Below are 56,558 nucleotides of genomic sequence, written 5' to 3'. Positions count from 1 at the left end.
CGGGCTGAACCGGCTGCTGCCCGAGTACAAGGGCCTGATCGAACGGGCCCGGACGTACAACCGGCAGGGCTACCCGGTGGGCGGCGCCTACCTGCGGTACGCCAACGAGAAGATGCAGGAGGAGATGCTCCCGGCGGCGGAGGCCCTCTACACCACGGAGAACCGGCGGCTCGACGCCGACTACGGGGACGCCCGGCCCTACCCGTGGGCGGCGATCGCGCTCGGCGTGCTCGCCCTGGCCGCGCTCGGCTGGGCCCAGCACCGGATGTACCGGCGCACCAACCGCGTCCTCAACCACGGCCTGGTCGCCGCGTCCGCCGCGACCGCCGTCGCCCTGCTCTGGCTGGTCGTGGGCCACGCGGTCGCCCGGTCCGGGCTCGACGGCTCCTACGACCACGGGATCCGCTCGCTCAACGTGCTGCACGACGCCCGCATCGCCTCCCTGAAGGCCCGCGGGAACGAGAACCTGAGCCTGGTGGCGCGGGGCGCGGAGACCGTCACCGTGGAGGGCCGGCAGTACGACGCCTACTACTACGACTTCGACAAGGACATGGCCGTGCTCGGCAGGGGGCTGTCCGCGGCGGCGCGGCTCGCCGACGACCGGGAGGGCGCCGCACCGGTCGAGGCGGCCGAGGGGAACACGGCCGTGTGGAAGCGGCGCCACGCCTCGGCCCGCGCCGAGGACGAGAACGGCAACTACCAGCAGGCGCTGGACAAGGTGATCGGCGCGAAGGGCGCGACCGGTGAGTGCTTCGACGGCGTCGACCGCGCCCTCGCCCGGGCCATCGGCTACGAGCAGGACGAGTTCCACCGGGCGGCCACCGACGGGCGGGACGCCATGACCGGCCTGCCGGCCGGCGCGGCCGTCCTCGCTGTACTGGGCGCGGCCGGCGCCGTCGCCGGCATCGGCCGCAGGCTTTCGGAGTACCGGTGACAGGGGGCGGGGTGATGGACGTGAACCGTGCGCGGGCCTCCCTGCGGGGCTGGGGCGGGGTCGCGGCGATGGCGGTGCTGTGCGTGCTGGCGCTGGCGTTCGCCCTGTTCCTGCCGTGCACCCAGCGGGCGCCGGAGAGCGGGCGCCGGTCCGGGCCCGGGGTGGCCGCCGGCGTCCAGGCCCGGGCCGACGGGTGCGTCGACGCCGAGGCGCACCGCCAGACCCTCGGCCCGTCCGGTGCCGACGGGCCGGCGATCGAGGCCATCAAGGCGCGCACCGGCGCCAAGCGCAAGCTGATCGTCGGCGTCGACCAGAACAGCTACCACTGGGGCTACCGCAACCCCAACACCGAGGGCGCCGCGCTGGAGGGCTTCGACATCGACCTGGTGCACCGGATAGCGCAGGACATCCTCGGCGACCCGGACGCGGTGCAGTTCAAGGCGATCCCGACCAGCCAGCGCATCCCCGCCATCGAGGACGGGCGCGTCGACATGGTCGTCCGCACCATGACGATCACCTGCGAGCGGCTGCGGCAGGTCGCCTTCTCCGCGCCGTACTTCAAGACCGGTCAGCAGGTCCTCGCCCCCAAGTCGTCGCCGGTGACCGGCTACGACGGCTCGCTGGCCGGCAAGAAGGTGTGCACGGCGACCGGTTCGACCGCGTACGCCAAGCTGGACGCCGACCGCAAGGGCGGCCGGCTGCCCGCCTCCACCGACATCTCCACCACCGTCCCGAACCAGCTCGACTGCCTGGTCCGGCTGCAACTCGGCGAGGTGGACGCGGTAGTGACCGACGGCGCGCTGGCCGCGAGCCAGGCCGCGCAGGACCCGACCGTCGAACTGAAGGGCGAGGCGTTCACCGAGGAGTACTACGGCGTGGCGATGAGGAAGGACGCCGACGACCTGGTACGCCGGGTCAACCGCGTTCTGGTGGACTACCACGCGCACGGCTGGCAGGAGTCGTACGACACCTGGCTGTCGGCCACACTGGGGAAGGACCCGGCGGCGTCGAAGCCTCCCACGCCGCGCTACCTGCGCAGCAGTTGAGTCCAGGCGACCGGAACACACAGCGAGCGAGAGGTGATCGATGGGCGTCACGGACCCCGCCGGGCCGGTGATGGACCGGGACGAGGTGGACCGTGCGCTGGCGCGGCTCGGCCAGGAGCACGAGGCCATCGAGACCTCGCTGCTGGCCCTCCAGGACCACGCGGGCCGCAGACTCCTGGAAGGCGCCACGCTGACCGGTGTCACCGCGGAGCGCTGGCAGGTCACGGAGGCGCGGATCACGCTGCTGTGGGGGTACTTCGACGCCTACGCGGCCGCGCTGCGCTCCGCCCGGGAGATCCGCGCCCGGCGCCGCTGGTCCAGCCGCGAGGACCTCGCGGAGCTGACCGAGCTGCTGCGCGGCGCGTGCGTGACGGTCCCCGGGGGCGCGCACGGCCGGCTGAGCGAGACGTTCACCCTGGCCACGTTGGTGGACCGGATGAACGACCTGTACGCGACGAGCCTGGACCTGATCGTCGCCGCCGACGCGGTGTGGTCGGCGCTGCCCGCCCGGATCGATCTGCTCGCCGCGGAGCTCCAGCGCACCCGGGGACTGGCGCACTCCGTCGGGGTGCGCCCGGGCGAGCACCCCTCCGGTGACGACCTGGAGCGGATCACCCGCACGCTGACCCGGCTGCGCGAGGACGTCGTCACCGACCCGCTCGCCTTCTGGGTGCCCGCCGGGGGCGGCTCGGCGCCGGGCGGCGGCCGTCCGGACACCACGGTGTACGACCGCGAGGCGCGCGCCCTGGAGGACGTGCGCCGGGAGATCGACGCCGTGCTGACGGTGCGCCAGGACGCGGAGGCGCGGCTGATCCGGCTGCGGGACGTCCTCTCGCGGGCCGACCGCACCCTGGCCGAGGCCCGCACCGCGCGCGGCGAGGTGCTGGCGAAGATCGCCGCCACGGAGGTGCCGGTGGTGAGCGGGCCGCCGACCGCGCTCATGGAGCAGCTCGCGGCCGCCGCCGAGTACCGCAGGCAAGCCCAGTGGCACCGGCTCTCCCCGCTGCTGGAGTCCCTGGAGCGCAAGGCGGAGGACGAACTGCTGCGGGCCCGCGAGTCGCTGACCGCGGTGACCGCGCCGCTGGCGGTCCGGGCCGAGCTGCGCGGCCGGCTCGACGCCTACAGGGCGAAGGTCACCCGGCACGGCCTGGCCGAGGACCCGTTCCTGGTCGAGCGGTACGACGCGGCCCGCCGCATGCTGTGGAGCGCGCCCTGCGACCTGCGGGTGGCCGAACAGGCCGTGCTGCGCTACCAGCACCTGGCGGCCGAGCTGCTCGCGGGCCCGGACACGCCGCAGGACGGTAAGGGGGACCAGTCATGAGTCAGCCGGGACAGACCTGCCAGCGGCCGGACTGCGGGGGCGCCTACGAGGACGTCGGCGGCGGCGAGCTGTACTGCGACACCTGCGGTCTCGCGCCCGTCGTGTCGGCGACCGGCACGGTGGGCTCCCCGCCCACCGGGGTCACCAGGGGCTCGGTGAGCGGCGGCGGTTCGCGCGGCTCCAGCAGTTCGCGCAGTTCCTCGCAGTCGTCGCGCTCGCGCCGGTCGGTGTCCGGGCGGCTCTCCCGGTCGGTGTCGGGGAGGTCCACGGGCCGTTCGGTGTCCGTGCGCAGCTCGGGTTCCTCGGCCGGCTCCTCCGCGCGCGGGCGGCTGGGCGCCGGGCTGGTCTCCGTGCCGCAGGTGCCGCGGCCCGACCCGCGCGCGATGGTGCTGGCCGACCCGGAGGTACCGGAGCGCAAGCGGTTCTGCTCGCGCGCGGACTGCGGGGCGCCGGTCGGCCGGGCCCGCGGCGACCGGCCGGGCCGTACGGAGGGCTTCTGCACCAAGTGCGGGCACCCGTACTCCTTCGTGCCGAAGCTGAAGGCCGGCGACGTCGTGCACGGCCAGTACGAGGTGGCGGGGTGCCTCGCGCACGGCGGCCTGGGCTGGATCTACCTGGCCGTGGACCGTGCCGTGTCGGACCGGTGGGTGGTGCTCAAGGGCCTGCTGGACACCGGGGACCAGGACGCGATGGCCGCGGCCATCTCCGAGCGGCGCTTCCTCGCGGAGATCGAGCACGCCAACATCGTGCGGATCTACAACTTCGTGGAGCACCTGGACCAGCGCACCGGCTCCCTCGACGGCTACATAGTGATGGAGTACGTCGGCGGCAAGTCCCTGAAGGAGATCGCCAACGCGCGGCGGGCACCGGACGGCCGGCGCGACCCGCTGCCGGTGGAACAGGCGTGCGCGTACGGGATCGAGGCCCTGGAGGCGCTCGGCCACCTGCACAGCCGGAACCTGCTGTACTGCGACTTCAAGGTCGACAACGCCATCCAGACCGAGGACCAGCTCAAGCTGATCGACATGGGCGCGGTCCGCCGGGCGGACGACGAGGAGTCGGCGATCTACGGCACGGTCGGCTACCAGGCGCCGGAGGTCGCCGAGACCGGCCCGTCGGTGGCCAGCGACCTCTACACGGTGGGCCGCACCCTCGCGGTGCTCACCTTCGACTTCCAGGGCTACACGACCGTCTACGCCGACTCCCTGCCCGACCCGGACACCATCGAGGTGTTCCGCCGGTACGAGTCCTTCTACCGGCTCCTGGTGCGCGCCACCGACCCCGACCCGGCCCGCCGGTTCGCCTCCGCGCAGGAGATGGCCGAACAGCTCACGGGGGTGCTGCGGGAGGTCGTCTCGCTGCAGACCGGGCGGGCGCGGCCCGCGCTGTCGACGCTGTTCGGTCCCGAGGTGAAGGTCACCGACACGGAGCTGTTCCCGCTGGCCGGCGGCGAGGTGTCCCGGCTGGGCGCGCGGTCCGCCCCGCGGCCGGCGCGCCGGGGCGGCCCCGCCCCGGCCCCGGTCCCCCTCCCGCAGGCCCTCGTCAAGCCGGTCGACTCGCCCGTCGCGGCGCTCGCCCTGCCCGTCCCGCTGGTCGACCCGGCGGATCCGAACGCCGGCTTCCTGGCGGGCCTGATGACCTCCGCGCCGGCCGAGCTGGCGAGCGCGCTGGCCGCGGCGCCCGCGCAGACCGTGGAGACCCGGCTCCGGCAGGTCCGGGCCCGGCTGGAGACCGGCGACCACCGGGACGCGCTGCGGCGGCTGGCCGAGCTGGACGGGGAGCGGCCCGACGACTGGCGGGTGGTCTGGTACCGGGGTGTGGCCGCCCTGGTCACCGGCGACTTCGAGCACGCCGCGCTCGCCTTCGACGCGATCTACGACGCCTTCCCCGGCGAGGCGGCGCCCAAGCTGGCGCTCGGCCTGTGCGCCGAGGAGCTGGGCCAGCTCGACAACGCGGCCGAGTACTACCACCTGGTGTGGACGACCGACCCGAGCTTCGTCAGCGCCGCGTTCGGGCTGGCCCGGGTGCGGCTGGCGGCCGGGGACCGGCGCGGTGCGGTGGCGGTGCTGGAGTCGGTGCCGGCGTCCTCCATCCACTACACGGCCGCCCGGGTCGCCGCCGTCCGGGCGCGGATCGGACAGCGCACGGCGGACCCGGGTGACGTACCGTTCCTGGACGACCTGACGGCCGCCGCCGGGCAGGTCGAAGCGCTCCTGGCCTACGGTCTGGACCCGGCTCGCCGGGAACGGCTGTCGGCGGAGGTGCTCGGCTGCGCGCTGGACTGGGTACTCTCCGGGGGGCAGGGCGCCGGCTCCGCCGCCGCGGGACGGGTGCTGCTGGGCAGTGGTCTGGACGAGCGGGGACTGCGCTTCGGCCTGGAGCGCGCCTACCGCACGCTGGCCCGGCTGGCGCCCGGCGGCCAGGAGAGGATCGAACTGGTGGAACGGGCCAACCGTTACCGCCCCCGGACGTGGGTGTAAGTCGATGTCGCAGATGCCCCAGCAGGCCGCACTCCCGAAGTGCCCGAGCTGCGCGGAACCCGTGGAGTCGGGCGACCGGTTCTGCGGAGCGTGCGGACAGGACCTCTCGGCGGTGTCCGCGCCGCCGCAGGACCATCCGACGCTCGCCATGAACGGCGCCGCCGAGGACGGCCGGGAGTGGCCCGCGCCCGAGCCGGCCGGCTCCGGCACCCCGCCCGCGGTGCACCTCCCGACGGACCTGCCGGGCACCGACTCGGGCGAGACGCCGTTGCACGGGCACCAGCCCGACACCGGCCAGTCCGCCGGTCACGGGGTGCGGTTCGACCGGCCGGCCGAGCCCGACGAGTACCCGCTCCAGGCACCGGACCCGCTGCCGGCCGCCGGTTCCGCCGCCCCGGCCGAACCCACGCGGACGTGTGTGGCCTGCCGGGCGGGCCGGGTGGACGGCGACGGCTACTGCGAGAACTGCGGGCACGCCCAGCCGCGCGAACGCGACCACATGGAGCGCGAGTCGGGCCCGGTGGCCGCCGTCAGCGACCGCGGGCTGCGCCACCACCGCAACGAGGACGCCTTCACCGTCGGCTGCGCCACGCTGCCGGACGGCACGCCGGCCGCGCTGGCGATCGTCTGCGACGGCGTGTCGTCCGCGACCCGCCCCGACGACGCCTCCCTGGCCGCCTCCCGGGTCGCGGGCGACACCCTGCTGGCCACCCTGGAGCACGGCACCCACCCGCAGGCGGCCATGCACGAGGCGATCGTCGCCGCCGCGCGGGCCGTCGACGCGCTCGCCGAGGAGCCCGCCACGGCCCGCGAGCACGCCCCGCACCAGAACGCGCCGGCCTGCACGATCGTCGGCGCCGTGGTCGCCGCCGGGCTGCTGGTCGTCGGCTGGGTCGGCGACAGCCGCGTGTACTGGGTGCCCACCGACCGCACCGCCCCGCCGGCCCGGCTGACCGAGGACGACTCCTGGGCCGCGCAGATGGTCGGCGCCGGCCTGATGAGCGAGGCCGAGGCCTACGCCGACGAGCGCGCCCACGCGATCACCGGCTGGCTCGGCGCGGACGCCTACGAACTGGAGCCGCACACCGCCTCGTTCAAGCCGGACCGGCCGGGCGTGGTCGTGGTGTGCACCGACGGGCTGTGGAACTACGCCGAGTCGGCGGAGGAGATGTGCGAGGTGGTGCCGCCGGACGCGGCGGCCCGCCCGCTGCACAGCGCCCGGGTGCTCGTCGGGCACGCCCTGGACGGCGGGGGCCACGACAACGTAACAGTGGCGGTCCTGCCGTTCCCCGCGCCGGCGCAGGGGGCAGGATCGGCCTGAGGGCCGTGCGGGGACGAGCACGGCACGGGGAAGCCGCGGCGGACCGGAGGGGACCGGTCCGCCGGCAGTCACCGCCTCGCGTGAGCGGGGCGTTCGAGGGGGATGCGATCACTCATGGCCAATTTCGCGAAGTCGAACGTGGCGCGGTTCTCGGTGGACGTCTACCAGAACGAGTACCTGCCCGAGGGCGGCAGCGAGGTCGACGCCATCGTCACGGTGACCGCCACCGGCGGCGGCACGGTCGGCGGCACGGCCTCCGCGGCCGTGTACCCGCCGGGGCGGGGGCCCTCCGCCGCGGTGGCGCTCATGGTCGACTGCTCGGGCTCCATGGACTACCCGCCGGCCAAGATGCGCAACGCCCGGGACGCCACGGCCGCCGCGATCGACACCCTGCGCGACGGCACCCTCTTCGCGGTGATCGACGGCACGCACGTCGCCAGGGAGGTCTATCCCGGCGGCGGACGGCTCGCGGCGGCCGACGCCACCACCCGGGGGCAGGCCAAGGAGGCGCTGCGCCGGCTGAGCGCGGGCGGCGGTACGGCCATCGGCACCTGGCTGCGGCTCGCCGACCGGCTGCTGTCCGCCGCCGATGTCACCATCCGGCACGGCATTCTGCTCACAGACGGGCGCAACGAGCACGAGTCGGCGGCGGATCTGCGGGCCGCGCTCGACGCCTGTGCCGGCCGGTTCACCTGTGACGCGCGGGGCGTGGGCACCGACTGGGAAGTGAAAGAAGTCACAGCGATCGCCTCGGCGTTGCTCGGCACCGCCGACATCGTCGCCGACCCGGCCGGTCTCGCCGCCGACTTCACGCGGATGATGGAGACGGCGATGGGCAAGGAGGTCGCCGACGTCGCCCTGCGGGTGTGGACGCCGGTCGGCACGGTCCTCCGGTTCGTCAAGCAAGTCGCTCCGAGCGTCGAGGACTTGACCGCACGGCGCACCGAGGCCGGACCGCGTGCCGGGGACTACCCGACGGGGTCCTGGGGTGACGAGTCCCGCGACTACCACCTGGGCCTGACGGTCCCGTCGGCCGGGCTCGGCCGGGAGATGCTGGCCGCCCGGGTCTCCGTGGTGGTCCCGCAATCCGGGGACGGCACAGGGGTTTCCGCTGCGCAGGGACTCGTACGGGCCGTGTGGACCGACGACATGGCGGCCTCCACCTCGATCAGCCCCCAGGTCGCCCACTACACCGGGCAGGCCGAACTGGCCCAAGTCATCCAGCAGGGGATCGATCTTCGCAAAGTGGGCGATTTCGATGGAGCAACGGCCAAACTGGGGCGGGCGGTTCAGCTCGCGAGCGCCTCGGGGAACGCCGATACTGCGAAACTGCTTGCGAAGGTGGTGGACGTGGTCGACGCCGCGACAGGTACTGTGCGGTTGAAGACGAGGGTCGCGGAGGCGGACGAGATGACTCTGGAGACCCGGTCCACAAAGACTGTTCGTGTAAAGAAGTAGCCCTGGAAGCGACCCGAGCGATCCGGTCCGACCCTCAGGAGAAGGGGAAGCACCGACATGCCGACCTGCCCGAACGGACACCAGTCGGGTTCCGACGACTGGTGCGAGGTCTGCGGTCACCGCATGGCCGGTGCCGTACCCCCGCCCCCGCCGCCGCCCCCGCCCGCCGGCGGCTACGGCTTCCCGCCGCCCGCCGGACCGGGTGGTCCCGGCGGCCAGGCCGGTGCCGGCCGCCCGCACCAGGGCGGCGGCCCCGAGCCCGAGCTGTGCCCGCAGTGCCGCACGCCCCGCGAGGGCGGTGCGCCCTTCTGCGAGGAGTGCCGGTGGAACTTCCTGACGAACACGGCGACCTCGTACACCCCGGCCGCCCCGCGCCCGCCGCAGGGCCGGTTCCAGCCGCCGAGCACGACGTACGGCGGCGATGACGCGTTCGACTACCAGGGCTCGCGGCCCTCGCAGGTGAACCGGCCCGCCGAGCCGATCCCGTCCTTCGGCAGCGAGCCGTCGGGGCCGACGCCGTTCGGCGGCGACCGGGCCCCGTCCGGCCCGCGGACCTCCCCCGGCCCCGCGGGGCGGCCCCCGTTCGCCCCCGGCGACCAGCGCCCGCCGGGCCCCCCACAGGGCTTCGGCCAGGGACCGGGACAGGGCCAGGGACAGGGCCAGGGCCAGGGCCAAGGCCAGGGACCGGGTCGGAACCAGGGACAGAACCAGGGGCAGGGCCCCGGGTCCGGTGCGCCCTCCGGCCCGCCCGGCTTCGGCGGCGGCCCCGGCCAGGGTCCCGGCGGTCCCGGCCGCCCCGGTGGCCCCTCCGGCTTCGGTGGCGGCCCGGGGCAGGGCCCCGGCGGCCCCGGCCAGTCCGGTTACGGCGGTCCGGGCCAGGGTCCCGGTTCCGGCGCCCCCTCCGGCCCGCCCGGCTTCGGCGGCGGCCCCGGCCAGGGCCCGGGCGGTCCCGGTGGTCCCGGCGGCCCCTCCGGCTTCGGTGGCCCGGGGCAGAGCCCCGGCGGTCCGGGACAGGCTCCCGGCGGGCCCGGCCGGCCCGGTGGTGCGCCGCCCTTCGGGCGGGAGCCCTCCGGTCCCGGCGGCCCTACTCCGCACGGCGGTCCCACTCCGCACGGCGGTCCCGCTCCGCACGGTGGCCCCGGCTTCGGCGGCGGTCCGGGGCAGGGCCCCGGCGGCCCCGGCGGTGCCCCGCAGGCGTTCCAGCAGTCCGGGGCGCCGGCCCCCGCGTTCCCGCAGGAGACCGGCCGGCCCCCGGCCGGCGGTCCGTCCTCCGGCGGCCCCTCCTTCGGCGGCGGTGACGACGACTGGGTGATCTCCCCGCCGTCGTCCCCCAGCCAGGGACCGGGCCAGGGACCAGGCCGGTACCAGGGTCCCGGCGGCCAGGGCCAGGGCCAGGGACCGGGCCAGGGCGGGTACGGCTACCCGCAGCCCGGCACCGCCCAGGCGCCGTCCGGGCCGGGCGGCTTCCCGCAGGCGCCCCAGGTGCCGCAGCGGACCACCTGGACCGCGACCGTCGCCCCGGACCGCGAGTACTTCATGGCGATGATGCAGCGCTCCGGCCCCGAGGCCGCGGGCCTGAACCTGCCCGCGTACTCGCCCGAGCAGCAGCGCACGCTCACCGGCAACCAGGTCACCATCGGGCGCCGCCGGCACTCCACCGGCGACACCCCCGACATCGACCTGTCGGTGCCGCCGGAGGACCCGGGCGTCTCGCACCAGCACGCCATGCTGGTGCAGCAGCCGGACGGCACCTGGGCGGTCGTCGACCAGAACTCGACCAACGGCACCACGGTCAACATGTCCGAGGAGCCGATCCAGCCGTTCGTGCCGGTCCCGCTCCAGGACGGCGACCGGGTGCACGTGGGCGCCTGGACGACGATCACCGTCCGTCTCGGCTGACGGCGGTCAGGGCAGGGGCCAGGCGTACGGCCCCGCCGGGTCGTCCAGCCACGCCCAGGCGCGCTCGCCGTCGACCGTGACCCCGTACCGTCCGCGGTCCGGTTCCCCCTCGCGCAGCCACAGGGAGTACGCCTCCCGCGGGTCGAGGCTGCCCCGGGTCAGCGTGCGCAGGAAGCGGAACGGCTCCTGTTCGCGGGCCCGGGCCGGCAGCCCGGCGGGGGTGCCGGCCTCGGGCTCCGTCCCGCACCCGCCGCGCAGCGGCACGAAGAAGGCGGCCCGGGGCAGGAAGCGGCCCTCGGCGTGCCCGGCGTCCCGGACGGTCAGCGCGAGCAGGCCGGTGGCGAGCGGGGCGAGGACGCGCGCGCCGGGACGGCACTGGGCGAGCCAGGCGCGCGGCACGGTGGACAGCTCGCAGGTGGCGATGATCCGGTCGTAGGGAGCCCGTTCCGGCACCCCGCGCGCCCCGTCCCCGGTGACCACCGCCGGGCGGTGGCCGGCCGCCGCGAGGTGCCTGCGGGCCGACTCGGTGATCTCCGGTTCCAGGTCGACGGTGGTGACGAGGTCGCCGGTGCCGAGCCGGTGGGCGAGCAGGGCCGCGTTGTAGCCGGTGCCGGCGCCCACCTCCAGCACCCGGTCGCCGTCGCCGACCCGCAGGGCGACGAGCATCCGCGCCATGAGGGAGGGCTGGCTGCTGGAGGAGAGCAGCTCGCCGTCGCGCAGCCGGGTGGCCAGCGGCGCGTCGGCGTAGGCGCCGCGCACCCAGCGTTCGCGGGCCGCCCGGTCGGGGCTCTCGCCCCAGCGGCGTTCGTAGCCGCGCGGCCCGGCCACGTAGTAGTACGGCACGAACAGGTGCCGGGGCACCGCGGCGAACGCCGCCCGCCACTCCGGGCTCCCGCGCCAGGCCCCCTCGGCGTCGATCTCCCGCACCAGCGCCGCCCGCGCTTCGGCGGCCAGCCCCTCGATCTCGGTGTCGTAGGCGCCCATGGGTCCACAGTAGGGGCGAAGGGGCCCGGTCCTAGGGCTTGAGTCCTGGGCCGCCCCGTCTGAGACCATGGAGCCGTGAATGAGATTCGGCGCGGCACGCTTCAGGAGCAGACCTTCTACGAGCAGGTCGGCGGGGAGGAGACCTTCCGCCGGCTCGTCCACCGTTTCTACGAGGGCGTCGCCGAGGACCCCGAACTCCGGGCGATGTACCCGGAGGAGGACCTCGGCCCGGCCGAGGAGCGGCTGACCCTGTTCCTGATGCAGTACTGGGGCGGGCCCACCACCTACAGCGAGAACCGCGGCCACCCCCGGCTGCGCATGCGGCACGTCCCCTTCACCGTGAACCGGGCGGCGCACGACGCCTGGCTGCGGCACATGCGGGTGGCCGTGGACGAGCTGGGCCTGTCGGAGGAGCACGAGCGGACGCTGTGGAACTACCTGACGTACGCCGCCGCCTCCATGGTGAACGCCCCGGACTGACGATCCGTCGCTGAAGGCCGGATTCCGGTCACACCTTGTCGCATTCCGGTCACGATCCGGTGTAGACCGCTCGGCAACCGCTTACCCCGCCCCCGTGCCTCTGCCAGCATCGCCCGAGAGCTCGGAAACGGCGGCACACGGGGGGCCGGGTGACGGGATTCGTCTTGGCACGCGCGCGTGCGCACCGCCTGCTGCTGGGCGCCGCGCTGCTGACGGTCGTGCTCACCACGGCGGTGCTCGCCACGCTCACCGCGTACTCGGGCGCCATCGGCGACGCGGCGCTGCGCCACGTGCTCGCCGACCCGCGCAATGCCGCCGACACCGCGCTGATCGTCAAGGCGGACGTGTCCCCGGACCAGCGGGCCGCCGCCGACACCGCCGTCCGCGCGGGCGCCGCGGAGACCTTCGGCGGCCTGCCCGTGACCGTGCGCACCCTGCGCCGCTCGCGACCGTACGCCCTGCCCCGCGCGCTCCGGCCGGCCGCGGACCGGGCGGGCGACCCCGACCTGACGTACTTCGCGGCACTGGACCGCGGCCTGCTGCGGCTGTCCGCCGGCCGCCTCCCGCGCCGTACCGCCGACGCGGTCGAGGTGGCCGTGCCGCAGACCGCCGCCCACGCGCTGCGGCTCGGCCCCGGCGACCGGCTCACCCTGGCGGACCGGCTGACCGGACCGGCGGTCCCGGTCCGGGTCGTCGGCGTCTACCGGCCCGCCTCGGTCACGGCGCCGTACTGGCGGCTGGACGACCTGCTCGGCCGGGGGGTGCGCACCTCCGGGTTCACCACGTACGGCCCGCTGCTCACCGACCCCGCCGTCCTCACCGGAGGCCGGATCAGCGCCGGGGCGACGGGCTGGCTGGTGTCGGCGGACTTCGCCTCGGTGCCGACGCGGCGGATCGGGGAGCTGCGCGCCGCGGCCCGGGAGGGCAGCGCGGCCCTGCGCCGGCCGGCCGCGCTGAGCGGTACGACGATGGCGCAGACGGCACTGCCCGACGTACTGGACCGGGTGGACCGCGCGCTGCTCGTGGCCCGCTCCACCCTGCTGATCGTCGCGCTCCAGCTCGTGCTGCTCGCCGGGTACGCGCTGCTGCTGGTGGGCCGGCTGCTCAGCACCGAACGCGCCGACGAGACCCGGCTGCTCCGGGCGCGCGGCTCCGCCCGCACCCGGATCGCCGCCCTCGCCGCGGCGGAGGCCCTGCTGCTCGCCCTGCCCGCCGCGGTGTGCGCGCCCCTGCTCGCCGGTCCGCTCACCTCCCTGCTGGCCGGGCACGGGCCGCTCGCCCGGCTCGGACTGCGCCTGGACCTCCCGGCGGCCGGCCGGCCCGCCGTCTGGCTGGTGGCGGCCGCCGCGGCCCTCGGGTGCGCGCTGGCGGTGACCGTACCGGCCGTGACGGGAGCCGACGTGCGGATGCGGACGCGCCGGCCCGGCCCCCGGCGCGCCTGGTCGCCGCCCGGGTGGCCGCGCCGCGGGAAGGCGGCACGGCCGGCCGGTGCCCGGGGCGTCCCCGCCCCGGTGCGGGCTGGCGCCGACCTGGGGCTGCTCGCCGTCGCCGGGGTGGCCTACCGGCAGCTCGGCCGGCAGGGCTCCGGCGCCGTGGCCGCCGACCGGACGGGCGCCCTCGGCATCGATCCGCTGCTGGTGGCCGCGCCCGCGCTGGCCCTGCTCGCCGGGACCGTGCTGACCCTGCGGCTGCTGCCGCCCGTGGCCCGGTTCGCCGAGCGGTGGGCGGCCCGCGGGCGCGGACTGCCCCTGGCGCTGGCCGGCTGGTAGTTCAGCCGGCGCACCGCCCGCTCCGCCGGTCCGGTGCTGTTGCTGGTCCTCGCCGTCGCGCTCGGCATGTTCGCGATCGGGCAGGCCGCCTCCTGGGACCGCTCGCAGGACGACCAGGCCGACTTCCGGGCCGGGGCGGACGTCCGGGTGTCGGCCACCGGCGGGGACGCGTTCGGCCGCACCGACCTGTACGCCGGGGTGCCGCGTCCGCACGGCCGTCCGGGCCGTCCGCGGCTCCCAGCCGCTGTCCGGCGACCGCACGGCGACCGTTCTCGCCCTGGACACCACCCGCGCGGCGGACACCGTCCGCATCCGCCCCGACCTGGCCGGCGAACCGGTACGGCCGCTGCTCGCCCGGCTCGCCCCGGAGGGCGCCCCGGCCGGGACCCGGATACCGGCGGGCACCGACCGGCTGCGGCTGACGGCACGCCTGCGCGGCTCCGCCGGGCCGGGCATCACGACCACGGTGACGGTGACCCTCGCGGACCGGTACGGGGTGCCCTACCAGCTGCCCGCCGGGCAGCTCGCCGCCGACGGGCGCCCGCACGTGCTCACCCTCGGCCTCGGCACCGCCTCCGGCCCCGCCACCCTCACCGGGCTGCGCCTGGACCTGGCCCAGCCCGTCGACCGGTCCGAGCGGCACCGGTTCAGCGTCGAGGGGCTGACCGCGTCCGGGGCCGACGGCACGGAACACCGGCTCACGCCGCCCGCCCGGTGGACCACCTCCGCCGAGACCGGCGGCGTCGCGGTACCGAGCGCCACCACCAGCCCCACCCGGCCGGAGGTCACCGGCACCCACCCGCTGACCTTCACCTACGGCACCGGCTTCCTCCCGAACGCGAACGCGTGGACGGTCGCCTCCCTCACGCTCCGGCTCCAGGTGGCGCGGGCCGCGCCCGCCGAGGTCCCGGCCGTCGCCACCGACCGCTACCTGGCCTCGGCCGGCGCCGGCACCGGGCCTGGACACCCCCACCGCCGGCGCGGCCCGCGTCGCCGGCCGCGACCTGCTCACCATGACGGCCGCCGACCGCCTCGTCTACCGCCGCGAGGTCGTCGGCTTCGTCTGGCAGCAGACCGCCCGCAACCTCCTGCCCTACCTCACCGCGGCGCAGAACGTCGCGCTCCCCCTCCAGCTCTCCGGCACCCTCAGGAGCCGCCGGGCCCGCGCGGAACGGGTGCGGGAACTCCTGGAGCTGCTGCGGGTCGCCGACTGCCGCGACCGCCACCCGCGGCAGATGTCCGGCGGGCAGCAGCAGCGGGTGGCGATCGCCGTGGCCCTCGCGGGCGGACCCGCGGTCCTGCTCGCCGACGAACCCACCGGCGAACTCGACTCCCGGACGGCGGCGCAGATCTTCGAGGCGTTCCGCACGGCCAACGAGACCCTCGGCACCACGATCGTCGTCGTCACCCACGACCAGGCGGTGGCGAGCGAGGTCCGCCGCACCGTGGCGATCCGCGACGGCCGTACCTCCACCGAGGTGCTGCGCCGCAGCGAGATCGACGCGGTGACCGGGCACGAGACGGTCGTCGCCCGCGAGTACGCCATGCTGGACCGCGCCGGCCGCCTGCAACTGCCCGCCGACTACCTGCGCGCCCTGGACATGCGCGACCGGGTGGCACTGGAACTGGAGTCCGACCACATAGGGGTCTGGCCGGACGACTCGCGGTGAGCGGCGCGCCGGCCGGGTCAGCGGGTCAGCGCACGCTGAGCCCGAACGCCCCGAGCCCCGCCTGGCGCACGGCGACCGAGCCGTACGGGGTGCGCAGCCGCAGCCACGTCCCCGAGGAGAGCAGCGCGGTGTCCTCGGGCCGGGTCCCCGGTCGCAGGAAGCCCAGCGACTGGGCCGCGTGCACGGCCCTGACCGGCAGCCGGGTGCCCTCGATCCGCCGCGACCAGATGTCCTGCCCGATCCGGTCCAGCTCCGCGCGGGTACGCCCCTCGGGCCCCGGTTCACCGGTGCGCGTGCGGAACTCGGTCACCGCGGCGGCGACCGTGGCGCGCAGGGCGTCCGGTGCCGGGAGCCCCGGCTCGGCCCGCCAGCCGGCGCGCGGCGGCAGCACACCGGCCCACGGCGGTCCCGTGACCGCGCCGGGGACGGCGGCGGTGCCCGCCCGCTCGTCCACGGACTCCAGGAGCTCGCCGGCGGACACGGTCACGTCGAGGGTGACGTCGAGCCCGTCCTCGTACGGCTTGGCCAGCCGCACCGCGCGGACCGCCAGCACCTCGAAGGACGGCGGCCGGCCGAAGACGGCGAGGGCGGTGCCGGCCGCCTGGAGGCGCACCGCCGCTCCGCGGTCGTAGTGCAGCAGCCGGGAGAGGAAGGCGGCGAGGTCCGCCGCCTCCGTCTCGTCGGCCAGGTGCAGCTCCGTCATGCGGCGACGGCCTCCTCGCCGGCGCCGTCCGTGTACTGCTGGAGGAACTCGCGCTCCTCCGCGGTGATCCGGCGCGGCCGCTGGCCCTCGAAGTCGAACGGCACGACCACCGTCGACGCCTTCACGTAGACCAGGTCGTCGTCCTTCACCTCGTAGGCGATGGTGAAGGAGGCGGCCCTGATCTCGGTGATCCACAGCTCGATGTCCACCGGGTGGTGCCGGTGGACGAGCTGCCGCTTGTAGTCGATCTCGTGCCGCGCCACCACGGACCCCTGCTTGAACTCCTTGTCCGGGCGGAACAGGAAGTTGATGCGGGCTTCCTCCAGGTAGCGCATGAAGACCACGTTGTTGACGTGGCCGTACGCGTCCATGTCGGACCAGCGCAGGGGACAGCGGTAGACGTGGCGCAAGACCGATCAGCCCCGGGTCAGCTTCTTGTAGGTGGCGCGGTGCGGGCGTGCGGCGTCCGCGCCCAGCCGCTCGATCTTGTTCTTCTCGTACGACTCGAAGTTGCCCTCGAACCAGAACCACCGCGACTCGCCCTCGTAGGCGAGGATGTGGGTGGCGACGCGGTCGAGGAACCACCGGTCGTGGGAGACGACCACGGCGCAGCCGGGGAAGTCCAGCAGGGCGTTCTCCAGGCTGGAGAGGGTCTCGACGTCGAGGTCGTTGGTGGGCTCGTCGAGGAGCAGCAGGTTGCCGCCCTGCTTCAGGGTCAGCGCCAGGTTGAGGCGGTTGCGCTCACCACCGGACAGGACGCCGGTCGGCTTCTGCTGGTCCGGGCCCTTGAAGCCGAACGCGGACACGTACGCCCGGCTCGGCATCTCGACCTGGCCGACGTTGATGTAGTCGAGCCCGTCGGACACGACCTCCCACAGCGTCTTCTTCGGGTCGAGGTTCTCGCGGCTCTGGTCGACGTAGGAGATCTTGACGGTCTCGCCGACCTTGATGTCGCCGGAGTCCGGGGTCTCCAGGCCCTGGATCATCTTGAACAGCGTGGTCTTGCCGGCGCCGTTCGGGCCGATGACGCCCACGATGCCGTTGCGCGGCAGCGTGAAGCTGAGGCCGTCCACGAGGACCTTCTCGCCGAAGGCCTTGCTGAGCTTGTCGACCTCGACGACGACGTTGCCCAGGCGCGGGCCCGGCGGGATCTGGATCTCCTCGAAGTCCAGCTTCCGCATCTTGTCGGCCTCGGCGGCCATCTCCTCGTACCGCGCGAGGCGGGCCTTGGACTTGGCCTGGCGCCCCTTGGCGTTGGAGCGGACCCACTCCAGCTCTTCCTTGAGCCGCTTCTGCCGCTTGGCGTCCTTCTGGCCCTCGACCTTGAGGCGGGCGGCCTTGGTCTCCAGGTACTTGGAGTAGTTGCCCTCGTAGCCGTGCAGGCGGCCGCGGTCCACCTCGCAGATCCAGCCGGCGACGTTGTCCAGGAAGTACCGGTCGTGGGTGACGGCCACGACGGTGCCCGGGTACTTGGCCAGGTGCTGCTCCAGCCAGTTCACGGACTCGGCGTCGAGGTGGTTGGTGGGCTCGTCGAGGAGCAGCAGGTCGGGCTGCTCCAGCAGCAGCTTGCAGAGCGCGACGCGGCGCTTCTCACCACCGGAGAGGTTGGTGACGGGCCAGTCGCCGGGGGGGCACCCGAGGGCGTCCATCGCCTGCTCCAGCTGGGCGTCGAGGTCCCAGGCGTTGGCGTGGTCCAGCTCCTCCTGGAGCTTGCCCATCTCGTCGAGCAGCGCGTCGGAGTAGTCGGTCGCCATCAGCTCGGCGATCTCGTTGAACCGGTCGAGCTTGCCCTTGATCTCGGCGACACCCTCCTGGACGTTCTCCAGGACGGTCTTCTCCTCGTTGAGCGGGGGCTCCTGGAGCAGGATGCCGACGCTGTAGCCGGGAGACAGGAACGCGTCGCCGTTGGACGGCTGCTCCAGCCCCGCCATGATCTTCAGCACGGTCGACTTACCGGCACCGTTCGGGCCGACGACGCCGATCTTGGCACCCGGCAGGAAGTTCAGGGTGACGTCGTCGAGGATCACCTTGTCGCCGTGCGCTTTGCGCGCCTTGCGCATGGTGTAAATGAACTCAGCCAAGAGAAACCGTCCGGCAGCTTGAAATCTGGCAGTGGGCAGATACACCCCATCTTGCCGTACCGCCACCCCTGTGCGGAAACGCGTCGGGCCGGACGCCTCCGAGCTGGGGTTTCTCCGGTGGCAGCGAGGGCCGTCCGTCGCTGCCGGTCGCCGTCGACCGGCCTCGGGCACCCTCACACGGCCCGGAGACGGCCCGGAGACGGCCCGGAGACGGTCACTCGCCCTCCGCCTGCCCCTCATCGAGCCGGCCCCTCGGTCGGCCCTTCCGTCGTTCGGCGATCATCCACCGTGCCGGAGCCGGAGCCGAATCCGGTCCCGGTCCTCCCGGGCCGCCCGCCGACGGGGCAGCGTGTCAGGGGGCGCCGTCGTCGGCCCGGAGGCATCCTGGGGGCACTGGTGATCGCCGGGACAGCCGACGAGGAGGGTCCGGTCATGCGGGAGTCGTCGCAGGGCGTCACGGTCGTGGCCCTCCTGGCGGATCCGGACGCGCCCACGCAGATCGCGCGCCACATGGCACGGGTGCTTCCCGCTCGTCTCGCCGAGAAGGCGGGCGAGGGGCGACGGTTCGACGTCGAGGTGGTCAGTGAACCCTTCACCGCCGGGACCGAGGACCTGTCGACACTGACGCGCCGGATCATGGACCGCAAGCGTGCGGAGCACTGGGACATCGTCGTCGCCCTCACCGATCTTCCGCTGCACTCGCACGGGCGCAAGCTCGTGGTGGACCTGAGTCACGAACACGGCTCGGCACTGCTGTCCCTTCCGTCGCTGGGGGGTCTCCGGTTTCGCAGAAGGGCCCTGCGGGCGGTGGAGGAGGCCGTGCTCAGCCTGGCGAGTCAGCCGGCCACCGGGTCCGGGGAACCCGGCCGGCGTCAGTCGCTGGGACGCTTCGTCAGTCGTCTCGCGCCGATTCGTCCGGGCCCGATCGGCGAGGAGGAGACCGCCGATCTGCGGTACGTCGTCAGTGGGCCGGGCGGTTACCTGAGGGTGCTCGGCGGCATGGTCCGCGCCAATGAGCCGTGGCGGTTGGTGCCGGGTCTGTCGAAGGCCCTGGCGGCCGCGCTCGCCACGGGCGCCGTCGCCACCGTGAACTCCACCCTCTGGAGTCTGTCCGAGGCTCTGAGCACGCCGCGCCTTGTGATCGCCATGGTCGGGTCGGTCGTGCTCATGATCGGCTGGCTGATCGTGGACGCGCACCTCTGGGACCGATCGGCGGACGACTCGCCGGAGGAGCGGAAGAGGACCGCTCTCTACAACGCGTCCACGGTCGTGACCCTGGGCATCGGGGTGGTCGTCTGCTACGCGGGGCTGCTGGTCATCAACCTGGTGTGGGCACTCTTCATCCTCAACGCCGAAGTCTTCGCCTCCATGACACGCACCCCGCTGCGTGCCGGGGAGTACTGGACGCTGTCCTGGTTCGTCGCCTCGATCGCCACGGTGGGCGGCGCGCTGGGATCCGGCTTGGAGAGCGACCAGGCGATCCGGGCGGCCGCCTACTCCAAGCGGGAACAGGAACGCCGCCGCATGCTCGAGGACGACGGTGACTAGCCGGTGGCCCGAGTCGGAGACGCCCCTTCGGTCGGTGGCCGTCCAGGGTGGGAGAAGTCGCTGATCGATCGGTGATGAGCCGTTTCGCGTCGAATGCCGAGGGGACCCGCACCACACGCCGCCGGAACTCCGCTCGTTGTCGGCCGACGGCGGTATCCCCGTTCCACCTGATCCAGGTGAACGGCCCGCAGAGGCGTGCCGGGGCCGCGACCGCGCCGCAGCACTTCCGGGAGTCGGGCTCCCCGCGCCCTCCCCATCACCGCCATGCCGCGACGTCAAGGGAAGTCACCATGAAGGCAGCGGTATATGAAGGACCGCGAACGGTCACAGTGAAGGACGTACCGGACGCGAAGATCGAACACCCCTGCGACATCATCGTCAAGATCACCACCACCAACATCTGCGGTTCGGACCTGCACATGTACGAGGGCCGCACCTCGTTCGAGACCGGCCGCTCCCTGGGACACGAGAACATGGGCCAGGTGGTGGAGGTCGGTCCGGCCGTCCGCAAGGTGCGGGTCGGTGAGTACGTGGTCCTGCCCTTCAACATCGCCTGCGGCTTCTGCAAGCAGTGCGAGCAGGGTCTGACCAACTACTGTCTGACCATGCAGCCGGAACCGGCTCTCGCGGGAGCCGCCTACGGATTCGCCGACATGGGCCCCTACCAGGGCGGCCAGGCGGAGCTGCTGCGCGTGCCCTACGGCGACTTCAACGCCCTGCGCCTGGGCGAGGACGCCGCCGAACGGCAGACCGACTACGTGATGCTCGCCGACATCTTCCCCACCGGCTATCACGCCACCGAGATGGCCCACGTCAAGCCGGGCGACCAGACCATCGTCTTCGGTGCCGGTCCCGTCGGGCTGATGGCGACCTACTCCGCCCTCCTCAAGGGCGCCGGCCGGGTCTGGACGGCCGACCACCAGCCCGACCGGCTGCGCAAGGCGGAGGAGATCGGGGCCATCCCGATCAACACCGCCGAGCAGAACCCGGCGGAGGTCGTCAAGGAGGCCACCCTCGGTCTGGGCGCCGACAACGGCTGCGAATGCGTCGGCTACCAGGCACACGACCCCCAGGGCCACGAGGACGCCAGCCTCACGCTCAACGGCCTGATCGACTCGGTCAGGTTCACGGGCGACATCGGCGTGGTGGGCGTGTTCCTGCCCCAGGACCCCGGCGGCACGGAGGCCCAGGGGGAGCTGGAAGCCCAGGGCAAGGTGCCGATCGACTTCGGCCTGATGTGGTTCAAGGGCCAGCGCATGGGAACCGGGCAGGCACCGGTGAAGAAGTACAACCGGGCGCTGCGGGACCTGATCGCCGGCGGGAAGGCGAAGCCGAGCTTCGTCGTCTCCCACGAACTCGGCCTGGACGAAGCCCCCACCGCCTACGAGCACTTCGACGCCCGTGACGAGGGCTGGACCAAGGTGGTCCTGCATCCCGACGGACACGGCAACGGCCACAAGCGGTAAAGGAGCACAGGGCCGCCGCCCGCCTGCCCCCCCCCACAGGACGGGGCCGACCGACGGGCGGCGTCCGGCCCCGGCTCCGGCCGGGGCCGGACGGGCGATCGTGCGCCCCTGACAGGGCTGAACAGCGGCGATCGAACGTGCCCGGCTCGGCACGCCGGACGACGGATCCCGAGAACGCCGGTCGAGGGTTGGACGCGGGCCACGGGGAAACTCCGGCGTTGTCCGTGCGTCTTCCACCTTCTCGCTCAAGTGGCCCGCCTTCCGTTCACCTCACCGCAGTGGGGAGCACTCATGAAGACAGACACCCGTTTCACCTCCCGCCACCTACGGCACGATCCGCTCGTCCAGGGCCTCGGCTGGGCCAGTGCGCTGCTGGGCGTGCCGCAGGTCGTCGCCCCTGCGGGTTTCGCCCGGGCCCTGGGCGTGGGCGACGCCTTCCGGCACCGCTCGGCCACGACCGCCGTGGGCGTGCGTGAGCTGGCGGCGGCGACCGGGCTGCTGGGGCGGCCGCATCCCGCCTGGCTGTGGGGCCGCGTCGGCGGCGACCTCATGGACCTGACGATGCTGACCCGGGCCCTGAGGAACCACGACGGCCGCGGCCTGGGCCGCACTGTCGCCGCGACCGCCGCGGTCACCGCCCTCACGGCCACGGACGTCTACGCGGCCGTGACCCGCACCCGTAGGAGCACCCCCGTGGAACTGACCGCGACCACCACCGTCGCCCCGTCCCCGGACGAGGTCTACGCCCTCTGGAAGGACCTGGAGCGACTGCCGGACTTCATGGCGCACCTGGACGAGGTGCGCGTCACCGGCCCGCGCACCAGCCACTGGCGGGCCGGCGCGCCGTTCGGCAAGACGGTCGAATGGGACGCCGAGACCACCCAGGACGTCCCCGGCCGGCTGATCGCCTGGCGGTCGGTGGAGGGCGCCGACATCGACAACTCCGGTGAGGTCCGCTTCGAGCCCGCCCCCGGCGACCGGGGCACGGAGATCCGGGTGACCCTGCGCTACGACCTGCCCGGCGGGACGGTGGGCAAGGCCGCGGCGCGCTACTTCGGCGAGGAACCGCACCAGCAGCTGGACGACGACCTGCGCCGCTTCAAGCAGATCGTGGAGATCGGCGAGGTCGTCCGCTCCGAGGGCGCGCCCCGCGGCAAGCGGGCCCGCGGCGAGTTCCCGCAGCATCCGGCCCGGCCGCTGACCGAGGACGAACTGAAGGAGGCCCTGGCATGAAGGCGAACTGCTGGACGGGACGCAACTCGGTCGAGGTGCGGGACGTCCCCGAACCGTCGATCCTGAACAGCCGCGACGCCATCGTGAAGGTCACCTCGACGGCGATCTGCGGCTCCGATCTCCATCTGCTCGACGGCTACGTCCCCACCATGGAAAAGGGCGACATCATGGGCCACGAGTTCATGGGAGAGATCGTCGAGGTCGGCCCCGGCGTCAACGAGAAACTCCGCGTCGGCGACCGGGTCGTCGTCCCCTTCCCCATCGCGTGCGGCGCGTGCGCGGCCTGTCGCGCGAAGCTGTACTCGTGCTGCGAGAACACCAACCCCAACGCCGGCATCTCGGAGAAGTTCTTCGGCCACCCCACCGCCGGCATCTACGGCTACTCCCACCTCACCGGCGGCTTCGCCGGCGGCCAGGCCGAGTACGCCCGCGTGGTGCTCGCCGACGCCAACGTCCTGAAGATCGGGCCGGAGCTCACCGACGAGCAGGTGCTGTTCCTGTCCGACATCCTGCCGACCGGGTACATGGGTGCCGAGATGTGCGACATCCAGAAAGGCGACGTCGTCGCCGTCTGGGGCGCCGGTCCGGTCGGCCAGTTCGCCATGGACAGCGCCCGGGTCCTGGGCGCGGAGAAGGTCATCGCGATCGACAAGGAGACCTACCGGCTCGACATGGCCGCCGCCCAGGGCTACGCCACCATCAACTTCGAGGACACCGACGTACGGTCGGCACTGCTCGAACTGACCGGCGGCCGGGGCCCCGACAAGTGCATCGACGCGGTCGGCCTGGAGGCCACACACGGTGCCTCCCACGTCCACCTCTACGACCGCGCCAAGCAGGCCGTCCGCTCCGAGACCGACCGGCCCCACGCCCTGCGCCAGGCCATCATGTCCTGCCGCAGCGGAGGCGTGGTGTCGGTCATCGGCGTCTACGGCGGACTGATCGACAAGTTCCCGGCGGGCGCCTGGATGAACAGGTCCCTGACCCTGCGCACCGGACAGTGCCACGTGCACAGGTACATGAAGCCGCTGCTGAGCCTGATCGAGCAGGGCAGGATCGACCCCACCCGGGTCATCACCCACCGGCTGCCCCTGACCGAGGCACCGGCCGGCTACGACCTCTTCAAGAACAAGAAGGACCACTGCGAGAAGGTCGTCCTCAAACCGTGAGGGACGCGCCCCTTCCGCCGGCACGCCCGCGTCTCGTTCGCCGAGATCGCCGAGTACCAGAAGCGCGGAGCCGTCCACTTCCGCGCCGTGATCCGCCCGGACGGCCCCGGCGGGGGCGACACTCGGCCCCCGGCCTGCGCGACCGCCCAACTGCTCACGGCCGCCGCCGAGGCCGCCGTCGAGGTCCGCGTCGACGGCTCCACGAGGCCCCGCTCGTCACTCGCCGGCCTGGATCTCCTTCCTGCGTATGACGACCAGGACCGCGCCGCCGATCACGACCAGGCCGATGGCCACCCCGGCGATCATGGGGGTGATCGAGGAGCCGCCGGTCGCGGCCAGGTCGGTGGTGCCGGCGGTGACGGGGGCGCCACCCACCGTGGCCGGGCCGGGCTCGTTGTGGAGCCGGGCGGTCTTCGTGGTGATCACACCCTGGGTCTCGCAGTCCAGGAGGCCGGTGAAGCGGTGGCCGAAGCCGTGCGGGCCGGTGATCGTGAAGTCGTACGCCTGGTCCTCCTGGAGCGGCACGGTCACCGTGCGGGACGCGCCCGCGGGGACGGTGTGGTCGGCGTCCGTCAGCCGGAAGGTGAACGGTCTGTCGCCCTTGTTCACGGCGGTCACGTCCACACCCCCCTCGGCGCAGTTCTTGCGGGCCGAGACCGCCGGGACGGCGCCCTCGGCCGCCCAGCCGGCCGTCACGGTCGCGGAGACGGTGGACTCGCTGGAGCCGGCCAGGATCTGCGTCTGGCTGCGGCTCCCGGAGGTGAAGGCCCGGCCCACCGGCACGGTGGTCGACGCCTGCACGGTCAGCTGGGCCGTGCCGTCCGCGGCGTCCTCGGGGATGTCGAAGTACAGCCGGCCGCCGTCGCGCGCCGAGGTGATCACCTTGCCGGTCCTGTCGATGATCCGCACCCCGTCGGCGACCGCGTCCACCGGCGGACTCACGGTGACCGCGTCCGCACCGGTGTGCACCGTGAGCGGCCCGAGCAGGTCGCCGGGCCGGCCGGAGACGGCGGGCGGGTCCAGGCTGAGCGACGCCCGCGGCTCGGCGACGCTCCGGGCGCTCTTCTCCAGGTAGTCGGCGAGCTTCTGCGCCCGCGGGCCGACCGCGTCGACGTCGGCGCCGTCGGAGTACCGCCAGATGGCCACCTGGGTGCCGACCGCCGCGTCCTGCTCGGTCAGGGCGCTCGTGCCCGCCCGCCGGGCGAGCGCGGCGAGGTCGTTGACCTGGGGGTAGGAGTGCTGGACGATCCAGCCGATCCGGCCCGCGTCCCTGTTGGTGCCCAGCGAGCTGCCGCTCCAGGGCGTCTCCTCGTACCTGGCGTCCCGCTGGGTGGGGCTGTGCAGGTCGACGCTGTACGTCTGGAGCGCGCCGCCGCCGTCCACGGACATGTCGGACAGGCCCGCCGACACCCGCTGGTCGCCGCCATCCCCGTGGACCACGGCCTCGCCGTAGGTCTTCAGGCCGTTGATCGTGGCCGTCGCCCCGCCCTGGTCCTGTGGCGTCCCGTCGGCCACCGCCGTACCGGCACCGGACAGCACGCCGGCCGTCACCAGGCCGGACACCGTGGCGACGGCGGCCAGGCGGGCCGTTCCGGTGGACCGGCGAAATGCAGAGAGCGCAGCAAGCACGGAATTCCCCTTCAGAGCAGGACCCGTTGGACGTGGGGGCGGTCCCACCAGCAGAATCGGCAGCCCCAAGGGGCACGCCCGGCATCCTATGGATCACCCGGAGCCCGACCCGCCGGTCGGATGATCCGATGGCCGATCCGATCCGCAATCGTTATCGCCGGGAGTGTTCACAAGCCGGCGATATCGACAAATCCACTGGTGCGCAGGGTGAGTTCACCGGCCACGCACCGATCCGGCCGCGCCGCCCGGCGGCCGAATCGATCAGCCGCCGTCGAACTGACGTCACGTCACCGTCTTTGCGGCGAACGGCTGTTGCGCGTCGCCTCCGCCACCCGGTTCCGCCGGGCGTGGTGTCTCCCAGTCCGGTTCCGGCCGGGCCGCCGCCGGGCTGTTCTCCGGTTTGGCCGCGCGCTGGAAGAGCGCCGTCCCGCGCGCCAGGTCGTGGCCGATCGCCACGGCGTCGACGTCCGCCGAGGACCACTGCTGCTGCCCCTCCCGCAGCTCCGACCGCACCTTCAACCGCCCCTGGACCACGAGCGGCTGGCCCACCTCCACGCACGCGGCCACGTTCACCGCGAGCTGGCGGTTGGCCCACACCGTGAAGAAGTTGGTGTGCCCGTCCGTCCAGGCGCTCTTCTCGCGGTCCCAGTAGCGCGCGGTCACCGCGAGCCGGAACCGGACCGACGGCCCCGCCGCCAGTTCGCGGTACACCGGCTGGGTCGCCACGTTCCCCACCACACAGACGATCGTCTCGTTCACGGCGTCGATCCCCTCCCCGCCCGTCCCCTGTCCGGCCGGGCGGACACGCGTACGGGCCCGTCCCGTACGACTGCGTCTGCCGTGCGGGGACGTACGACTGCCGTACGCTCCCGCACCTCACGCCGACCGCCCGCACCGCCCGCCGTTCCTCCGGCCGGACCCGCCGTGCGATCGCCGTGGCCTCAGACTGCCTCCGCCGGGCCGGGCCCGCCGAGCGCTGTGCACGGCCCCCCGCCTGTGGACAACCCCGCCACCCTCGCGAGCGACCCGCCCCTCCCCCACCGCCCCCTCAGCCCACACCGGCCCCGCTGCGCACGACCCGTCCGTACTGCTCGCGCACCTCCCGGTACCGCAGCAGCTCCGCCGCCACCGGGTCGAGCACCCGGGCCCGGCCGCAGCTCGCCGCGGCCTCCCGCAGCCGGCGTTCCGCGTCCTGGCCGTAGCGCCGCGCCGGTCCTCTGGCCGCCATCCGGCAGCCCCACTCCACCAGCGGCCCGCCGACGATCCCGCACACCATCAGCAGCACCGGGACGCCCAGGTTCGGCGCCATCACGCCCGCGATCTGCCCCGCCAGCCACGCGCCGCCGACGATCTGCAGCAGGGTCATCGCCGCCTGGACCAGCACGGCCACCGGCCACCAGCCCGGCCGCGGTGGCCGCCCCGGGGGGAGCCCGGCCCGCGCCGCCAGGTCGTCCAGCGCCTCGGACAGCCCCTGGGAGCCCCGTACGGCCGCCTCGCGCACCGCCTGCGCCCACGGCGCGGGCAGCCCGGCCGAGGCCCGGTCGGCGACCGTCCGGACCGCCTGCTCCACCCGCTGGCGTGCCGTCGCCTCCTCGTCCGCCTGGCCGCGCACCGCGATGCGGCCCGTCGAGGAGTCGCCACGGCCCTGGTACCAGCGCCACAGCCGCAGCCAGGGCGTGCCGCAGGCGCGGTTGGCGTTGCGCAGCCAGGCGCGCTCGGCGGCCTCGCCCGCCGCGGTGGCGCCCACCGCGTCCGCGAGCCGCGCGCCGAACTCCTCGCGTGCCTCCTCGCTCAGGCCGGCCCGCCGCCCGGTGGCGTACACGGGCCGCAGGCCGGCGGCCGCGGCGTCGACGTCGGCCGCGACCCGGCGGGCCGCCGCGCCGCGCTCCGCCACGAAGTCGCCGAGCGCCTCCCGGAGGTCGCCGACGCCGTCGCCGGTGAGCGCGGACAGCGCGAGCACGGTGGCGCCCGGCTCGCCGTGCTCGCCGAGTGCGATGCCGTCCTCGTCCAGCAGCCGCCGCAGATCGTCCAGGACCTGGTCGGAGGAGTCCCCGGGCAGCCGGTCCACCTGGTTGAGGACGATGAACATGATCTCGGCGTGTCCGGCCATCGGCCGCAGATAGCGCTCGTGCAGGACGGCGTCGGCGTACTTCTCTGGGTCGACCACCCAGATCACCGCGTCGACCAGTTTCAGGATCCGGTCGACCTGTTCGCGGTGCTGCACGGCGGCGGAGTCGTGGTCGGGCAGGTCGATGAGGACGAGCCCGCGCAACTGGCCCTCGTTGTCCGGGCTGTGCTGCGGGCGGCGGCGCAGCCGGCCCGGGATGCCCAGCCGGTCGATGAGGGCCGCCGCGCCGTCGCTCCAACTGCACGCGATGGGGGCGGCCGTGGTCGGACGCCGGACGCCCGTCTCCGAGATCGGCACCCCGGCCAGCGCGTTGAAAAGCTGCGACTTGCCGCTGCCGGTGGCGCCGGCGAGGGCGACCACGGTGTGCCGCCCGGAGAGCTTGCGGCGGGCGGCGGCCTCGTCCAGGACCCGGCCCGCCTCGGCGAGCGTGTGCCTGTCCAGGCGGGTGCGGGAGAGCCCGACGAGTTCCCTCAGGGCGTCCAGGCGGGACCGCAGCGGGCCGTCGTACGCCAGGGAGGCCGGCGGGTTGCCGCCCGGTCCGCGCTGGCCGTGCTCCCCGGCACAGGCGCGCTCGGCGGCCAGGACGGCGGCGTTGGCCTCGGTGACGCGCCGCGCGATGAGCCCGTCGTCCCAGTTCTCCGGGGAACCAGGGGGCTCGGCGTCCTTGGCGCCCTCCGGCTCCGTCGGGTCGGCGGGAGCGGGGGCGGTCCTCGCGGCGGCGGGCGGCTCGGACGGGGGACGCGGGGAGGCGGACCGCGGGGGGCGGGGCCGGGTGGCGTGGGGCTGCGGGCGGGGGACGGAGGCGCCGTCCTCGGTACCGAGCCCGCGCGCGGAGCGGTGGTCACGGTCCTGCCCCGAGCGGGCGTCACCGTCGTCCCCGGCGCGGTCGTGATCGGAGGAGGCACCGTCGGAGGGGTGGTCACGATCGGCGGGGCGGTCGTGCTCGGAGGGGTCGCGCCGGTCGTTCTCACCCGGTACGCGCGCGTGCCGCCCGTCGCCCGGGCCCCCGGCCCCGCCCCGGCCCGCTTCCCGCCCGTCGTCGTCCCCGGGCCGCTCCCCGGCGGCACCCGCGCGCGTGGCGTCGGCGGAGCGGGCGGTGCCGGAGGAGTCGGGACCGGAGCGGCCGGTGCCGGTGCCGTTGGTCCCGCGGGGCTCCTTCCCGAGGCCGGGGCGGGCCTGTGGGAGGCCGCCGGTGCGCTCGGCGCCGTCCGTGCCGGGCGGGCCGAAGTGGGCGCCGTGCTCCGAGGACCCGGTGTCGCCGCTGCCTGCGCCGTGGTCGGTGCGCCTCATGTGGTCGGTGTGCTCCGTGTGGTCCTGATCAGTGACGGCGGTCACCGGTCACCTCTCCTTCTGCAGTACGGACAGCGCGGCGATCAGCTCGGCCTGGGGCTCGGGGTGGACGTCCAGGGAGTCGAGCGGCGCGATGCGGCGCTCGCGTTCGGCGTGCATGACGCGGTCCACGTGCTCGGTGAGCAGCCGTCCCGCCCGGTCGCGCAGCCGCAGCACACCGTGCGCGCCCAGCCGCTCGGCGAGTCCCTCCCCGGCGGTACGCGCCCGGCGCCCGCCCAGCACCGCCGTGGCGACGAGGGCGGCGACCACCTCCGGGTCGGGCGCGCCGGTGCGCTCCAGCACCCGCACCTCGTCCTCGGCGTACTCCTCCAGTTCGCGCCGCCAGCGGCGGGCCGCGAGCCCGATGCGGTGCTCGGCGCCCTCCAGGGAGGTGTCGCGGGCGGCCAGCTCCGGGGCGCCGGCGGCGGGCTCGCGCCGCCAGACGTCGTCGACGCGCTCGTCGGCGGCGGTGACGGAGCACAGCAGCAGGGCCGCCAGGCTCTCCACGAGGGCGTCGAGGAGTTCCCCGGCCGTGCAGTCGAGGGGGAAGGCCCGCCACCGCTTGAGGGCGTCGCCGGAGAGTACGGCGCCGGCGTGCAGCCGGGCCCGCACGCGCGCGTGCTCGCTGTCGTAGGCGGCGTCCACGGCGGAGGTGAGCCGGAGGGCGGCCGCGTACTGGGCCGCGGCGGCGTTGGCCAGCTCGGGCATGCGGGCCTTGAGCGAGTTCAGGAGTCCGTGGGCCGTACGCGCCATGACGTGCTGACGGGCGGCGGGGTCCTGGGCGTGGTGGACGAGCCAGGTCCTCAGGGGTGCGACGGCGGTGGCGGGCAGCAGGCCGGCACCCCAGGCGGACTCGGGCAGTTCGGGAACGGTGAAGCGGGGTACGTCGCCGAGGCCGGCCTTGGTGAGGAGGGCGCCGTACTGCCGGGAGACCTCCGAGACGACCTGGTGGGGCACCCGGTCCAGGACCGTGACGAGCGTCGCGTCGTACTCCTTCGCGGTGCGCAGCAGGTGCCAGGGGACGGCGTCGGCGTAGCGGGCGGCCGTGGTCACCATGATCCAGATGTCGGCGGCGCAGATCAGCTCCGCGGCGAGGACCCGGTTGTCCGCGATCAGGGAGTCGACGTCGGGGGCGTCGAGGAGGGCGAGGCCGCGCGGGAGCGTGTCGACGGTCTCGACGTGCAGGACGCGCGCGGGCTGCTCGTCGTGGACGAGGAAGTCGTCGGCGGGGTCCCGCCGGGGGGCCCACACGCGGGTCAGGTCGGGGAGCACGCGCATGCCGCTGAACCAGTGATGATCCTCCGGATGGCAGACGAGGACCGGCGTCCTGGTGGTCGGCCGGAGCACGCCCGCCTCGCTCACCCGCCGGCCCACGATGGAGTTGACGAGCGTCGACTTGCCCGCGCCGGTGGAGCCGCCGACGACGGCCAGCAGCGGCGCCTCGGGGTGCCGCAGCCGGGGTACGAGGTAGTCGTCGAGTTGCGCGAGGAGTTCGTCGCGGTTGGCACGCGCGCGTGGCGCCCCGGCCAGGGGCAGCGGAAAGCGTGCGGCGGCGACACGGTCGCGCAGAGCGGAGAGTGTGTCGAGCAGCTGGGGCCGTACGTCCAAGGTCACCACATGTGAAGAATGCCCAATTTTAGGGGAATTCTGAAGCATATGGACATGTCTGCGCGCCGACGGAACAGAAAGGGCAGAAGGGATGACCAGGACAGAGGCGCTGTGCAGGCATAACGAGTGCACAACACCCGGTGCGGCGGACGCCAAAAGCGGTGCACGATTCGTACCTGCCTGCGATTATCAGGACCGCTTCACCGAACCTCCACATTGAGCCACGGAGGCGAAGCGACAGGGTCAAGGAACCGGGAGCCCTATCCTTGACCCCGGCAACGTCCCGGATCAGCCCCCACCAGGGCACCAGGCACGAGGCCACCCACCGGCCCCCGTAGCTCAGTGGATAGAGCAGGCGCCTTCTAAGCGCTTGGCCGCAGGTTCGAGTCCTGCCGGGGGCGCCAGTTTCCGCCCTCCCGCTCGGGAGGTCTTTTCGCTGGTCAGAGCTGCTGTCAGCGGGTACGACGAAGCCCCGGACACCCTCTTGTTGATCAAGGGTCGGGTCCGGGGCTGTCCGGCTGTCACCGGGTTTTCGCGGGTGGCCGTGTCGAATACGTGTCGAAGTTTTCGGCTGGGGATCAGCCGGCGTCAGGGAGCTCCGGCAGGTCACCCGCGGCTTCGAGCCGCCGCTTGAGGTCCGGCAGCTGCCCGTCGACGCATCGGGCGTACGTGGCGAGGAGCACAGCCACGCTGTTCCCGGCCCACTCAGCCACCTGGGCTGGCGGGATCCCGTCGTTGAGCCACTTCGTCAGCCGCGTGTTGCGGTTGTCGTACACGCGGCGCCCGGTGGGCGACTCGTAGACGTGCGGAGGCAGTACGGCCTTACGTGCGTTGCGCCACGCCCGGCGGATGACGGACCCGGCGAGGATGCCGCCGGACTCACCCTGGAAGAGCAGATCACCCGGCTGGAGCTGTTCGTCTTCGATGTGCTGCCGCAGGATGCGCGTGAGGGCCGGATGCCCCGGCACCGTGCGCGTCTCGCCTTCCGCTCGGCCCTTCAGGTCACGTTGCTCGTGAATCTCCCCCGTGTCGGTCCACTGCTTCCCGATCTCCGGCGTCGCCGTGTGGATCAGCAACTCGCACCACTGGTCGTCAGCGTCGGGTTCCGGCAGGGTCACGTCCTCCACCCGCATGGCTACGGCTTCCTCGGGCCGGGGGCCGCAGTAGTACAGCGTGGCAAAGAAGGCATGGAGCCGCTTGCCGCCGCGCGGCCGGCGCCGTATCCAGACGAGGATGGCCGCCGCCTGCTCGGGATTCAGCAAGGACCGCTTGTCCACGGCGTTGGTGGTCTTCGTGACCGCAGTCGACTCCTTGCCCTTGGGAAGAGGATTGGCCCGAAGGATGCGCCGCCGGATCGCGTACTTCATGGCGACGTTGAGAATCCGGCGGTTGCGCTTCCGGGACCAGGCCGCCGCTTGCTTGCCATCGAGGCGGGTGTCGATGGCTTGCAGGACCTGGTCGACCTTCTCCGGGTCCTCCCAGGCGGAGACGGGCAGGGAATTCCGCTCGACCCACTTGAGGATGGCCACCACGTCTCGGGGCGCGTCCGGGCGTCGGTTCGTGTTGAACGCCCACTCACGCAGCGCGGTGCGCACGGCCGCAGGGGCGAACTGGGTGGGCTTGGCCCGCAACAGCGCGATGGTGGTCGCCGTCATGGTCTTCGCGATGTTCTTGCGGCTGTTGCCGCCGAGTTGAGGCCAACGGGCGTCCACGTACTCGACGGCGAACTTGTACCAGCTCATGGCAGCCGACTTGGAGCGATGGGACACCGGGAGCCCCGTGGCGACGACGAAAGCCTCGCCCTTGCTCGTGGCCCGGATGAGTTCCGAGCGAAAACCCTCGGCGAGCGCGACGGTGTTGAAGGGCTCACGCCAGCGCTTGCCCGCGACCACCCAACGCACGGTGTACGTGGTCTTCCGGGCGCCCTTGTAGGTGAGGATCTTGTAGATCTTCACGTCGTACGTCGTCTCCATCAGGCGGCGTCCTCGCGGTCGTCGAGCCAGTGATCGAGGTCGCTCCGCCGGATCCGGAGGTCGCCGTTCGGGAGCTTGATGCAGCGCGGCGCACGGCGCTTGGCCCGCCAGTCGTAGAAGGTCGAGCGGGAGATGGCCAGTTCCTCGCAGACCTCCGCGAGGGTGAGCATGGTGCGTCGTGGCCGGATGGCCGTGGTCATTCCGTGCTCCCTTCGTTCAGGAGGGCTTCGCGGGCGGTCTCGCGGCTGGTCTGGAGGTCACGAGCGATGGTCGCGGCGAGGGCGGCTTCGCCCGGGGTGTGGCCGTGGCCGGCGTACTGCCAGTCCGCCAGGACGAGGACGGTGTCCGGCTCGCGGTCGTCGAGGCCCAGGACGGATGCCTCTTGGGCTGCGCGGTAGTCGGCTCGTTCCTGACGGAGGGCGCCGAGGGTGGTGGAGTAGGTGCGCGACTTGGACGAGAAGTGCCCGCGGAAGCCGAGCATGTGGGCCCAGGCCCAGAGGCGCCGGTCCGGGTAGAGGCTGTCCAAGTCGCGGCACGCGGTGATGAGCCGCCGGGTGTGGTCGGGGACCTGGTGGCGGTCGAGTTCGGCGAGTTCGCCGATACGGCGGTCCAGGGTGCCGGTGTTCTCCGCGGCTTTGGTGGCGTACTTGGCCACGTACGAGGCGACGGCCTGTTCGGTGATGTCGGAGCCGTCACCGAACGCCTTGACCGGGCGGACGTCGAGCTGTCGGCCCCAGCGGAAGGTACGGGCGGGCTCGTCACCGGCGGCCGGGACCGATACGGACGTGTACGAGTGCGCTGCGGCAGCACGTACGGCGTCCGTGAGGAGGTCGACCGTGGCCCAGGCGGGCGGGGGTGTCCCGGGCCCCTCCGGGCCGTCGAGGCGTACGACGGCGTGGAAGTGCAGGGCGCCGCGCTTCTGGAACTCGGCGACCTTGCCGTACGAGACGCGGAGGTGTTCGGCGAGTTCCCGGCGGGGTAGGCCGGCGCGGGCGGCGAGTTCACGGCGGAGTCGCGTGGTAAAGCGCTGCCAAAGCTGACCGGCGTGGTTGTTGAACAGCACGGCGCCCGCGTAGTCGTAGCTGTCCGGATCGAGGGCGGTGCCCAGTTCCGGAGCGTCGGGCGCGTGCGGGGTGCCGCAGCGGCAGGTGCCGTGATCGGGGCGGTTGTGGACCGGGCCGAACGAGGGAGCCGTGAGGGTGGCGAAGACGCGCGGGTGATCGCGGACGGTAGCGGGAATGTCGCGGCGGTCATCTCCGGCCAGGCCGGCGCGGATCAGGTGGTACGTGTCGCCCGCGTAGGTCCAGGCGCAGGACGGGCAGCGGGACGCGCGGCGGTTGCCGCAGGCGAGGCGGAGGCGTCCGCCCGGCTCCTTTTCGGTGGAGTAGTGGTGCAGGGTCTCGCCGGTGGTCTTGTCCTTGTGGAGGACCCAGCCGGTGAGGTGGATCGGGTCGGAGCAGCCGCCGGTGCGGCGGATCTGGTCCTCCCAGCGGGCGTAGTCCGAGGCCGAGGCCACCCGGAGCACGTCCCCGAGGGTGATCGGGTCAAGCAATGTGTCGGGCATGGGCGCACTCGGTGTCGCGGGTGAGGCGCGGTGGGCCATGCTTGGGGTTCCTTCCGGTTGCGAGATCGGACAGGGACGGCGCCCGGGCGGCGGATGCTTGGCGGTATCGAGGCCGCCCGGGTGCCGGTCAGCGACGCTTGGCGTCGGAGGCGAGCAGGGAGCGCAGGACGACCGCGCAGACGGCGACCGAGGCTCCGGTGATGGCGACCGCCAGGAGCAGGGAGACCAGGACGGCTCCGAGCACCAGGACGACGGCCGTGCCGCCGCCGACGAGGGCGAGGGCGGTGCCGGGGGTGAGCTGGACCGTGGGCCGGGACGGCGTCGGAGCCGTCGGGGCGACCGGCGGGGTGCCCGCGTTCGGGGTGATGGCGGTCGGCTCGACGACGGCGGGCGGTGTGCCGAGCCCGGTCGGCGTGGGCATGGTCGGGATCTTCGGGCGGAACATCGGTGGTCTCCTCTCGCGGGCTGGTTACTTGACGAGGGCGTTGATGGCGGGGGCGAGGACGCTGTCGGCGAGGAGGAAGCCGCCGAGCAGGAGCACGGCGATGAGCCAGGCGGGCGGGCGGATGAGCTTGACGCCGAGGTAGCCGACGACGAGCAGCGCGAGCCAGAGCGGGACCTGCATGGCGGATGTCTCCTAGCGGATGCGGCAGCGGTGGGTGCGGGCGGCGAGCTGGGCCGCGGACTGGCTGGAGTAGTCGGCGGACCAGCCGCAGCCGTCGGAGCTGCACACGGCGGCGTGCTTTGTGTGGCCGTTGCGGTCGCGGTGCGTGCCGATCTGCACCGGGCCGATGCGCATCACGGAGTGGAAGTGGTCGCGGGCGGGCATGTCAGTCGGTTTCCTCTCGGGTCGAGGTCATGGTCGGGGCGGGGAAGCTGGCGCGGATGCCGGCGGCGGTGGTCGGGTCGGCGGTGAGGCGGGCGGCTTCCTCGGCGAGCAGGTGGGCGAGGAAGGGCCGGTTGGCGGCGGCCATCTCACGGGCACCGTCGAGGTAGTCGGAGGCGGTCAGGTCGGCCGGGTCACGGATCACAGGTCTTTCCTCTCTCGCCGATCAGGCGAGATGGGCAGCGATGGCGTCGGCGAGGTGGGGCGGGACGCCGAGACGGGAGCGCAGGGTGTCGGGGTCGATAGGGGCCCCGGTACGGGCGCGGTACTCGTCGGCGACTTTGCGGGCGTGGTCGACGAGGACGGCGGGGACCGGAGGAGCAGGAGCCTGGGCGGGAGCTTGGTCCGAAGGGGCGGGGACCGCGTCAGGTTCGGCCACGGCTTCTGTGGCCGAAGCGGCTTCGGCGTCTGGTGTCTGCTGCTGGGCTGGGGGCTCGGCTCCCTCCGCCTCCGCAACGGGTGCCGACGGCAATGGCTTCGACTCCACAGCCGACGAGTGGGCGAGGAGCGTGCCGCCGAGGAAGGCAAGAGCAGGCCATCCGGCAATGCCGAGGCGGAGCAAGGCGGGCGGGTCGGTCAGGTCGAGGAACCCGGCGGTGGCGACGTTGGCACCGAGCGAGGCGCAGAGTGCGACCAGGAATCAGCACCAGGCCAGCCGGGACGGGCCATCACTGCGCAGACGCCGCCAGGCGGCCACCAGGAGCAGGTCGACGCTGACCGGGTAGGCCCATGCCTTCCACCCGTTCTGTCCTGCGGCGGAGGCCAGGTCGTGCAGGTGCGCGAAGGACAGGGCGCCGGCAATGACGGCTTGGACCAGGACCGCGTCGACGCGGAGGCCGTGACGGGCACCCATCAGGAGTCACCCGGGTAGGCGGGGCCGCCGTCGGAGTCGTAGCCGTCCGGGAACGCGCCGGGCGGCGGCTCGGGCAGGGAGACGGCGAGGGACGGACTGACGGCTTCGATGAAGTCGAGGTCGGCGCCGTTCGTGTCGGCGTAGAGGGCGAGTTGACCGAGCAGGAGCACGGTCCGGGCGAAGTCCTCGCAGTTCGGGCACACAGCGGGATCTCCCTTCTTTGGGCATCGTGGGGTAGGGACTTGGCGCGAAGGCGGTCGCGCCGACCAGTGGGGATGAGAGAGGGATCAGACGGTGGCCGAGGGAGCAGCCTTGGCCAGCGACATGGGAGCGGCAGCGGCGGCGGAGAAGACGGGCCGGAACGGAGCCAGCTCAGGCAGGTCCGGGGTCCGGTCGGCATGCCGGTTGCAGATGTTCACGGCCTGCCGGAGCGACGTGTGTGGGGCGCGGATGCGGTGCCACCCTCCGGACGAGTCGCCCGCGATGGCGAGCCCCCGCATCTCCGCCGGGATCTGGATGGCGGCGAGGACGGCGTCCGGGGCGATGTCGCCGAAGGCCATGTTGGCGGAGGTCTCGTCGTTGACGCGGTGTGCGGTACGGCCGGTGAGCTGGGCGCGGAGCATGGTGATGCCCTTGCCGAGTTCGGAGCCGAAGCGCTGCCCGCAGATTTCGAGGTAGATGCCGGCCGCGCGGCCAAGCTGGGCGAGACGGACCAGGGCGGTGATGATGCGGTCCCGCCGCTTCTCCTCCTCCTTGTTGGCGAACAGGGCGAGTTCGGCAACCTCGTCGACCAGGACCACGACCGGGGTCGGGCGCAGATCGGCCGGCAGGTCCCAGATGTCGGCGGCGATCTCCGCGTCCGGCACGTCCGCGGCGATGCGCTGCTGAGCCCGGATGACCTGATAGATGCGCTCCATCCGGATCACGAGCGCATCAAGCACGTCGGCGGCGGTGTCGGGGTTGTCGGCCAGCGCGGAGAACCGGCGGGCCAATGGGAACAGCTCAACCCCCTGCTTGCAGTCGATGCCGACGAGGGCGACGTCCATCGGAGCGAGTCCGGCGACCAGGTTGCGTTGGTAGACGGACTTCCCGGACTCCGTGGCCCCGAGGGTGAGGGCATGGGGTATCGCCCGGTAGTCGCGGTAGTGCACCGAGCCGTCCTGCCGCAGGGCGACCGGCACCCGCATCGGCCGGCTCTCGGTCTCGGCCGGCATCTGCACCCGCTTGAGTACGTCATAGCCGGTCATCCGCACCTCTACGACGCTGGAGCGCAGTTCCCGCGAGGTCACGCCGTACATCGAGAAGGAATGCCGGAGCCGGTCCGAGGCGGCGGCGACGTCGAAGGCGTCCTGCCCAGGCCGGAGCTTGAGCCGCAGGACCAGGCCGGTACGAGTCGGCCGCAGCCGCAGAATGCGCGGGGCGCGTGGCCCCGGTATCGGCCGGTTGGTGGCACGGGCGAGGGCGAGCCGCCACCGCGCGGGCGGAACGGTCAGCCCGCACGCGTCCATGACCGAGCCGTACCGAACCAGGACCCGCACCACGGCCAGCGTGACCCCGAAGGTCAACCAGTACCAGGCGGGGCGCCGCCACCGCAGAAAACCTACGGCGGCGGCGACCAGCACCAGGGCGACCGTTAAGGCGGTCATGATCAGGCCGCCTTGGGCCTTGCGGCGGCATCGGCGAGTGAAGTGACCGCGACCGCGCGGAACGCGATGCCGTGCCGCTTCTGGCCGTTGAAGTCGTTCTCCCAGGGCCGAGCGATCAGACCGGTGAGCGCGACCGGCGTGCCCATGGCCAGCTCTCCGGTGATGCCGGGCTCCGGGACGGTGATGGAGAGGATCTCCACCTCCTCGTTCGCCGCGAACATCACGTCGACCGTCATCAACTTGGCCCCGGTCTCGGCGTCGGTGGCGATCTCACCGGTACGGCGGTCACGGACCTTGACCTGCGGAGACTTGGCGACCATCACAACGGCGCCGGAGGTGTCAACGGGGATCTGACGCACAGGATCACTCCTCTATAGATGCTGGACTCCGTCACTCATGTACATGAGTGACAGGAAGAAGAGTGCCCGACTCATGTACATGAGTCAACCCGCCATGAAGAAGAACTCGTGACGGGCTAACGGGTGTTGAGTGCGCGTCAGTCGGCGGCAGGGATCCGGTACTCGAAAACGAACTGGTCAGCGGCCATGAGGGTGTCGCACACCTCGACCACGAGACCTGCGGTCGTACGGGCTTCCCGGATCAGGTGAACCACGGGTGCCCCCGGGCTCAGCGCCAACTCTGAGGCTTCCGCCTTGGAGGCCGGCCGCGCTTGCAGTGTCTCGACGAACTCCGCGAACTCGTTTCCGTGGTCTTCGAGTCGGGCGTAGATGCCACCACCGCCGGGGTTCTCGGCGAACAGCTCCGGGATGTCCTTCACGACGTCCCAGGGCAGGTACGACGTCGCGGTCTCGACCGGGGTGCCGTTACGGAAGTAGAGACGCCGGCGAGCCAGTACCTGCGTACCGGCCGGAACGCCCAACCGCTGGGCCGCATCCTCGGGCGCCTCCGTGGGCCCGATGTAGAGAACGCTGACCTTGGCGGTGGCGCCGGACTGCGCGGACTCCGCAAGATAGGCCGCCTGTCCACCCCGCCGGAGCGAACGCCGGAAGCGATCGGAGGAGCGGTGCCGCACCGGAGGCCGGTTCTTCACGATCGAGCCCTTGCCATGCCGGGTTTCTACGAGCCCGCTTGCCCGCACCTCGACCATGGCCTTACGGATCGTCCCGCCGGACACGCCATAGCGCTCGACCAGCTCAGACTCACTCGGCACCATGTCGCCAGGCTTGAGGACCCCCGCCCGGATCTGTTGCACGATCTCGTCCGCGATCTGCACGTACCGAGGTCCGGACCCGACCCCTCCAGCCGCAGTTCCCATAGTCCTTCTCTGCCTCCTATGCTCCTCTACATGAGTCAAGCACAGGAAGCGACGCCGTCTCCCCTGCACTCCGTATCCGTGGCCGGAGTGGTGGTGCGCGAGGACGGCCGCCTCCTGGCGATCCGCCGAGCCGACAACGGCACCTGGGAGCTCCCCGGCGGCATCCTCGAACTCACCGAGACCCCCGAGGCCGGCGTAGCCCGCGAGGTCCTGGAGGAGACGGGCATCCACGTCGAGGTGGACGAGCTGACCGGCGTCTACAAGAACCTCACCCGCGGCATCGTGGCCCTGGTCTTCCGCTGCAAGCCGTCCGGCGGCACCGAGCGCACGTCGAGCGAGTCAACGGCGGTTTCCTGGCTCACGCCCGACGAGGTCAGCGAGCGCATGTCCGAGGTCTTCGCGGTCAGACTCCTGGACGCCCTGGACGACAACGGCCCCCACGTGCGTAGCCATGACGGCAAGCGGCTCATCCCAGCGGGATAAAACCTTCTCTCCTTCATCAAGGCGGCTCGCTCCGCTCACCGCGCGCGGCCCGGCCCCCGGCCGGGCCTGCGCTCCTGTCTCCGCCCCGCTCCAGCCCGGCCGGCGTCCGTGCCGCGCTCAGAGCAATCAGCCACTTGATGCCAGAAAAGGGGTACGTCGTGGCTGGGGCGGCCGGCTCCACGGCTTTAGCCACCTCCCCGGTCCGGGTCCCGCGTCGAGCAAGACCAGGGGGCCACTCGTGCACATTGCGGTCAGGCCCAAAGCCTGCCCGAGTTGCCAATCAGCGTACGGCCCCCTGCTCATGCTCGACCCCGAACCGGGCAGGCCACCGGCCAAACCCGCTCCGCCGCCCTACTTGACCTCAGTAACGCGAGCGATGGGGCTGGCGGAAAATTGCTCTACCCATGCCAGCGGATAGAGCCAACTTGCGTCCGCTCATCGCTGCCTCTGCGGAACCAACTGAGCTCAACGTCCAACTCGCGGTCGCAATAGAGCCCCAGGTAAGCCTTCAGCAGGCGACAATCCTCCAACACCTTTGGATCACCTGGCATATGCGTTTCAACCTCACGAGAGGAGAGAACTACGACTTTCGCCCTTGCACGCGAGATCATCACATTGAAGCGACGGAGATTGAAGAGGAACTCGTCCTCATTCGCGATGGCGTCCGGATCTCCCAACGCCATCGTTGCAATGATGACGTCACGCTGCTGCCCTTGGTACCGCTCGACAGTGTCCACAGCTTCCCTCAGGAGCTTTTCAGTCACCTCGGGGACACCTTCGAATGCCTTCACCAACTCTGACACGACGAGACTCTGCTGAGCCCTGTGCGGGGTTACAACACCCACACCACTCGTAAAGAACTCCTGGGCAGTAGCCGCCTTCCGGTCCACCGCTTTCATGCCTGATTGCACGCCAAGCGTCTTCTCACCGGAAACCTGACTGGCAAGACGCCCGTAAAGCAGACGGATCATCGCCGCAGTCGCCTGCGCCTCAAAGGCATTCCACTGACTAGCGAGACCCTCGCTATACACGAACGACGAGGCAGGGCGACTGGGATCAAGCAGCACAGACAACGACGGACTGAAGGGCAGTGACGCCGGCCAGTCCGTCGGCTTCTGCTCGGGTAGGGGGGATACCAGTGCCATCTGCATATCCGGTGAGTGCGATTCGAGTTCTGCGTATCCCGCTCGCCGCACAAACCCCACAATGTCCTCGCAGGACCGGTAGTTGATTGACAGCATAGTAGGCACGACGTCCCGACACACACGCAAGAACGTGTAAATCGACTCGACCATCGCTTCCAGCCCCCGCGGAGGGGCCACCGAGTGGATGGGCGGCATCTGGAGATCGTCGCCACACACGATCACTGACGCACCATCGGCCAGTGCGATTAGGGGGAGCGTCGAGGTAGCTACGTCGACCTGCGAGGCCTCATCGATGATCAGCATGTCGAAGAGGTGGGCGCCGGGAGTATCGCCCGCACCGTTGACACCGTTCGCCGCGACCGTGAGATTGGACGCCTGCTGAGGTGTCGCCGCGACTAGGGTCAGACCTGACGAGGTCGTGAGGTCGTTCAGGAGCTCGATGAGCTCGGGCGCCGGATTCCGACTGTCGACAGGAACGTCGTTGATACCGCTCGAAACCTCGTCCTCTGAACGCTGGGGAGAACGTACGCGGGCCACATGTACCTGCCCTGCCACAACCTTTTGCAGCGCCTCGATCAAGCTGGCCCCCACCACGTTGTCGACTGCGGTGTAGGTAGGCCCAGTTACCAAGATTCGAATTGGTTGATCACCTTCGGCGGCAGCCGCGAGAGCAGACACGATGATAGCCCTCAGCGTATGGCTCTTCCCCGTCCCCGGAGGGCCCCAGATCAATGACATACGCCGTGTCAACGCCTGGATCCAGGCAGCGCGCTGAGAAGGGTTCAGCTCGCCGAGCTGACTAGCAGCCTTTTCAGCAGCGACCATGTTTCGCGCACTACTTTGCTCTAGCATGCTCTGAGCTCCCCAGAGCACTTCACCAGCACAAGTAAGCGGCGAGGTTCGAGCCCCTCTACGGCGCCGCTCTTGCCCAGTGGCGCGAGCCGCATCCCTGTTCGCCGATTGCTGAGCTATCAGGGGATTGCCGATATACGCAAGGGCGGCCTGTACTCGCCTCGTGAGGAACTCCACAGGTTTTTGATCAAGGACTACGTCACGCTCGAACGACGCCAAACCCACCCTCTCAAGGGCTTCCACCATCTGTGGATTTCTGAGTTCCAGAATGACATAACCATCGGAACGATCAAAGGCGACGATGTTACACTCGGTGACCGAGTCGAGGCGCCAACGGAACTCCCATGGCCGCAACTCCGGCATACCGGGAATATCTTTCAACGGAAATATCGGTCGATCTAGGAACGTCGGATCTTCAGCGGACGAGATACAAAAACCTATGTCCCCGTCCTTGATCTTCATTTCTCGCGAGCCTGCACCGATCTCGTAGACGCGAACTCCCGGCCTCTCGTCTACCCGCCGCGAACGGAGAATTGCGGCAGCCTCATCCCCGATGATCCTGCTGGGCAGCCTCGCAGCTCGAAAGCGCGCCTCGCGCTCATGCACAGGCATGGCGCGGCTCGTGTATACCTCCACCTCTTGGATGGCGGCGTTGAGTTGGCAATGCCCCAACCACAAATGGCTATCAGAAGCCAACTTGGAAACGTTGTCTAGCGGGCCAACTCTGATTTCCGGTGCCGCAGCCTTGAGTACACCCTTCAGATCCTCGCCGAGACGATCAGTCACGAGCTGCAAAGCCCGAATCCTGAGATCAACATTCCGACGCAAGTCAGAGATTACCTGTTGATAGTCCCTACGCTGAGCCGGCCTTTTAGCGGTGGCAGGTCGAGGCTTGACCTTGGTCCAGATCTCATGTGCCCGTTCAGACGGGATCTGATCCGAGAGTGGATCCTGAAACATCGGGTGGGGATTAACGTCGAATGCACGCTCAAGGCGGGTAGGCTGATAAACCTTGGCCAACTCCAGCAGGGAGTAGTAGTGCGCGACCGGAGCTCCTACTAGAGCCCTAACCGCGTCCCTCACCACAGTGATGGGACTCCGCCGGGTCGCCATGCGCGGGTTAGGAGCCAGGTTCTCTGGTGGGAAAAGCCAGGCGAGGTCAGCAATCCCACTTTGCGGGTCAACGATGGCGTTGAGGTGACGCCCAATCACTCGTGTCAGGTGCTCGTACTGAGCCTGGTCCCAAATGTAGACCTGATAGGTCGCGTCACCCTGCGCGGTATGCACTTCTTCCAGAATCTGATTAATCCTGGCCAGGAAAGCTTGAAGCCTCTCTAGCTCATCAGATAGATCCTTACGCTCCACGATATAAACCTCAGTCGGGAACGCCTTAGTTGACCGGTCAGGTTTAACCCAGTACCCGTTCAACGCAAACGCCAGCGTAATACCAGAGCCGACGTCGAAGTAGGTAGCGACGCGAAGACGTAGATTCGCGAACGCTGGCATTACAGCAGATGTACCAGCATTCGGGATAACCGCAGCGTTTGCCTCGCCGGTAAGGACCCTGGCGCGAGAGCCGATAACGGTACGCCCAGCCCTTAGACTCTGATGCTGCTCATATACCTCGTCGTCATCTGTGAGCGTCGCCAAATCTGGAACGTTCTCAACATCTCCTTGGCGGAGCGCCTCTGCTGCCCCTCTTCCAAGGAATGCGACACGAGACAGATGTCCGTCGGCTTCAGCGGTGGGGATGCAATGATCTGCGGCCCATGAAGGCTCGCCATCCTCATACCACTTCTGCCCGAGCCAATCGCAGTTCCGGCAGCGGTTGTCTACATGCCAGGGCAGATCCCGCCACTTAGCGCCGGCCGCCACTGCCTCAGCCAAAGGGCCGCTGAAGAACTGACGTAGCCAGAGGGAGAAGACCTCAAAGGGAACGGTTTCGAGGTCGTCCTCCAACGCACGGGCCAAGTCAGCCGGAGTAAGCCCACTACCGCCGCCGGCGGTAGCCTGCTCCTGAGCGCGACGTACCGCGGCAGCCTCATGCGAACCAGGCCACACCGCCGCATCGGCTGTGACTACGAACCGGTCTGTCAGAGCATTGTCAACAAGCCATCCTGCCAGGGCGATGGCATAGTAAGTCACTTCTGCATAATAGCCAGGGGTAGGTTCCGACGTAAGCTTGATGTCAATAACCCGCAGTCGAAGCCGGGCGTCTTCTGCGTCCAGTTCCCTGATATGTCCGTCGGGAAGAACCTCTAGGTTACTAGGGCAGGACGATGCGTCCCGGACTTGGATAAGGTCCGGCCGCAGCATGGCAAAAGACAGGTTTGGCAGTCCTCCTGCGAATGCCTGTACAAAGCTACCCGATACCTCGTACTGCGCCTCTACCAGGAAGTGACCAGGGGAGACTTTGGGTAGCGCTGCAGCAAGGTCCTGCACCGAGTAGCCCACCGCTACTGTGCTTCCGGTAGTTGGATCTACGGTGGTTCGCGCATTGCCGACCAACGTGCCGGCAGGAAACGTTTGCTCAATGTCAGCGAACTTCTTCGCTTCCCAATCGCGGCCGGCTTTAGTAATGAGCTGGATTCCTGGACGCGTCTTTTGTTTCGCTGGCATCCCGAATTGAGAGACTTCGTTGATGCCGTCTTTCCGCGCCGCCTCATCCGCAGCTATATTCAAGGCAAGCTGCCTCACACACTGAGTCGCGAGAAACTGCCCTAGTGTTTGCTTCCGGAGGTGCGGCACAGTGCTCTCCCAGCTATCTAGCAAGCTTTAGCGAAACTTGGTTCAGCCACGTCAATGAGCGATTGCAGAAGAAGTTTGCGCTCTCCTGCTGGCCGTTCAAACCTTTCCTCAAGCGCAGCGCAAATGAGAAAAGCACGCTTCAAGTTGATATCGTCCGGTACCCGGTAAACTCCAGGAATCTCGCCGTTCAGCTTCCTTTCCCACTGATTAGCGCGCCCTAGAGCAGTCGCTTCTCCGTCCAAGCTGATGGTGAGGTCAAATTCTACATTACCCGCGTCCTCGTCGCTGTTGACCGCCAACAGCGGCGCACGGCGCAAGACAAGAATGGCATCGAAAATGCTGTTTCCTTCGTGGGCGTGGAGCCCGAGCCCCCCATCACCTTGCAGAGGAAATACTTGCACAGGCTTTAGTGCTGCCGTTGAAAGAGCTTGCGCGAGACCCAGCCACCCGATCGCGGTGGCATGCTGGTAAGTGAAAACCACACGCCCAGTACTATTCAGCACTCTCGCGGCCTCTTGAAAACACTTACCGAGCCGAGTGGCGAAGTCGCTTGCAGCGCGCGCCTTGCGGTTTGATGCCGCTAGGCTCGTGCGTCGTGCGGCTTCGGGATCCTCTGAACTGATAACTCCAGTAGCCCGGAGCCATGGCGCAAAGAAGTCGGATAGCTCGCTATACGCAATATTGTCCAGATACGGCGGATCCGAAAGCACAAGAGATACGGACTCAGACTCTACATGTGACAGGTCCTCGGCACTGCCGCAGACAACTTTGGGAGGCGCTAGAGGTGCGATGGAAGGTACTGGGGTGAAACCTTCCTTTGTGAACTCTTTGGGATTCCTGCTGAAGTCCACAGCTGCGCGCACTTGCCTCAGTGCGTTGGGATATGTGCCACGCCCCGTTCCCAACAACCAAGGATTGACTTCCACGGGACGTGGTACATGACGAAACGCCCGTAGGGAAAATAGCGGGACAAGTCGGCGCCACCCGGAGGCATAACTAGTAAGCATACAAGTGGTCGTCAAGTGATTTGAAAAGGCTAGAGCAGCGACTTCCTTCTCCGCGGCTGAAAGCCCAGAGATCTCTTCAAGCAGAACAGAGAGGTGCAGGAGTTGTCGAGGGTTGAAAAGATCCCGGTATTGTTCATACCCATATCGAAGTAGTCGATCATCAGTGCGCACCAAAGGGATATAATCCTCTGGGATTACACCACGTCCTTCCTTTTGTCGCTCTTGGAGCTCGATTTCAGCTTCTTCAACAAGGGCACGGTCTCGGTCGGTTGCAACCTGGAAGGAACGCTGCGATAGCGGTGTGCTGCGGCGGGTTGGCTCAATATCTAGAACCTCAAGAGCGAACAATCGCCACACCGGAGGCTTCCCGGTTCTTTCTGCTACGTCGATGAGGCGCTCTCGGTGCCCGCAATCTGGGCAGCACATCGTGCCGGCCGTCACTACACCTTCGTCGACACGGGTAAGAGCACGGCACGTTCCGCAACGCGCGGCTGCCTTACCCCCTGGACGCTCAAGTATGTCGCCGCACTTTCGGCAAATAATCCACTGTCGGCTTCCATCTGGGTTAGCAGCGAGCCGATAACTCGGATGAGCTTCTACAGTGCGCCCACAGCCGGCGCAGTCGACTGCTTGTACCCAAAAATGATGCAGGACTGTACGCTCCTCGCCGTCCACTCCATGGGTTGCATGAAATGGTGCCAGCTTTTTAGCGGCGCGCTCGTGAAGCTTGGAGGCAATCACGTCTATGTCAGGCTGGCCAGAAGCGTTCAGCTCGAATTTGGTGACAGCGGCTGCAACTGGGTCGACGTCCACCCCAATTACGCTCGCTCCGAGCCTTTGAGCCTCTACTAGGGCCGTGCCGCCACCGACAAATGTGTCCAGGACCGTATGACCGCGCAAGTCAACGTTTTCGTAGTAGCCAGCCCAGAAGTCCCCATCATGTGGGGTTGTAGCAGCAACCAGTAGCGCACGGAACGCTGTGCCGAATCGGCGGGCAAACCACTTGTGCGCTCCGTAGATCGGCCGCGGGCGACGAGCCTCACGGCGCGCGAACCCCGCGAGAGCACCTACTGGGACCTGTCCGGTGTCGAGAAGCGACCGTGTCGGCCAAGTCATCACAGTGAGTTCGCCCTCCCCAGCGGTCTCGCCGCCAGCGCGAGGACCAATTGACACGATGCCAACTCAGGATAGCTGCACAGGTGCCGCTGGTGAACGCTGTGTCGCAGACTTCGGTGTGGGAGCGCTGGCCAGCGGCCTCCATCGGTGGGCGAAGGTGTAGATCGCCGGTCACTGTAGGGGCTCTGCCACCCGTGGGGGCAGCCGCAGCGGGCCAGCAGGCGGAACGCCTCACAGCCTTCAACAGCGCGGCCCGGAGGCCACGTTGCTTGCCCCGGGACAGAGACTGTCCTGCGGTGCACACCCGTGCCATGAGCCTGGAAGCCACACTGCAGGAAGTCATCAGGCGTCGAAGGCAGGGGCAGACGGGCCCGGGCCGAAAGTCCTAACTGCAAGCCCTCATCCGCGTCATCCGCACTCTCCGTGTTCAAAGCGGGCGGAGCGTGCTTTGGTCAAGGCCTCAGGTAGGTCTGTGGCATTTTCATGTACCGGAACCCAGCTCGTTCTCGCGAATCCTTGCCGTGTCCCGCTGTCGCCGGGCCTCACCGTGGGTGCCAATTCGAGCGGCTCTCCCAGCTTGGGCAAAGGATCTGACGTTTCAGGGATGACCGTCCAGGACTGGCACAAGATACCGTAGGGTCCCGTCTCTGACACTAGAAATGGGGCGCGCGGGATATCGCCCACCAAAATTCTGAATCGATGTCCGCTTTTCCACTCCGCTAGTGCTACCTCCGCGCATCTGAGCTGATCACGCTTGGTCGGCTTCCCACCCTTGACCTCGATCCATGCTTTCGTTCCTGGAAGCCAGAAGTCCGGTAGATACCTACCGTGTTGGGTCTCAAATCCTTGCGGTTCGTAGTTCCAGTCGATGCCGAGGGCATCGAAGAACACAGCCCATCGAGCCTCAAGACGGGAACGGAACCTACAACCTGCATAGCGTGTTTCAATGGCTCTGATAGCCATACTAGTTCTCCGTATCGGCGCGATCCGTACGTTGCAGCGCTCACTCTGATGGTTAAAGCGGAACTTGCGTGTGCGCTGCGCATCCTTCCGAGTCTCGGTCGATGCCTCGTCACCATTTGCGTTCGCTGGTCAGTTGCTCTTGTTCGCTTCCTCCTCAGCTCGCGTATTAGTGTCATCGATACCTGCCGGTGCGTCCAGGCCGACCGGACTTTTCAGCGCGCGGCACTCCCAGGCACGTGCAGGTCGGCAGTGACATGACAGAGCGCTCGCCTGGGGTGAGGGACTAGGCGTGAGGCCAGCGGATCGCAACATCGACCCCACTAGGGCACGCAGCTAACAGTGCCACCGTGCCATTCTCTTCCCCTCAGAACCGCTGCTGGTGCGGCTTGCAGGCCGTGCACGCCCGAATGGTGAGTGTCCATCTGCGTGACAATGCCGGCGGACAGCCGCGGACACGGGTGGGCCGTTACCGCAGTTCAGAGGCACACCGCGCCCGAGGTCAAACGCTCACCCATCCAGCAGACCACATGTCATGTCGCCACTACGCAGCAGGCCACCAAGCCAATGGAACCCGTAGCCCCAAGCTTCCCAAGCTGATGCCGTCGACATGCGCCCGCGTGCACCAGACAGGGATGGCATGCGCCTTCCCTACCGGCAGAAGCCGAGACACCGTGCCTAAAGCTTCACAAGTCCGGAGGGGGAAGCAGCATGGCGAAGTGTGGTGCCCCGACCAAAGCTGGCGGCCGGTGCCAGCGTCAGGTACTGACAGGCACGTCTCGGTGCCCGATCCATCAGGGCCCGTGGTCCCCGTACGGTGTAGCCCAACGCAAGGAGAAGGAAGCCAAGGAGAAGAAGCGCAAGATCCGCAGGAAGCGCTAGCTCCGACTGACATCCGCGGGTGACATCAACAGCACCGGACACGGGCGTCTGGGGACGGCCCTGCCCCCTCGCACCGACCGAGCGGTGGCGGCGCCAGGCAGCGCCCGGATCGAACTCCGTCGACATGTGGGGTGGCGCTGGGCCGACCGGCCAGACGAGCCTTTGGAAGTCTGCCCATCCGAGGGCTGTTCCGCTGACGTCCAACGCTTACATCAGCGACCCTGGACAGCGGCAACCAGTTGTGGCTCTGGCTCACGAGGCAAGCCCCGACCAGGGCGATGGCAAAGCGAGGCGCGCTGCGGCGGCCGAGCCATCTCCGGGCCGTCCGAGGCCAACCCCGCATGGCAGAAGCCCACGGCATGGTGTTCAAAACCGTGGGCTTCGTCGGGCTTCTTGTTCGGCGGGACCGACGGTCAGGAGACCGGCATCTCACGTCGCACCCAGCAGGCCGCAGCAGAGGAAGCTGCCTCAGCCTCTGGGACGACGCAGCGACCCCCTTCAGGGTCGATGAGGGTCGCTCACCGCCAGGAGGTGACCACGGCTAACTGCAACGCGGAGAACGTCCCGCAACGCCCTGGTCAGTTCCCTCGCCAGCCGTTGTATGTCTTCCAGGCTGGCGCCCTGGTCGTCCAGAGTGGCGGAGGCATGCTCCAGCAACTCGGCCGCCGTACCCAGTTGCACCGCTTCGATGTTGTCCGCCAGGCGGGACATGTAGCCGGCCTTGTCGTCGGTGTCCAAGTAGCAGGGCTTCCCTTCCGGCCCCGACCACGGGAGGAGTCGCAGTTCGTTCGGTGCCGTCATCGTTGGGTTTGCCTCTCATCAGTCACGTTGTGGGTGGTGAAGACCGCGTCGACTCGATCCCCTGGGAACACGAGTAGCGCAGCCTCGACGACTCGGCCGGTGGAGTCGGTCGCGACCCGTGTGATCGCGAGGGCTGCCGCCGTTGGGCCGATCCGGAGGGCGGATGCCTCGTCCGGTGTCGGTGGACGAGCGCATACCGTCTCCCGGACGGTTGCCGGTGCGGAGCCCAGGATGGCGAATCGCGTGGCCGTGTCCCGCCACGAGGAGTCGTCGCCCAGCACGCCGGCCGGTGCCAGGTCGCGCGGGATGTAGATGCGGGCCAGACCGTGTGGTGAGTCTCCCTCGTGGCTGATGCAGAAGAACTCAGCGAGAGGGCTGCCTGTCGGCACCCTCAGCAAGGTCGTCAGATGGCCGTCCGCCTGCACGGTGGTGGTACGAACAGTGACACGCATGGCCGCTTCTGCGGCCGTCCATGGATCCAGCGTTCCCCACCCCCCGACGTACACGATCTTGCGGAGGCAGCGGCGGACGAAGTTGCCTTTGCCGTGGATCTTCTCGACAAGACCTTCGCCCTGGAGGACTGCAAGAGCACTTCGCAGTGTGGCCGTACTGACCTTGTATCGGTCGGCGAGGTCTGTCTCGGACGGCAGGCGTTCACCCGGTTTGACTGCGCCGGTTGTGATCTGGCGCCGGAGATCGTCGGTGATGTCGTGATGGCGTGAAGGCACGGACCGGGTCACCGCCTTCTCATCACGCGAACGGCAGCGAGCCGGGTTCGCGTGTGTATGGTCAGCAGCTCGCCCGACTCGAAGAGAAGTCGTTTGGCCCCTTGGGGGAGTTGGAAGAGGTCCATGACCCGGCACGCTCTGCCGCCCAGTTGAATAACGTCGCCCCGCTGCACGGTGGTCGCCGTGATCTCGACCGTGGAGACCAGCGCGCCGCCCGGTGCCCAGCCGCTCATCGCTGCACCTCCCTGGGCTCTGAGTGGCCCGGGATCGAGTGACACGGGCACGCGCACGTCTCGTAGACAACCGGCAGGTCGATCGGCGCGGAGACGGGAGAGGACTCCGTGCAGATCGGGTGTGTGCCGATACGGCAGGCGGTCGACCGGTAGGGGACGGCCGAGGCGTCGGTGACGCGAAGCTGTTGGCGTGGAGACATCAGCAGGCCCCCGCCAGGGTCGACCAGGCTTCAGCCGGTAGGTGGGAAGCGACGACCACCGCTCGTGGCCGTACTCGTTGCTCCCAGGCCAGCACGTAGGGGCGGACGAGTGCGTTGTCCTCCCCTGCGAGCGGGAGTCGATGGTTGGCGATGTCGGACACCCGGCCCAGTGGCCGCCTCGACGCATCGGCGGACGGCGGGCAGACTGGGACCACCGTCGAGCGGAACGTCGTTAAGGGGCGGCGGTGCCTGCCCTTGGGGGCGTACCGCGCTCTGGCGAGCGAGACGGCACGGCGGATACGGTTGAGCACGCTGCTCAGCTCCTATCGCTGATGGCTCGGTCCCCCGACATCGCCCGTCGCGGGGACCGCTTTGTGTACGACCGCCCAGAGGGTGCGGCCGTTCAGGCTGGTGGCGAGGAGTCCGAACCGATCGGCCTCGGCCACCGCTTCCAGGGCCTCCCGCCATAAGTCGGCGGAGAGCGCTTCCGGTATCTCCGCTTCGATCGACGTGTAGCGGTCGTACTCCTCCACACGCGTGGGAAGCCCGACGTCGGACAGCCGGGCGACGATGGCCACCACGCGAGATCCCGAAGCGGGCACAGGGCAGCCTCCGTCAACCGGCGATCACTTTCAGTGAAGCTAGTTAACTAGATTAGAGCTAGTGGACTAGATTTTCCATATGCCTGAGCAGCCGCCCTATCTCCGCATCGCCGACGAACTCCGGCGCCGGATCGCGGAGCACGTATGGGAGCCCGGGGACCGTCTGCCGTCCCGCGCCCAGATCGGCCAGGAGTACGGGGTCGGCGAGAACGTGGTCCGTCGGGCGCAGGAGCTGTTGATTTCCCAGGGTGTGCTGGAGGGCCGCGCCGGTTCAGGTACGTACGTCGCCGAGCCCCGGCAGCGGGTGCGGGTGGTCCGTTCGTCCGCGCGGGAGCGGCCCGACGGGTCTCCGTTTCGGGCGGACATGAAGGCCGTGGGCAGGCAAGGGGATTGGGAGAGCCGGACCGAGGCCAAGGTGCCGGCTCCGGCGGACATCGCGGCGCGGCTCGGCATCGCCGAGGGCGACCTGTGCGTCCGGACCACGTACGAGTTCCTGGCCGACGGCAGGCCGGTGCAGCTGTCCACGAGCTGGGAGCCGTACGACCTCACCGCCGGCACTCTTGTTGTCCTCCCGGAGGGAGGGCCGCACGCCGGGGCTGGGGTCGTGAACCGCATGGCCGCGATCGGTGTCACCGTCAGCCACGCCGTGGAGCAGCCTGAGCCGAGGCAGGCGACCGCCGAGGAGGCGTCACTCCTGGGCATCCAGAAGGCCGCGCTCGTCACGCACATCCGGCGGACGTACTACAGCGACGAGGGGCGGCCCGTGGAGACGGCGGACATCGTGGTGCCCGCCGCTCACTGCGAGATCGTCTACGAGATTCCGATCAACCGCCAGCTCTAGATCCTCTTGGGTGCTGACTCATCCGGGCAGGATGAGTGCATGGCATCGGAGTGGATTCCCGCCGTGGTCACCGGACTCTCAGGAGCCCTCGGAGTCACCTTCACGTGGCTCGCCGGAGCGCAAGGTAGAGCACATGCAGAACGCATGGTTGCGCAGTCGCGAGAAGCCGAGCGGCACACTTACCTACGAAAGGAGCGGCGCAATGCCTACTTCGAAGCACTCCGCGTAGCCGTCCTCGACGTGCGCCGCCTGAGGTACGAACGGTCCGGCAAGACCGAGAAGCTCCGAGAAGTCGAGCAGTATTGGACGAAGACCAAACGCATCGAAATGAGCATGGAGGCCCTCATCGCCCTGCACGCGTTCGGCAGCGAGGAGGCCCGCCACTTCGCTGAGGCATGGCAGGTGGCCACAGAGGCCAACGACCTGGACACGATGCAGCGGCTTGTCAGGGAGTTCGGGGAACTCATGCGGACTGAGCTCCAAGAAGGGTAGCTGCGGGTGCCACCGCGAGAGGGGGCCTAGCGACGGCCTGTCGAATGTGTGTCGAAGGGTGTCCTTCTAGCTGACCGAGCAACACGAGTGCCCAGGTCAGGATGCGTGCACCGGTGATTCCACCCAGCGCCTTCTAAGCGCTTGGCCGCAGGTTCGAGTCCTGCCGGGGGCGCACATAGCCTCTCATCTGCGGAAACGCGTGAGGGGCTGCTTCGTGTCCGGACGCACGTCGCGGTGAGAGCAAGCGCCTGCGCCCACGGACGCCTGCGACTTGATCACCATCGTGCCCGGCACCCGGCCGGAGATCCCGCACGGCCGGTGCCGTGCCCGCCTCGCCCGGGAGCCCCGGCGCCGGCACGCGCGCTTACAGTTGCCGGATGACACCGGCCAAGAAGTTCCAAGTCACCTTCGACTGCGCGGAACCCGAGCGGCTCGCCCGCTTCTGGTGCGAGGTGCTGGGGTACGTCATACCGCCGCCACCGGCTGGGTTCGCCACGTGGGACGAGTACCGGAGCGCGCAGCCACCCGAGAAGCGGGACTCCTGGTTCGCCTGCGTCGATCCCTCGGGTGTGGGCCCGCGGCTGTACTTCCAGCGGGTCCCCGAGGGGAAGGCCGCCAAGAACCGGGTGCACCTCGACGTGCGGGTCGGCACCGGACTCGTGGGGGAGGAGCGCCTCGCCGCACTGGAGGCGGAACGCGCACGGCTGGTCCCGCTCGGTGCGGTGCACGTGCGCACGCTGTACGACGGCAACGACGCGTGCATCCCGATGCTGGACATCGAGGGCAACGAGTTCTGCATCGACTGAGCGGCCGCGCACGTGCCGTCGCCCTGCCCCGGCCGCCGGGGCGGAGGGCGAGGGACGGCAACCAGCCGGGGATCGCCCGGAGATGGCGGTTCGCGCAGGGGCCTGTTCGAGGGCCGTGCGCGGTCACCCCCGGTGTCGGATGTACCAGCCGACCGCGAGCACGATGAGGATCGAGACGACGAACGCCCATACGGTCGTTGCGCCGTGGTACCGGTTGTAGGCGACGAGAGCGAGCATGCCGGGCGGGTACCCGGAGCGCGCCCCGTCAGCCCGGTCCGGCCCCGCCCTCGCCCCACGGGTAAGCCCGCCACCCGGGCCGCGCGCGGGACAGGCGGCCCGCGGGCCCGCCGACCACCCGACGTACTGCGGCCGGGCGGTGGCGGACATCCAGGTGTACCCGGCGGGGGCCCCGCCGCGGCGGGGGTCCTGACCGTCCGGCCCAGTGGCCTGCCGTTGAAAGGGTGATCCGCGGCCGGCCACCGTGACCCGCCCGGCACGCCGACGTTGAACGGGACGTGTGGCGGCCGGTTCGCCGCCGCGCTTCCCGAGCTACATAAGGAGTACGTGATGTCTCGCATCGCGAAGGCAGCCGCTGTCGCCCTCGGCACCGGTGCCGTGCTGGTCGGTGGGTCCGGGCTCGCCATGGCCGACGCGGGCGCCCTCGGCGCGGCCACCGGTTCGCCCGGTGTGCTGTCCGGCAACCTGGTGCAGGCCCCCATCCACATCCCGGTCAACGTGTGCGGCAACACCGTCGACGTGATCGCCCTGCTGAACCCGGCCTTCGGCAACGCCTGCGCCAACGTCAGCCACCACGCCACGCCCGGCAACCCCGGCTCCCACGAGGACGGCGGCTACGGCGACTGAGCCGTCCGGCACCCGACGGGCGAGAGCCCCGGCGCTCCAGGCGCCGGGGCTCTCGCCGTGTCCGCGGGACGCGTGCTCACGCGTACCGGTAGACCGCGCTCATGTCCTCCAACTGGTCCGGCGTCTCGCTCCACGGCGGCAGCTTCTCGTGCCGGGCGACGACCCGCCCGCGCTGGGCGTCCCCGGCGCCGGGCGGCTCGGCCGGCAGGTAGCGGTGGCTGCGGTGGGCCTGCTGCCAGCGGTACCACTGGAGGTCGAGGAAGGCGTGGTGCAGCCAGAACACCGGGTCGTTGACGGACGCGCCGCCGAGCATCGCGCCGCCGACCCAGCGGTGCACCCGGTTGTGGTTGAGCCAGGAGGCGCTGCCGCTGCCGCTCCCCCAGCCCTCCAGCTTGTTCCGGAAGCCCTTGCGCACGGTCGAGTCCCACGGCCACGCGTCGTACAGGGGATCGTCGAGCGCGGCCTGCAGCTCGCCCGGGGTGGGCAGTTGGATGGGGGCGGCCGGGCGGCCCAGGTCCCGGGTGAGGAACCGGCCGTCGGTGACGCCCTCGTTGATGGTCCAGTGGCCCGCCGCGTAGGCGAACGGCCCCGTCGTCACCTGGCGGTCGGACCGCCGGCCGGTCCCGCCGAGCAGGTCGGCGGTCCAGGGCAGGGACGTCGCCGAACGGTTCCGGGTCCAGTCCCAGTACGGCACCGTCACCGAGGAGTCGATCCGGCGCAGGGCCCGCTCCAGTTCCAGCAGGAACCTGCGGTGCCAGGGCAGGAAGGACGGCGCCATGTGGGCGCTGCGCAGCCCGGTCTCCCCGTCCGGGGCGTAGAAGTCGATGTGCATGCGCACGAACTCGTCGTACTCACCGCGCCGTTTCAGCTCCAGCAGCGCGTTCACGAACCGGCGCCGCTCGGTGGCGGTCAGCGTGCCGGCATCCTTACGCACGTACGTCATGCCCGCCTCCCATCCCCATGCCGGCCGGCATACCGCTGTGCGGGTGGGTGCCGGCCGGCTCGCCGCCGAGCCGGCCCGGCGCCAGGTCGCGCAGCCGCCGCCCGGGCCCGATCTCGTCCACGGCCGCCCGGGTCGCCGCCAGCGGTGTCGGGTACGACGTGTAGTGGTCGACCATGGTCAGCCACGTGCCGTCGGCCCGGCGCATCAGGTGCAGGGGGCTGCCGTCGATCGTGATGTGCCACTCGCGATCGGCCACCGCGCGGCCCGCGACGGGCATCAGGATCCCTCGCAGGCGGCGGCCACGGTAGACCTCGTCGAAGAAACCGTGCTCGGCCCGGCCGGCCGGGGGAAGAGGCCGGGAGGCGGCGATGACCGGGGTCAGCGCCAGTGCGGCGGCGGAGGCCAGCAGCCCCCGCGCCATCTCCCGCCGGGACGGTCTGGCCTTCCTCGGCGCGCCCCGCTCCTGCGCGCCCACCGCGACTCCTCCGACACCGACCACCATGCTCGCTCCTCCTCCGGTTTCAGCTGTCCGTACCGGCTAACCGGCCGGGAGGGCACGGGGTCACCGCGGAGCAGCCATACGGCGGCGGGCCGGGGAGCCGTACGGCGGTACGGTGGCCGGCCGGCTACAGCCCCGGGCCCGTGCCGAGGCCGGCGCCGGCCGCGGTCCGCAGGGCCGGGGCGAGGACGCCGGCCCGGGGTGCCCGCAGGCCCGGGAGGCCGAACGCGTCCGGGTTCGGCCGGCTCAGCGGGGCGTCCACGTCCAGGCCGGGACCGACGGTGCGCAGGTCGGAGGCGGGGGCGTCGAGGCCGACGTGGTCGAACCGGTCGCCGAGGAGGTGCGGCAGGGGTGCCCGCAGGCCGGCGCCGGGCAGGGCGCCCGTGACGGGCAGCCGGGGCGCGGTGTGGCCGGGCAGCAGCCGCCCGGTGGCGTACCGCGGGCCGTCGGGCGCGCCCGGCGTCAGCAGCGGCAGTTCCAGGCCGGCCCGGGGCATCGGCACGCCCAGGGAGTGGGAGACGCCGTCCAGCGGCACGGGGACCGGGACCGCGCCGACCGCGGCTGCGGGGGTGGCCGCGGCTCCCACGGCGGCCGTGACGCCCGTGATGACGGCTGCGAAGGTGATTCGGGTGGTCGGCTTCATGGCAGGTACGGTCCCTTTCAGGATGGGGGGTTGGTCGTCCGTACCGCGTAACGAGTTGTGTCCGGCCGCCTGTTCACCATTCCCCCGGTCGCCGTAATAGTCGGCTGGTCACAGCCGGCCGGTGCGGGTCGGCTCGTCCGGACATCGCACCGGGACGGTGTCAGCCGCGCAGGCTGGTGGCCGGCAGGACGACGTGGGCGGCGGCCCGGAGGGTCTCCTCGGCGCCGGCGAACTCGGCCAGCGCGGCCGGCTCGACGACCTTGCCGGGTTCCGCCTCGGGCCAGGCGCGGGTGGTGAACACGAGGTAGGCGTAGCCGCGGTTCCGGACGGCGGCGAGCCACTCCGGCGGGGCGTCGGCCTGGGCGACCAGCTGGGGCATCCGGACGACGGCCTGGCCGGCCTCGACCAGCAGGCTCACCGGGAGGCTGGGCCGGCCGGTCCCGTCGATCGGCTCGCCGCCGAGCGGCAGGCCGTTGCGCTCCAGGAGCTGCCGGACCGCGGCGGCGGTCGACTCCGGGCCGCCCGCGGTGTCGCCGAGGGAGTAGGCCAGCAGGTAGGGCATGTCGGAGCCGTCGGGGGCCTCGCCGCTCCAGGCCAGGACGACGAGCGTGCCGAGCTCGGCGGGACGGAATTCGGTGGGGGTTGAGGTCACCGCGCGACCATACCGACGCCCCCGCGCGCCGCCGGGCCGCTTCTCACCCTTACGGAGGAGTGCCCCCGGCTGTGCCACACGTTCGAGGTACGGGGCCTCGAACATGCCGGAGGCCGGTACCGCGCGTGCGGTACCGGCCTCCTGTCACTCCGTCTGCCGGGTGCCGGGCGGCGGCCTCCGGGCGTGGCGTCGGCTCCGGTGGCGTCAGCTCTGCAGGGGGAGGCCGCCGAGGAGCGGGTTGTGCTGGTTCAGTGCGGTGGTGACGCCCTTCACCGCGTTGAGGACGGAACCCTTGCTCTCGGAGTCGAGCGCGTTCGACTGGTGCTGCAACGGCATCGCGTCGTGGAGGCTGACGGGGCCCGAGGTGAGCCGGTTGACGGCGCCGTTGAGGCTGGTGGGTGGCATGTCGGTGGCGTTGGAGGCGAACGCCGGCGCGGCGACGCCGGCCAGGGCCACGGAACCGGCAACGACGGCGGCAGCCTTCAGGGACTTCATCGTGTTCCTTTCTTCGGCAACTCACGTCACCCGGGAAGTTCTGACGCCGTGCCTAACGATGTCCCGACGGGCCGGAAACCCCGTGCGCGGAAGACATATGAAATCCCCGAGG

48 protein-coding genes, 1 tRNA gene and 4 pseudogenes (1 of these 53 only partly in view) are annotated in these 56,558 nt (G+C 70.8%); 21 read left to right on the top strand and 32 right to left on the bottom strand.

The window, feature by feature from the left end:
- The 3 genes in view from ACZ4K2_RS11245 to ACZ4K2_RS11235 are tightly spaced (at most 40 nt apart) and all read left to right on the top strand, a layout consistent with a single transcriptional unit that may run on beyond the window.
- Window positions 1-934, top strand: the 3' portion of a protein-coding gene (locus ACZ4K2_RS11245; protein ID WP_467471952.1) for a hypothetical protein. It extends 494 nt beyond the left edge of the window; 934 of the gene's 1,428 nt are visible here — the last part of the coding sequence; the start codon falls outside the window, past its left edge; it ends in the stop codon at window positions 932-934.
- A 14-nt stretch (window positions 935-948) separates the two neighbouring features.
- Entirely contained in the window at window positions 949-1,980 is a 1,032-nt protein-coding gene (locus ACZ4K2_RS11240; RefSeq protein ID WP_467471950.1) for a glutamate ABC transporter substrate-binding protein, read from the top strand.
- A gap of 40 nt (window positions 1,981-2,020) precedes the next feature.
- Window positions 2,021-3,301 (top strand): hypothetical protein, encoded by a 1,281-nt coding sequence (locus ACZ4K2_RS11235; protein WP_467471948.1) that lies wholly within the window; start codon window positions 2,021-2,023, stop codon window positions 3,299-3,301.
- Between the two features lie 43 nt (window positions 3,302-3,344).
- Here ACZ4K2_RS11235 and ACZ4K2_RS11230 read toward each other — a convergent pair whose 3' ends face one another.
- Entirely contained in the window at window positions 3,345-3,569 is a 225-nt protein-coding gene (locus tag ACZ4K2_RS11230) for a hypothetical protein (protein ID WP_467471945.1), read from the bottom strand.
- A 10-nt stretch (window positions 3,570-3,579) separates the two neighbouring features.
- On the opposite strand from ACZ4K2_RS11230, the gene ACZ4K2_RS11225 reads away from it, so the two are divergent.
- The 4 genes from ACZ4K2_RS11225 to ACZ4K2_RS11210 all read left to right on the top strand — a co-directional run bounded on the left by ACZ4K2_RS11225 (window position 3,580) and on the right by ACZ4K2_RS11210 (window position 10,459).
- Window positions 3,580-5,781, top strand: coding sequence for a serine/threonine-protein kinase (locus ACZ4K2_RS11225; protein WP_467769953.1), 2,202 nt, complete (start codon window positions 3,580-3,582; stop codon window positions 5,779-5,781).
- A gap of 4 nt (window positions 5,782-5,785) precedes the next feature.
- Window positions 5,786-7,102, top strand: coding sequence for a PP2C family serine/threonine-protein phosphatase (locus ACZ4K2_RS11220; RefSeq protein WP_467471941.1), 1,317 nt, complete (start codon window positions 5,786-5,788; stop codon window positions 7,100-7,102).
- A 114-nt stretch (window positions 7,103-7,216) separates the two neighbouring features.
- Window positions 7,217-8,560: a vWA domain-containing protein gene (locus tag ACZ4K2_RS11215; RefSeq protein ID WP_467471939.1), complete on the top strand. Its 1,344-nt coding sequence runs from the start codon at window positions 7,217-7,219 to the stop codon at window positions 8,558-8,560.
- A gap of 57 nt (window positions 8,561-8,617) precedes the next feature.
- Window positions 8,618-10,459 carry an FHA domain-containing protein gene (locus ACZ4K2_RS11210; RefSeq protein WP_467471937.1) on the top strand — a complete coding sequence of 614 codons (1,842 nt, stop codon included), beginning with the start codon at window positions 8,618-8,620 and terminating at the stop codon, window positions 10,457-10,459.
- 6 nt (window positions 10,460-10,465) lie between these two features.
- Here the strand turns inward: ACZ4K2_RS11210 and ACZ4K2_RS11205 are convergent, their stop codons facing one another.
- Complete coding sequence (locus ACZ4K2_RS11205; protein ID WP_467471935.1) at window positions 10,466-11,443, bottom strand: methyltransferase domain-containing protein; 978 nt, start codon at window positions 11,441-11,443, stop codon at window positions 10,466-10,468.
- A gap of 75 nt (window positions 11,444-11,518) precedes the next feature.
- Between ACZ4K2_RS11205 and ACZ4K2_RS11200 the strand changes: the two genes are divergently transcribed.
- The 3 genes and pseudogenes from ACZ4K2_RS11200 to ACZ4K2_RS11190 form a co-directional block, all read left to right on the top strand.
- Window positions 11,519-11,923, top strand: coding sequence for a globin (locus ACZ4K2_RS11200; RefSeq protein WP_467471933.1), 405 nt, complete (start codon window positions 11,519-11,521; stop codon window positions 11,921-11,923).
- Between the two features lie 149 nt (window positions 11,924-12,072).
- Window positions 12,073-14,650, top strand: a pseudogene (locus ACZ4K2_RS11195) (FtsX-like permease family protein); the annotation flags it as partial.
- Window positions 14,649-15,362, top strand: a pseudogene (locus ACZ4K2_RS11190) (ABC transporter ATP-binding protein); the annotation flags it as partial. The pseudogenes ACZ4K2_RS11195 and ACZ4K2_RS11190, both read left to right, overlap by 2 nt.
- A gap of 25 nt (window positions 15,363-15,387) precedes the next feature.
- On the opposite strand, the gene ACZ4K2_RS11185 reads toward ACZ4K2_RS11190, so the two are convergent.
- From ACZ4K2_RS11185 to ettA, 3 genes are read right to left on the bottom strand one after another with little or no spacing between them, the layout of a single operon-like run.
- Window positions 15,388-16,065 (bottom strand): DUF8010 domain-containing protein, encoded by a 678-nt coding sequence (locus ACZ4K2_RS11185; protein ID WP_467471931.1) that lies wholly within the window; start codon window positions 16,063-16,065, stop codon window positions 15,388-15,390.
- Complete coding sequence (locus ACZ4K2_RS11180) at window positions 16,062-16,475, bottom strand: acyl-CoA thioesterase (protein ID WP_467471929.1); 414 nt, start codon at window positions 16,473-16,475, stop codon at window positions 16,062-16,064. Before ACZ4K2_RS11180 ends, ACZ4K2_RS11185 begins: the two co-directional genes overlap by 4 nt.
- A gap of 6 nt (window positions 16,476-16,481) precedes the next feature.
- A complete protein-coding gene (gene ettA, locus ACZ4K2_RS11175) occupies window positions 16,482-18,146 on the bottom strand; it encodes an energy-dependent translational throttle protein EttA (protein WP_467471927.1) in 1,665 nt (554 codons plus the stop codon).
- 432 nt (window positions 18,147-18,578) lie between these two features.
- Here ettA and ACZ4K2_RS11170 point away from each other — a divergent pair, with 432 nt between their 5' ends.
- The 5 genes and pseudogenes from ACZ4K2_RS11170 to ACZ4K2_RS11150 form a co-directional block, all read left to right on the top strand.
- Window positions 18,579-19,694: a hypothetical protein gene (locus ACZ4K2_RS11170; protein WP_467471926.1), complete on the top strand. Its 1,116-nt coding sequence runs from the start codon at window positions 18,579-18,581 to the stop codon at window positions 19,692-19,694.
- A 290-nt stretch (window positions 19,695-19,984) separates the two neighbouring features.
- Window positions 19,985-21,160, top strand: coding sequence for a glutathione-independent formaldehyde dehydrogenase (locus tag ACZ4K2_RS11165; RefSeq protein ID WP_467471925.1), 1,176 nt, complete (start codon window positions 19,985-19,987; stop codon window positions 21,158-21,160).
- 291 nt (window positions 21,161-21,451) lie between these two features.
- Window positions 21,452-22,393 (top strand): SRPBCC family protein, encoded by a 942-nt coding sequence (locus ACZ4K2_RS11160; protein WP_467471923.1) that lies wholly within the window; start codon window positions 21,452-21,454, stop codon window positions 22,391-22,393.
- Window positions 22,390-23,562 (top strand): zinc-dependent alcohol dehydrogenase, encoded by a 1,173-nt coding sequence (locus ACZ4K2_RS11155; protein WP_467471921.1) that lies wholly within the window; start codon window positions 22,390-22,392, stop codon window positions 23,560-23,562. The genes ACZ4K2_RS11160 and ACZ4K2_RS11155 overlap by 4 nt, the downstream gene beginning before the upstream one ends.
- Window positions 23,563-23,583: 21 nt before the next feature.
- Window positions 23,584-23,745 (top strand): annotated as a pseudogene (locus ACZ4K2_RS11150) (replication initiator); the annotation flags it as partial.
- A 33-nt stretch (window positions 23,746-23,778) separates the two neighbouring features.
- Here ACZ4K2_RS11150 and ACZ4K2_RS11145 read toward each other — a convergent pair.
- The 4 genes from ACZ4K2_RS11145 to ACZ4K2_RS11130 form a co-directional block, all read right to left on the bottom strand.
- A complete protein-coding gene (locus ACZ4K2_RS11145; RefSeq protein WP_467471919.1) occupies window positions 23,779-25,191 on the bottom strand; it encodes an LAETG motif-containing sortase-dependent surface protein in 1,413 nt (470 codons plus the stop codon).
- Window positions 25,192-25,473: 282 nt separating this feature from the next.
- On the bottom strand, window positions 25,474-25,950 hold the full coding sequence (locus ACZ4K2_RS11140) for a single-stranded DNA-binding protein (protein ID WP_467471917.1): 477 nt from the start codon (window positions 25,948-25,950) through the stop codon (window positions 25,474-25,476).
- A gap of 289 nt (window positions 25,951-26,239) precedes the next feature.
- Window positions 26,240-28,654: a YfjP family GTPase gene (locus tag ACZ4K2_RS11135; protein ID WP_467471915.1), complete on the bottom strand. Its 2,415-nt coding sequence runs from the start codon at window positions 28,652-28,654 to the stop codon at window positions 26,240-26,242.
- Between the two features lie 3 nt (window positions 28,655-28,657).
- Window positions 28,658-30,265, bottom strand: a complete 1,608-nt coding sequence (locus ACZ4K2_RS11130; RefSeq protein WP_467471913.1) for a dynamin family protein — start codon at window positions 30,263-30,265, stop codon at window positions 28,658-28,660.
- 319 nt (window positions 30,266-30,584) lie between these two features.
- Between ACZ4K2_RS11130 and ACZ4K2_RS11125 the strand changes: the two genes are divergently transcribed.
- A tRNA-Arg gene (locus ACZ4K2_RS11125) sits at window positions 30,585-30,660 on the top strand.
- A gap of 174 nt (window positions 30,661-30,834) precedes the next feature.
- On the opposite strand, the gene ACZ4K2_RS11120 is transcribed toward ACZ4K2_RS11125, so the two are convergent.
- From ACZ4K2_RS11120 to ACZ4K2_RS11065, 12 genes and pseudogenes are all read right to left on the bottom strand, one after another.
- Window positions 30,835-32,229: a tyrosine-type recombinase/integrase gene (locus ACZ4K2_RS11120; RefSeq protein ID WP_393741932.1), complete on the bottom strand. Its 1,395-nt coding sequence runs from the start codon at window positions 32,227-32,229 to the stop codon at window positions 30,835-30,837.
- Complete coding sequence (locus ACZ4K2_RS11115) at window positions 32,229-32,429, bottom strand: helix-turn-helix transcriptional regulator (protein ID WP_356131060.1); 201 nt, start codon at window positions 32,427-32,429, stop codon at window positions 32,229-32,231. Before ACZ4K2_RS11115 ends, ACZ4K2_RS11120 begins: the two co-directional genes overlap by 1 nt.
- A complete protein-coding gene (gene repSA, locus ACZ4K2_RS11110) occupies window positions 32,426-33,793 on the bottom strand; it encodes a replication initiator protein RepSA (RefSeq protein WP_393741930.1) in 1,368 nt (455 codons plus the stop codon). Before repSA ends, ACZ4K2_RS11115 begins: the two co-directional genes overlap by 4 nt.
- Before the next feature lie 127 nt (window positions 33,794-33,920).
- On the bottom strand, window positions 33,921-34,238 hold the full coding sequence (locus tag ACZ4K2_RS11105; RefSeq protein WP_393741928.1) for a SpdD-like protein: 318 nt from the start codon (window positions 34,236-34,238) through the stop codon (window positions 33,921-33,923).
- A 24-nt stretch (window positions 34,239-34,262) separates the two neighbouring features.
- The gene (locus tag ACZ4K2_RS11100) at window positions 34,263-34,418 is read right to left on the bottom strand and encodes a hypothetical protein (RefSeq protein WP_101417603.1); all 156 of its coding nucleotides are present in this window, start codon (window positions 34,416-34,418) and stop codon (window positions 34,263-34,265) included.
- Between the two features lie 12 nt (window positions 34,419-34,430).
- Complete coding sequence (locus tag ACZ4K2_RS11095; protein WP_467471906.1) at window positions 34,431-34,622, bottom strand: mobile element transfer protein; 192 nt, start codon at window positions 34,620-34,622, stop codon at window positions 34,431-34,433.
- A 1-nt stretch (window position 34,623) separates the two neighbouring features.
- Complete coding sequence (locus tag ACZ4K2_RS11090) at window positions 34,624-34,824, bottom strand: hypothetical protein (RefSeq protein ID WP_393741924.1); 201 nt, start codon at window positions 34,822-34,824, stop codon at window positions 34,624-34,626.
- Between the two features lie 21 nt (window positions 34,825-34,845).
- Window positions 34,846-35,532 (bottom strand): annotated as a pseudogene (locus ACZ4K2_RS11085) (DUF2637 domain-containing protein).
- Window positions 35,532-35,735, bottom strand: coding sequence for a hypothetical protein (locus ACZ4K2_RS11080; RefSeq protein WP_467471901.1), 204 nt, complete (start codon window positions 35,733-35,735; stop codon window positions 35,532-35,534). The pseudogene ACZ4K2_RS11085 and the gene ACZ4K2_RS11080 overlap by 1 nt, the downstream one beginning before the upstream one ends.
- An 84-nt stretch (window positions 35,736-35,819) precedes the next feature.
- Window positions 35,820-37,178, bottom strand: coding sequence for an FtsK/SpoIIIE domain-containing protein (locus ACZ4K2_RS11075; protein WP_467471898.1), 1,359 nt, complete (start codon window positions 37,176-37,178; stop codon window positions 35,820-35,822).
- 2 nt (window positions 37,179-37,180) lie between these two features.
- Entirely contained in the window at window positions 37,181-37,537 is a 357-nt protein-coding gene (locus tag ACZ4K2_RS11070) for an SCO3933 family regulatory protein (RefSeq protein ID WP_171156182.1), read from the bottom strand.
- Between the two features lie 137 nt (window positions 37,538-37,674).
- Window positions 37,675-38,454, bottom strand: coding sequence for a GntR family transcriptional regulator (locus tag ACZ4K2_RS11065; RefSeq protein WP_467471892.1), 780 nt, complete (start codon window positions 38,452-38,454; stop codon window positions 37,675-37,677).
- Window positions 38,455-38,472: 18 nt separating this feature from the next.
- Here ACZ4K2_RS11065 and ACZ4K2_RS11060 point away from each other — a divergent pair, with 18 nt between their 5' ends.
- Window positions 38,473-38,937 (top strand): NUDIX hydrolase, encoded by a 465-nt coding sequence (locus ACZ4K2_RS11060; protein WP_393741914.1) that lies wholly within the window; start codon window positions 38,473-38,475, stop codon window positions 38,935-38,937.
- Between the two features lie 398 nt (window positions 38,938-39,335).
- On the opposite strand, the gene ACZ4K2_RS11055 is transcribed toward ACZ4K2_RS11060, so the two are convergent.
- The 6 genes from ACZ4K2_RS11055 to ACZ4K2_RS11030 form a co-directional block, all read right to left on the bottom strand.
- The gene (locus ACZ4K2_RS11055; RefSeq protein WP_467471888.1) at window positions 39,336-43,706 is read right to left on the bottom strand and encodes a DEAD/DEAH box helicase; all 4,371 of its coding nucleotides are present in this window, start codon (window positions 43,704-43,706) and stop codon (window positions 39,336-39,338) included.
- Window positions 43,700-45,502 (bottom strand): hypothetical protein, encoded by a 1,803-nt coding sequence (locus ACZ4K2_RS11050; RefSeq protein ID WP_467471886.1) that lies wholly within the window; start codon window positions 45,500-45,502, stop codon window positions 43,700-43,702. Before ACZ4K2_RS11050 ends, ACZ4K2_RS11055 begins: the two co-directional genes overlap by 7 nt.
- 2,643 nt (window positions 45,503-48,145) lie before the next feature.
- Complete coding sequence (locus tag ACZ4K2_RS11045) at window positions 48,146-48,448, bottom strand: hypothetical protein (protein WP_467471883.1); 303 nt, start codon at window positions 48,446-48,448, stop codon at window positions 48,146-48,148.
- Window positions 48,445-49,188, bottom strand: a complete 744-nt coding sequence (locus tag ACZ4K2_RS11040) for a GntR family transcriptional regulator (RefSeq protein WP_467471881.1) — start codon at window positions 49,186-49,188, stop codon at window positions 48,445-48,447. Before ACZ4K2_RS11040 ends, ACZ4K2_RS11045 begins: the two co-directional genes overlap by 4 nt.
- The gene (locus ACZ4K2_RS11035) at window positions 49,185-49,409 is read right to left on the bottom strand and encodes a hypothetical protein (RefSeq protein WP_467471878.1); all 225 of its coding nucleotides are present in this window, start codon (window positions 49,407-49,409) and stop codon (window positions 49,185-49,187) included. The genes ACZ4K2_RS11040 and ACZ4K2_RS11035 overlap by 4 nt, the downstream gene beginning before the upstream one ends.
- Window positions 49,410-49,932: 523 nt before the next feature.
- Entirely contained in the window at window positions 49,933-50,211 is a 279-nt protein-coding gene (locus ACZ4K2_RS11030; RefSeq protein WP_467471876.1) for a hypothetical protein, read from the bottom strand.
- A 79-nt stretch (window positions 50,212-50,290) separates the two neighbouring features.
- On the opposite strand from ACZ4K2_RS11030, the gene ACZ4K2_RS11025 reads away from it, so the two are divergent.
- From ACZ4K2_RS11025 to ACZ4K2_RS11010, 4 genes are all read left to right on the top strand, one after another.
- The gene (locus ACZ4K2_RS11025; RefSeq protein ID WP_467471873.1) at window positions 50,291-51,052 is read left to right on the top strand and encodes a GntR family transcriptional regulator; all 762 of its coding nucleotides are present in this window, start codon (window positions 50,291-50,293) and stop codon (window positions 51,050-51,052) included.
- 39 nt (window positions 51,053-51,091) lie between these two features.
- Window positions 51,092-51,544: a hypothetical protein gene (locus ACZ4K2_RS11020; protein WP_467471870.1), complete on the top strand. Its 453-nt coding sequence runs from the start codon at window positions 51,092-51,094 to the stop codon at window positions 51,542-51,544.
- 377 nt (window positions 51,545-51,921) lie between these two features.
- Window positions 51,922-52,350, top strand: coding sequence for a VOC family protein (locus tag ACZ4K2_RS11015; RefSeq protein WP_467471867.1), 429 nt, complete (start codon window positions 51,922-51,924; stop codon window positions 52,348-52,350).
- A gap of 567 nt (window positions 52,351-52,917) precedes the next feature.
- Complete coding sequence (locus ACZ4K2_RS11010) at window positions 52,918-53,214, top strand: chaplin (protein WP_467471864.1); 297 nt, start codon at window positions 52,918-52,920, stop codon at window positions 53,212-53,214.
- Between the two features lie 76 nt (window positions 53,215-53,290).
- On the opposite strand, the gene ACZ4K2_RS11005 is transcribed toward ACZ4K2_RS11010, so the two are convergent.
- From ACZ4K2_RS11005 to ACZ4K2_RS10985, 5 genes are all read right to left on the bottom strand, one after another.
- Window positions 53,291-54,157: a tyrosinase family protein gene (locus ACZ4K2_RS11005; protein WP_467471862.1), complete on the bottom strand. Its 867-nt coding sequence runs from the start codon at window positions 54,155-54,157 to the stop codon at window positions 53,291-53,293.
- Window positions 54,141-54,659, bottom strand: a complete 519-nt coding sequence (locus tag ACZ4K2_RS11000) for a tyrosinase family oxidase copper chaperone (protein WP_467471860.1) — start codon at window positions 54,657-54,659, stop codon at window positions 54,141-54,143. Before ACZ4K2_RS11000 ends, ACZ4K2_RS11005 begins: the two co-directional genes overlap by 17 nt.
- Before the next feature lie 124 nt (window positions 54,660-54,783).
- Window positions 54,784-55,299 carry a hypothetical protein gene (locus tag ACZ4K2_RS10995; protein WP_467471858.1) on the bottom strand — a complete coding sequence of 172 codons (516 nt, stop codon included), beginning with the start codon at window positions 55,297-55,299 and terminating at the stop codon, window positions 54,784-54,786.
- A 160-nt stretch (window positions 55,300-55,459) separates the two neighbouring features.
- Window positions 55,460-55,951: a DUF5949 family protein gene (locus tag ACZ4K2_RS10990; protein WP_467471856.1), complete on the bottom strand. Its 492-nt coding sequence runs from the start codon at window positions 55,949-55,951 to the stop codon at window positions 55,460-55,462.
- 204 nt (window positions 55,952-56,155) lie between these two features.
- Window positions 56,156-56,446 (bottom strand): hypothetical protein, encoded by a 291-nt coding sequence (locus tag ACZ4K2_RS10985; protein WP_467471854.1) that lies wholly within the window; start codon window positions 56,444-56,446, stop codon window positions 56,156-56,158.
- Window positions 56,447-56,558: the final 112 nt, after the last annotated feature.

The organism is Streptomyces sp. NPDC025833 (genome assembly GCF_055558055.1).
This window is presented reverse-complemented; position numbering and strand designations above follow the sequence as displayed.

What these genes read in the sequence shown, in the direction of transcription:
- ACZ4K2_RS11120 (WP_393741932.1), bottom strand. Translation starts at nt 32,229, where the DNA reads ATGGAGACGACGTACGACGTGAAGATCTACAAGATCCTCACCTACAAG.
- ACZ4K2_RS11205 (WP_467471935.1), bottom strand. Translation starts at nt 11,443, where the DNA reads ATGGGCGCCTACGACACCGAGATCGAGGGGCTGGCCGCCGAAGCGCGG.
- ACZ4K2_RS11075 (WP_467471898.1), bottom strand. Translation starts at nt 37,178, where the DNA reads ATGACCGCCTTAACGGTCGCCCTGGTGCTGGTCGCCGCCGCCGTAGGT.
- ACZ4K2_RS11100 (WP_101417603.1), bottom strand. Translation starts at nt 34,418, where the DNA reads ATGCAGGTCCCGCTCTGGCTCGCGCTGCTCGTCGTCGGCTACCTCGGC.
- ACZ4K2_RS11010 (WP_467471864.1), top strand. Translation starts at nt 52,918, where the DNA reads ATGTCTCGCATCGCGAAGGCAGCCGCTGTCGCCCTCGGCACCGGTGCC.
- ACZ4K2_RS11155 (WP_467471921.1), top strand. Translation starts at nt 22,390, where the DNA reads ATGAAGGCGAACTGCTGGACGGGACGCAACTCGGTCGAGGTGCGGGAC.
- ACZ4K2_RS11005 (WP_467471862.1), bottom strand. Translation starts at nt 54,157, where the DNA reads ATGACGTACGTGCGTAAGGATGCCGGCACGCTGACCGCCACCGAGCGG.
- ACZ4K2_RS10985 (WP_467471854.1), bottom strand. Translation starts at nt 56,446, where the DNA reads ATGAAGTCCCTGAAGGCTGCCGCCGTCGTTGCCGGTTCCGTGGCCCTG.
- ACZ4K2_RS11165 (WP_467471925.1), top strand. Translation starts at nt 19,985, where the DNA reads ATGAAGGCAGCGGTATATGAAGGACCGCGAACGGTCACAGTGAAGGAC.
- ACZ4K2_RS11160 (WP_467471923.1), top strand. Translation starts at nt 21,452, where the DNA reads ATGAAGACAGACACCCGTTTCACCTCCCGCCACCTACGGCACGATCCG.
- ACZ4K2_RS11060 (WP_393741914.1), top strand. Translation starts at nt 38,473, where the DNA reads ATGCTCCTCTACATGAGTCAAGCACAGGAAGCGACGCCGTCTCCCCTG.
- ACZ4K2_RS11240 (WP_467471950.1), top strand. Translation starts at nt 949, where the DNA reads ATGGACGTGAACCGTGCGCGGGCCTCCCTGCGGGGCTGGGGCGGGGTC.
- ACZ4K2_RS11210 (WP_467471937.1), top strand. Translation starts at nt 8,618, where the DNA reads ATGCCGACCTGCCCGAACGGACACCAGTCGGGTTCCGACGACTGGTGC.
- ACZ4K2_RS11115 (WP_356131060.1), bottom strand. Translation starts at nt 32,429, where the DNA reads ATGACCACGGCCATCCGGCCACGACGCACCATGCTCACCCTCGCGGAG.
- ACZ4K2_RS11045 (WP_467471883.1), bottom strand. Translation starts at nt 48,448, where the DNA reads ATGACGGCACCGAACGAACTGCGACTCCTCCCGTGGTCGGGGCCGGAA.
- ACZ4K2_RS11170 (WP_467471926.1), top strand. Translation starts at nt 18,579, where the DNA reads ATGCGGGAGTCGTCGCAGGGCGTCACGGTCGTGGCCCTCCTGGCGGAT.
- ACZ4K2_RS11025 (WP_467471873.1), top strand. Translation starts at nt 50,291, where the DNA reads ATGCCTGAGCAGCCGCCCTATCTCCGCATCGCCGACGAACTCCGGCGC.
- ACZ4K2_RS11105 (WP_393741928.1), bottom strand. Translation starts at nt 34,238, where the DNA reads ATGTTCCGCCCGAAGATCCCGACCATGCCCACGCCGACCGGGCTCGGC.
- ACZ4K2_RS11015 (WP_467471867.1), top strand. Translation starts at nt 51,922, where the DNA reads ATGACACCGGCCAAGAAGTTCCAAGTCACCTTCGACTGCGCGGAACCC.
- ACZ4K2_RS11095 (WP_467471906.1), bottom strand. Translation starts at nt 34,622, where the DNA reads ATGCCCGCCCGCGACCACTTCCACTCCGTGATGCGCATCGGCCCGGTG.
- ACZ4K2_RS11215 (WP_467471939.1), top strand. Translation starts at nt 7,217, where the DNA reads ATGGCCAATTTCGCGAAGTCGAACGTGGCGCGGTTCTCGGTGGACGTC.
- ACZ4K2_RS10995 (WP_467471858.1), bottom strand. Translation starts at nt 55,299, where the DNA reads ATGAAGCCGACCACCCGAATCACCTTCGCAGCCGTCATCACGGGCGTC.
- ACZ4K2_RS11035 (WP_467471878.1), bottom strand. Translation starts at nt 49,409, where the DNA reads ATGAGCGGCTGGGCACCGGGCGGCGCGCTGGTCTCCACGGTCGAGATC.
- ACZ4K2_RS11185 (WP_467471931.1), bottom strand. Translation starts at nt 16,065, where the DNA reads ATGACGGAGCTGCACCTGGCCGACGAGACGGAGGCGGCGGACCTCGCC.
- repSA (WP_393741930.1), bottom strand. Translation starts at nt 33,793, where the DNA reads ATGCCCGACACATTGCTTGACCCGATCACCCTCGGGGACGTGCTCCGG.
- ACZ4K2_RS11235 (WP_467471948.1), top strand. Translation starts at nt 2,021, where the DNA reads ATGGGCGTCACGGACCCCGCCGGGCCGGTGATGGACCGGGACGAGGTG.
- ACZ4K2_RS11000 (WP_467471860.1), bottom strand. Translation starts at nt 54,659, where the DNA reads ATGGTGGTCGGTGTCGGAGGAGTCGCGGTGGGCGCGCAGGAGCGGGGC.
- ACZ4K2_RS11020 (WP_467471870.1), top strand. Translation starts at nt 51,092, where the DNA reads ATGGCATCGGAGTGGATTCCCGCCGTGGTCACCGGACTCTCAGGAGCC.
- ACZ4K2_RS11065 (WP_467471892.1), bottom strand. Translation starts at nt 38,454, where the DNA reads ATGGGAACTGCGGCTGGAGGGGTCGGGTCCGGACCTCGGTACGTGCAG.
- ACZ4K2_RS11220 (WP_467471941.1), top strand. Translation starts at nt 5,786, where the DNA reads ATGTCGCAGATGCCCCAGCAGGCCGCACTCCCGAAGTGCCCGAGCTGC.